Raw genomic sequence first — 57,671 nt, 5'->3', positions numbered from 1 at the left:
AATAACCTGATAACAGTAATATTCTGATAACAGAGTTAGGACGAGGAACCGTTAGATCGGGGCAGCTATCTCAAAATAATGACTTGCCGCCCTTTGGAGAAAATAATGTCAAAAAAATCTAAAAAACCAGACAATCAAATTGCCAGTAATAAAAAAGCGCGTCATGAGTATTTTATCGAAGAAACATTCGAGGCGGGACTGGCATTGCAAGGCTGGGAAGTAAAGTCCATTCGCGCAGGCAAAATGACGATTACAGAAGCTTATATTATCTTTCGCAATAACGAAGCGTTTTTGTTCGGTGCGCACATTCAGCCGCTACTCTCAAGCTCAACCCATGTGAGTCCTGATACGACGCGTACGCGTAAGCTACTGCTTAATCGCCGTGAAATCGATAAACTCTATGGCGCAGTCAACCAAAAAGGCTATGCTTGCGTACCGCTATCATGCTACTGGAAAAACTCTCTTGTAAAATGCCAAATCGGCTTAGCTGTGGGTAAAAAGCAACATGATAAACGCAAAACGCTCAAAGATCGTGACTGGGAACGTGATAAGCAGCGCGGCTTTAAACAACATTTAGATTAAAGCCCTATATATTGATCTATTAAAAAGGACGATTCAGCCTTATGTTGAATCGTCCTTTTTATCTTTAGAGCATTCTAAAAATCATATTAAACCGTTTGCGCAACTTTTAAACTTTGCCTTTCTTGTTTTGCGCGGTGTAGTTGCTTAACACCATGAATAATGAGACATGCGATACCCAACCAAATGAGTCCATAACTATAAATCATCGCTGACTCAAAAGGGTTGCCAAGTACAGTTACCGCCAATATAAATAACAGCGCAGGCTCGATATAGCTCATCATGCCGTAGACATTAACGGGTAGCATTTGACTGGCATCGACGTTGGTTTTCATCGCAAGGACACTAAGTATCCCAAGTCCTACCAGCATCATGATAAAGAAACTAGATCCGCCCACTAACCCCAAACTACTAGGCGCTAAAAAAAACAAATAGGCCAAAGCAAAAGGCACAAATATCGTCAAATCAACTAGCAAGCCTGTAATCGCACCAATGTTTTGCTTGCGGCGCAAAATGTAATACAAAGGATAAGTCCCGCACACCCATAATGTCGCCCAAGACACGCTTTGGGTGCGTACGATTTCACTACCTACGCCAAGCGCGGCAAAACCAACGGCGAACCACTGCAGACGGCTAAGCTTTTCGCCAAATAGCACACAGCCAAACAGCACCATCATGAGCGGGAATAAGAAATAACCCATCGCCGTTTGCACGCCTTGACCGTTGACAGGCGCCCACATAAACAGCCAAAACTGACTTAAAAATATTGGCGTTGGTAATAGTAACCACGTCCACTGCTTAACTGTTTTAAGTGTCTTTAATCTCTCAATATGTGACCCCAAGCGACCGCTAATAATCAGATAGCCAATCAAAGCGCCCCACATCGCCAGCATACGCCAAATAAAAACTTGTGTGCCTGATAATGGCGCTAGAAAGCTACTGTACGCATAAAGCACACCAAATAGCAGGTTGGATAATACTGCCAGTGCTACGCCCATCATTAAAGTGCGCTGCTGTACGCTGCCTGCGGTCCACATTGTCGGTAGCGGTAAACGCGAGACTAAAGTATTAGATAATGTAGAAGTAGACATACAAGGCTCCTTAAATGAGATATAGGTGCAAGCTTTATTTTTAGAGTTTTAGCCAGTACCTATTTGATATTCTCTATTGTAGTAGCACGTAGTGATAATATATCTCTAAATATACAAAATTATGATTTTATTTATCTTCGTTTATTATATAAAATAACTTATTTATCGATTTATCAATTTATATGATAATTAATCGTTATTTACAGATTTAAAAAAAGGTTTTTTAATGACTGATGCTTTGGACAATACAGATAAAGCCATCTTAAATTTGCTCCAAGAAGATACGACCTTACCACTCAAGACTATTGCAGAGCGAGTGCACGTCTCAGTAGCCACCGCGCAGCGCCGTATTCAAGCGCTGATAGATAACAAGGTCATCACCAGGCAAGTCGCTATTCTTGATCCGAACAAGGTCGGTTATGGTCTGACGGCCATCGTCATGATAGAGATGTCGCGCTCTAATACCTCAATGCAGCATCGGTTTGAGCGCTTGATGAATGAGCAACCGCGGGTGATGAGCTGTTATGAAGTGTCAGGGGACGCTGATTTTATGCTGATGGTCAATGCCAAGAATATGAACGACTATCACGAATTTACCCGTAGCCTGCTCACTTATGAGAATAACGTGCGTAGTTTTCGCAGTCAGTTTGTGATGAATTTTACCAAGAGTGGGACGAAGATTTTGCTCGATTGATTATAGTGATAAAAGCAGTAACTCACTCTTCGATAGCGAAAAGATGAAGTAAGTAGGGAATAGCAAACAATAGCGCTATAAAGCCCTAAACAAATAAAAGAGACAACAAGGTACCAACGTGAATACCCGTACTACTTAGGTCTGTCACATACTCAAACGTCGTTGTGGCTACCCCAATCGACAAAAACAGTATGACGATAATTAAATGTTTATGAGTAAATGCTTTAGAGCGGTAACGATTTCGCTTTTGGAAGTAAATAACAGCAATAAGATGAAAGAGTAAGACAATGGGTAGTATAAACAACATATAGTAAAAGGTAAGATGCCCTGCTGCACCTGCTGCACCTGCTGCATAGACAGGAGACGCTATAATCATAAGAAGTGCTAGTAAAGCTAGATGACTTGAATGTGGCAATTTGCGGTTTAAGTTTTTGTTTATCATCTCTATTCTCAAATTCGTTTATAATCGAGAAGGCGCTTTTTCATTAAGTCACAGTATCTATTTAAGCCTTAACCGCTCGTCATTCTAGTCCAAAATCGCTACATTATATTTTCAATGACTTAACCTTAGAATAACAGACTGGCCCTCTAAAAGTTAACTGTAGTTTTTCTCGCACTATCAATAACTTAACTAAATAATTGAAAATTGCTTTTTCACATCGTGAACGCAATTCATGTTAAAATGAGCGCCTTTAAATTAGCCGCTACTCAATTAGTCAACAATAACTATCCTTAGCCGCTAGCTATCACCCGTATTTTTAAGATTAAGGTTGTCCCATGTCTGCCGATACCATCGCCCGCACCGCTTTTAAACAAGGCACCAAAGCGCTTTATGATTACGATAAGCATTGGGCCAGCTGCTACGAGCCTGCTCCCTTTTTGCCAATGAATCGCGCGGAGATGGATGCGCTCGGTTGGGACGCTTGCGATGTGATTATCATCTCAGGCGATGCTTATGTCGATCACCCCAGCTTTGGGATGGCGATTATTGGGCGCTTACTTGAGTCGCAAGGCTTTCGCGTGGGTATCATCGCCCAGCCCGACTGGAAAAGCAAAGACGCCTTTATGGAGCTTGGCAAACCCGTCTATGCGTATGGCGTGACCGCTGGCAACATGGATAGCATGATCAACCGCTACACTGCCGATCGTAAGATACGTAGCGATGATGCTTACTCGCCGGGCAATGTCGCTAATAAGCGCCCTGATCGCGCGGCTATCGTCTACAGCCAGCGCTGCCGTGAAGCGTATCCTGATGTGCCGATTATCTTAGGCGGTATCGAAGGCAGCCTACGCCGTATCGCCCATTATGATTATTGGTCAGATAAAGTACGCCGCAGTATTTTGCTCGATAGCCGTGCCGACGTTCTTTTATACGGTAATGCTGAACGCGCTATTGTCGATGTGATGCATGGTCTATCCAAAGGCTATACCTTTGAGCAAATGAGTAAACTGCGTGGTACGGCATACTTACTCACGCCAAGTCGTCGTCATTGGCAAGCGGATATGATAGAAGTCGCTAGTAACGATGTCGATACCGTTGGCCGTGTCGATCCCATTATCAACCCTTATGTCATGACCGAAGACGTTGACAGCTGTAAGATTGAGCAAGAGCGTCCCAACCAGACGCCAAATCAAAACTCGTTTTCATCACAGTATCAGGGTTTTGTCGCTGAGCCTGTGACTAATAAAGTCTTGAACGCTGATCAAGTTGATGAAGAGACTCAGGTTGTGCAAATGCGCGGTATGGAGGTTCAAGAATACAAACCAAAAACGGCGCGTAAATATAAGCTAAAACTACCCGCTCGTGAGCAAACCGTCATTCGGCTGCCTGACTATGAGCATGTCAAATCTGATCCTGTACTCTACGCGCATGCCAGCCGTATCCTGCATCTAGAGACCAATCCAGGCAACGCTCGCGCGCTGGTGCAACGTCATAGTAGCGGCGCGGGAAATTCCTTTACCTCTATCGATGTTTGGCTCAACCCGCCGCCGATTCCGCTCTCAACCGAAGAGATGGATTATGTGTTTGACTTGCCCTATGCGCGCCTGCCGCACCCGAGCTATGGCGATGCGCGTATTCCTGCCTTTGACATGATTAAATTCTCGGTCAATATCATGCGTGGCTGTTTTGGCGGTTGTACCTTTTGCTCAATCACTGAGCACGAAGGGCGCATTATCCAAAACCGCTCGGAGGAGTCTATCCTACGCGAGGTCGAAGCCATTCGTGATACTGCACCGAATTTTACGGGCGTCATCTCTGACCTTGGTGGGCCAACTGCCAATATGTACCGCCTCAACTGTAAAGATGAAACGATTGAGAAAAACTGCCGTAAGCCCTCTTGCGTCTATCCTGATGTCTGCGAAAACCTAATCACCGATCACAGTAATTTGACTAAACTATATCGTAAAGCTCGCGATATTAAAGGCGTAAAAAAGATCCTGATTGCCTCAGGTCTGCGCTACGATCTAGCCGTAAAAGATCCCGAATACGTCAAAGAACTGGTGAGCCATCATGTCGGTGGCTATCTAAAGATTGCCCCTGAGCACTCTGAAGATGGCGTATTGTCAAAAATGATGAAGCCTGGCATGGGCAGCTATGATCAATTCAAAGCCATGTTTGAGCAGTTCAGTCAGGAAGCGGGCAAAGAGCAGTATCTGATTCCGTATTTCATTGCGGCCCATCCAGGTACTAAAGATGAGGACATGATGAACCTCGCCCTTTGGCTCAAACGCAATGATTATCGCGCTGATCAAGTACAAGCCTTCTACCCTAGTCCAATGGCAACCGCGACGACAATGTATCACACCCACAAAGACCCGCTACATAAGGTTAGCCGCGAAGGTGGCGATATGGATATCGTTAAATCGGGCAAGCAGCGTAAACTCCATAAAGCCTTCTTGCGTTATCATGATCCAAAGAATTGGGTAATGCTGCGCCGTGCTCTGCAAGACATGGGTCGTAGCGATCTTATTGGTAAAAACCGTGGCTGCTTGATACCACCATTCAACGCCAGTTTAGAGGGCCGTGATGGGGAGCAAAATGGCTATCAGTCGGCACGCAAAAAGAACAGCCGCATCGGCAATGATTCTGTCAAGCGTCAAGGTAATAGCAAAAACAGCGCCGGCAAGAAAAAAGTGAGTAAAGGCAACTTTCAAACTCAGCACACAGGATTGCCACCGCGTAAAACGAAATAGTGACTATTCTTAATTGATAAATAAAAAGCGCATCAGCTTAATAACTGATGTGCTTTTTAGTTTGGCTAAATACTTACATTAGTTATCGATAAGGCAACGAAACCCACAGCTTACAAACAATTTCTAACATAGCGTATCCTTAGTTTTGGTTACCATAACTCTATGCAATGAATGCATCATATAGATTTTATACTTTGGAGAAACTTATGAATACGATGATGAAAGTAGCCACAGCTATGCCTACCCTTGCCTTGATCAGCGCTTGTTCAACGATGGCACCTAGCACGCCTATGACACCTGCAACGCCTGTCACCGATACAGCCCCTACCGTGGCTTATGATCGTATGGCGCCTGTGCCTTACACCTGTACAGACAACAGCCAAGTGATGGCTAAGCAATCAATCAACAAGCAACAAGCGATGCTAACAGCAACCTTACCTAAGGTTGGCTGGTCGCAGCAAAACATCATCCTAAATGGCGGCGTCCAAGGCGCGACCGCAAGCTACGTCAATCAGTCAAACCCAGAAGTCATCTATGCTTGGCATATGAAAGGTGACGAAGGTGTGTTAGCCATGAAATGGGCAAACGGTAGAGAGTATCAGGTCAACTGTAAAGTAGGTAGATAAGCCTATTGGCCGCGTCTCCTATTGATAGGAATAAACCTACTATTGGCAAGCTTCACGTGATAAAGAACAGTCATATATTATGGCTGTTTTTTTGTGGTTGATTGAGTGGTGAACACAACCAAAAGCTGTCAAAATGCTTGCTACTAGACAGGTATTACTACAGCGATAATAAAGGGTAACTCAATGAGCAAACGTCTAATCAGCACGGCAATGATACTTGCCTCAAGCCTAGCAGTGCTCGCAGGCTGTGATAATAGTGCTAGCACAACTGACGCGCAAAGCGCACAAGTCGCGAGTACCACCAAGCAAAATACGTCCGATGACCAAGCTGTCGCTACTGGCAATACAGCAGCTGCGGGCGCTATGGACTGGTCGCTGATGGCGAGCGATGTCACGCCTATTGACCGAGCAGACTTTGACTATCCGTTTGAGAGTGATAGCCAGAACGTCAAAGACTACGCGGACTATTTTGACGTCGATACTGCCACCGCACAATATAATCTCACCGTTGGCATGGCGAGTAATGAAGCGCTATCTAAAGCACTTGATCAGCTCAGCAATAACTACACTTCTCATGAACTCACTGACGGCGAGGATATCAAGCTCATCATTCATACCACACCTGATATCCAAGCGGGTCGCTATGACTATGTGTTTGAAGAAGATTATGCCAAAGGACTCACCCTACCGATTGTAATTGTGCCTGATGGTAAAAAGAGTGAGGTTGATGTGCATAGTGAGGCTGGGGAGTAGAGTTTAACCCGTGTTGATATATACGACGGTATTTGACGATAAAACAAACCATAAAGAACTAAAAGCTAGCCTCAGCATCGCTTGCTTTTATAATGGGCAAATATGCTTATCATAGCGCGGTTTTCTTTAATGGTTCATTCGGCGCTCGTCCCTCGCGCGTCCACGTTTCGTCAGCGCAGTTAATCTCAGAGTGAGTCTTGCGCACTAACGCGTGAATATGAAATAGCAAATTAAAATTACTAGACTTGTAGGGTGCGCCCCGCGCACCGATTCAATATCAAAACCATAAAGGAATAAAAATGCCAAGGTACATCCGTTCGTACACCCAAGGCGCTACTTATTTCTTCACATTAGTATCGTACAACCGAAGAAAAATACTATGCGAACCTGATTTCTTAAAAGCATTTAAAAGTAGTATAAGACAGATTCAACAGCAGTATCCTTTTGAAATCATTGCTTGGGTACAACTACCTGATCATATTCATTGTATCTGGCAAATGCCTGAAAATGATGCCAATTATAGTATGCGTTGGTCGCAAATAAAACGTCTAACCACACAAGCTTGTCCGCAGTATCATTCAACTAAAGATGCATTGAGCCTTTCAGAAGTAAAACGGAATGAGAGAGGAATATGGCAAAGACGATTCTTGGAGCACCAAATTAGAAACGAGTCTGACTTTATCAAGCATATGGATTATTTGCACTATAATCCTGTCAAACATGGCTTGGTTGATAAGGTTGCAGATTGGCCTTATTCAAGCTTTCATCGCTATGTAAGACAAGGGTTTTATGCGGAAGATTGGGGTGGTTCGATTGTTTTTTTAGAGGGTTTTGCGGATAAGCTGGGTTAGCTTGTCGTTTATGCAATTAAAGAATGATAGGGTGCGCCCCGCGCACCAACGCGTGAATATGAAGCAATAGATTAAAGTCACCTCTCTATGCAAATCATTTAACGTTCAGCTATAAGTCAAATAATACATATAAATTTAAAACCTAATTCTTCAGTGGTGCGCGGGGTGCACCCTACACTAACTAACCCGATTGAAATTAAGCTGAATAGGATGAAGAACAATGAGTGAGCTAAGGTGTACAATCGAAAATACAAATCAGTTTTGGTCACACTATTTATCTTTGGAAAATAGCCTAGAAGAGATTAGTGAATATATTTCTATCCATAAGAAAAACGATGAAAGCTACTCTTTTAAAAACATGCAATTATATTTTGCAATTTGTACTGATATAGATAGTATTCTTAAACATATAAGAGCTAATTTAGATCTACAGTTAATTAAACAACCTAATATGGGTCATCATAGGGAAATGCTGTCGAAATACTTTCCAATAATTAGTAGCTCTGAGGTATTTCTTAATATCAGTAATGAAAAACGTGTTTTTCAACCTTTTAAACCGTTATCTAGAGAAGGTGAAGCTTTTGAGTGGTGGAGTGCATATAATGACATCAAACATCAACGTCCAGAAAATTTTTATAAAGCCAATATTAAAAATTTATTGAACGCTCTCGCTGCTTTGCACATATTAAATTTAATTTACGCCATAAGTTTAAAAAAAGAATACTTATGCAACTACGAAGATACTCTCATTCAAGCAAGTGCCTTACGAAGTTATCCACTTTTACAGTTTAAAAATAGTGGAGTAATGAGTTATATTGGCGGTCATTACTATTATGCTTGTCGATTAAACAGTGAAAATATATATAGGATGTAGCCTCTGCATTTCCTCATTATAACAACGAATAAATAGCTTTTGTAGGGTGCGCCCCGCGCACCAACGCATAAATCCAGATAGATAAATTAAAAACACTTATCTATAAAATTATTCCACGTTGAATTATTTATAAAATAATATGCTTAAATTCATAAATCCGTTTCTTAAATGGTGCGCGGGGCGCACCCTACTCAACTCTCTTGCTATTCTACAAAATTAGAGCTAGGCGCGAATGAAGACGGAAATGGCAGAGTATTGATCTGCCTGTCTGCGAGGCGAGAGCTGTGTTCTGTTCTTGCGCGAGGGACGAGCGCCGAGTAAACCATTAAAGAAAGACGACTCATGACCCGCATATTTGCCAACTTTTAAAGCAAGCGATGCTGAGGCCATGCTTTTTTGTCTGTTGCTCTTTACCAAGTTTGGCTTGCAAATGGTGCGTGGGGCGCATCCTACGGCCAACATTTAACTCTTAACCAATTCCAAGAACTCCTCCTCACCCACAACTCTGACCCCCAACTTCTCCGCTTTCGCCATTTTCGATCCTGCTTTCTCTCCTGCCAACAAAGCCGTAGTTTTGGCGGAGATGCTGCCTGAGACTTTCGCGCCCAACGCTTGCAGCTTGGCTTTGGCTTCGTCCCTTGCCATGCTGCTCAGTGCGCCTGTGATGACCCAGGTTTGACCATCGAGTGGTAGATCAGCAGAGGCGACTTGCTCGACGTTATCCCAGTACACGCCAGCTGCGCGTAACTTCTCGATGACTTCAACGTTATGTGGAGCGCGGAAGAACTCGTGGGTCAGCTCAGCGGTGATGGTGCCAACATCAGGGGTGGCAATAAGCGCGTCCATATCAGCGCTCATTAAGCTATCCAAATCGCCAAATTGCTGGGCGAAGTTTTGTGCGGTGCCCTCGCCGACGCCGCGAATACCCAAGGCGTAGATAAATCTAGCCAAGGTGGTTTTTTTACTGGCTTCAATGGCGTCAATGATGTTTTGTACCGACTTCTCGCCAAGTTTTTCAAAAGTAATCATCTCATCTGTATGCTGGTGCAAGTCATAGATGTCGGCGACGGTTTTGACAAGTCTGTGCTCAAAGAAGCTAATGAGCCAGCGCTCGCCGAGTCCATCAATATCCATGGCGCGGCGCGAGACAAAGTGGATTAAGGCCTCGGTTTGCTGCGCAGGACAAAACAAACCGCCGCTACAACGGGCAAGCGCTTCGCCTTCAGGGAGCACCACGGGAGAGTCGCATACCGGACAGTTGCTCGGCAGGGTGACGGGCTTAGATTCCTTGGAGCGCTGATCGTGCCAGACGCGAGATATTTTAGGGATGACGTCGCCTGCGCGGTGCACGCTGACCATATCTCCTGCGCGCACATCTAAGCGCTCAATCTCACCAAAATTATGTAAGGTGACGTTGCTGACGGTGACGCCGCCGACTTTGACGGGCTCTAATTTACCAACTGGGGTAATTTGCCCCGTGCGCCCCACTTGCCATTCGATATCGTTTAGGCGGGTGATGACGGTTTGGGCGGGGAATTTATAGGCCGTCGCCCAGCGCGGTTCACGCGATAAAAAGCCAAGCTGCTGCTGGAGTGCAAGACTATTAACCTTGATAACCATACCGTCGATCTCAAACGGCAGTTTTTCGCGAGTCTCAATCATTGACTCATAGTACTCTTGTGCTTGGCGCGGGTGAGCCACCACTCGCACCGCGCTGACGGTAAAGCCAAGATCACCAAGCCAAGCGAGGGCGGCAGACTGCGTCTCTATCGTCTCGGGTAGTCCTTGATTGACCGAGTATCCGTAGAACGCTAGCGGACGGCTAGCAGCAATAGCGGGATCTAATTGACGTAAGCTCCCAGCAGCGGCATTACGCGGATTGGCAAAGACTTTGTCATCGTTCTCGACTGCCAAGCGGTTTAAGCGCTCAAAGCCTGCTTTGGGAATCAACACTTCGCCGCGCACTTCTAGCAGTTCGATGTTTGTTGCTTCGCTAAGATACAGCGGCAAGTTACGGATAGTTTTGACGTTTTGGGTAATGTCCTCACCTGTTTGACCATCGCCGCGTGTGACCGCTTGCACAAACTGTCCATGTTCATACTTGAGAGAAACAGCCAGTCCATCCAGCTTAAGCTCCATCTCGTACTCAGGGTTTTGTTGGGTCAAGCTTAAACGATCGTTGACGCGGCGCATAAATCCGTGCAAATCATCATAGTCAAAGACATTGCCTAGAGATAGCATAGGGATATCATGGGTCACTTGGGTAAAGGCTGACAGCGGGGTATCGCCGACCTGATTGATTGGGCTGTCAGGCTGGATAAGATCAGGGTAGGCTTCTTCTAACTCTAACAACGAGCGGCGCAGTTGGTCGTACTCGCTGTCGTCTAAGATAGGATTATCCAGCACATAATAGCGATAGTTATGGGTTTTGAGCGTCTCGATAAGCGTGCGCATTTTTGCGATGATAGCGTCGTTATCTACGGCAGGTTTTACTGCATTTTTGGCAGAGGGTTTGGTAGCTTTTGAGTCAGTCATAATCGGCGTCTTTACGGTTCAAGATGCCAATATAATAACAAGTTTTGATAGCAAATAACGTAAAACGAAGGACGTTATTTGCCTCAATAAGGCTAGAGTTTTTTGTTTTATTAGAGGTTAGCCTTTATTCATAGTCGCGTACTTGATTGCGCAGTTGCTGCTTATATTCAGGGGTGATCGGCTCGTTATTTTCATCAAGCATAACCGCGTCCAGATCATCTGCCATCATGTAAGCAATACTCATCATACTATCAAAACTATGCAGTGCCTGCGGATGCGGTAGCGATAAGAACACCACGACGCCGCTATAGGTATTGGTCGCCACGCTATGCGGGTCAAAAGGCGCGATACCCTCATCAGTGATGCCCATCATGCTAAACCAAAGCATACCTGTGCCGTCTTTTTGCTCATAGCGATGGAACATATTCATCGCGCCAAAGCGCAGACCATATTTATCTATCAACCCTAACAGGTCACGACCACGAATGACGGACGTTGCACGGTCACGGTACTGCTGCGGCAAAATCGTAATGTTGATGTTGTCTTTGGCATGAATCAGCGGACCGTTTTGCGCTTGATCAACAGGCTCAAGTAGATGCTGATCGAGCACCGGACTGTTTTCATCAAAGCTTGGCTCATCAAAGGTATCAATGACAGGCATCAGGCTGTCTGTGGCTGACACTAGGCTTGAAAAAGCGTCAATCTCTTGCTCACTATGCGTCTGCGCATCCTCTTCGTTACTCATTTGCTGCGCTATCGCTGCAAATTCGTCATCATCGGCGCGCTGCTGTTCCGCCTGCCAGCGCTCATAATCCTCATTTTGCTCGCTGGCAGGACTGGTGTCAGCTTGGGCATGATTTAGCATATCATCGATGGTTGCAGACTGCGTTGTAGGCTCGTCTTCGACGACCGCTTGTAAATACTCGCGATCAGGCGCGATACTGGTCTCGCCTGCGACAGTATCGTCAAGATCTGGCTGATCAACGATATTACGCTCATGACGCGGAATAATAGGAATGCCATTTTTGTCATAATTCACTGGAGTGGTTTCAGTATTTTGACGACGCTTAAAACTGCGAATGACCATAAACAGCCCTGCGAGCACAATAAAGGCTGCAATGGCAATCAAGATAAACTGAATAGCGGTCATGAGTGAGATATCCTAATAATGACAAAGGGGATGATAGTGAAAACAAATAGCAATAGTCTAGCATGGCTAATAGACGCCGTCATCACTTGCTATGTTTAGCACGCGTACTTACTTGAGTGCGGCAAGTTTATCTTACTATATTTTTAAGCATAAAATCACTATTTGCCGTTTAAATGAAAACAGGTTCATTACCAAATGATCTACATGAGCCTCTAGCTGTCGATATAATTGATCGCTTCATCCAAGGACACACTGACCAAAGTTGAGACGCCAGCTTGCGCCATAGTGATACCTTTTAGCTCATCAGCAATCTGCATGGAGAGCTTGTTGTGACTAATAAAAATAAACTGCACCTCTCCTGCAAGCTCCTCAATTAAGCTGGTAAAGCGCGCGACATTGGCATCATCGAGCGGCGCATCGACCTCGTCAAGTACGCAAAAGGGTGCAGGATGCTGCTTAAATATCGCAAAAATAAGACTCAGCGCGGTTAGGGTTTTCTCACCGCCTGAGAGTACCGCTAAGCGGCTGTTGCGCTTACCCTTGGGCTGCGCCATCAAAGTGAGTCCGGCGCGCCACTGCTCAGATTTAGGTAAATCACTATCGGTATCTAGCGTGAGGCTCGCGTGACCACCGCCGAATACTTTGGCGAATAAAGCTGCCAGCTCAAGATTTACCGCATCGAGCGTTTGCATAAATAATGCCTTAGTCGTCTCATCGATAGATTTGATCGCCTCAGTCAAAGTCTGCATACTAGCGGCAATGTCTGCCGTCTGCTGCGCTAACGGCTCTAAGCGCTCGTTAACCGCCGTCAGTTCTGTGATAGCGGTTAGATTAACCGCGCCTATTTTGCTCAGCTCATGCTCAAGCTTGGCTTGCTCTGATTTGAGCTGGGCGATTTTGTCTGGACGCACGCGGCGATCATGGACGATAAAGTCCGCTAACACGTTTGAGACACTCATCGTTTGCGGCGCGTCTTTATCATACTTTTGACTGATGCTTTGATACTTTGCTAGAGCCTCCTGAGCATGAGTGCTCGCGTCCTCCAAGCGCGCATTACTTAGCGCTAGCTGTGTTGCTAGCTGTGCCAAATCCTCTTGCTGTGATTGAAGCTTATGCTGTAGCGCTTCCAGCTCATTTTGCTGTTTACTATAGTCTTGCTTGAGCGCCGCTAAGGTTGACTCACGCTCCGCTAGCAGAGCTTGCTGCTGATCACGCAACTCTTGTATCTTTTGCATCCTTGTCTTTAGCTCTGGCAATTGCTGTTGATACTCTACTAACTGAACGCCAAGCTTTTGCGACTCTTGTAGGGATTTATCATGCTGATCTGTCACTTTGACTAGGCGGCTAACGCTATGCTCTAAACGCATCTCGCCTTTTTGTATGTTTAACTGTAGTGCCTGCCAAGCATCGTCCTCTGCCTGCCGAACACGGCTACGCTCATTTTTATCCGTCTGTAACTTTTGACGATGACTTTTTGCTTCTGTCAATTGTGTAATGAGCGTATCTAGCGCCCGTTGAGTCTCGCTCTGCTTATCATTGAGCGCTTTTTGTTCAGCTATTAGCGCTTGCTGTTCTTGCTCAAGGCTTAATTTGTCATTATCCAGACGCTGTATGTCAGCTTTCAAGCGCTCATACATCGCTTGACAAGTGGTAAGTTGCTGCTGGCAGTGATGCTTATCTTGCGTTAATTGGGCCGCCTGCGTACGAGCCTCCTCTAAGCTGATCGTCAACGCATCATACTCGCGCTGAGCTTGCTTAAGCGTTTGTTGCTGCGTGTTTATGCTTACATTGCTAGCCTCTAACAAGGTCTCAAGCTGTTTTAGGCGCGCACGTTGCTCAATACGTTGGGTCAAAAACGCGCTGTTGTTTTCACTGTTATCCCGACCAATAAGCCTACTTAAATATATCATCCCTTGCTGACTAATCATCCAGCCATCAGTCGTTAGTAGCGTTGCAGGCTTTGGTAACACCTCTAAAACTCTACCCAGATTTGCTCTTTTTTCTTCTTCAGTTTCATTATCAGTGCCAATGTATAAATAACACTGCTGGCAAAGCGCAAGTCTTGGCTGCAAGATTAACTTAGATAAAGGTATAAGCTGTTTGCTAAGCGCATGTGCTAACTGGCTCATAAATGAATGAACTTCATCGCTTTGGGTAGCGGGCAGCCATAAGCTGTGACCCGATTTTGCACCTACGGTATCTTTTTGATAACTGAGTAAGTTTGTTACATAATGCGCCAAGTTCTGTCTATTGTTGTCCGTCAGCAAGACATGGCTATCAAGCCACGGGGCCAGCCATTCATCGAGTATATGGGCATAACGCTGACCCAAATCTGTCAGCTCAATGCGTGCGCGTATCGTGCTTATCGGTAACGGCTGTGACACCTGATCAAAATCGCTATCTTCAGTGTCATAAGTTATTTTAGTAACGTGCTGCGTTGACGTATCGTCGCGTGATTTAGGATGCAGCATTTGATGCAAGGTATCGTACTCACCGACTAGCAGTGCATGACGTTTTTCATTCTCTGTCAGCTCACGCTGCTGTACGCCTAATCGCTGCTGTAACTCATGCGCCCTAGGTTGCAGTACTGCTACCTGCTCAAAGGTATAATCCTGCTTGCGTACAATGTGCCCTAGCTGATCCTTTAACTCGGTCAGCTCGGTATGTGCGAATGCAGGTGAGACGCTGCTATGATCTGCGTCCAAGGGTAATAGCTGCGCATGTAGGGCTTGCCAATTGTGCTCGCGGCGCTGCCACTTGTCGTAGCTTTGCTGGTAGCGCTTTTGTTCCTGAGCATTAATGGCTTGCTGCTGCTCTAAAATGCGCATGTCGTATTGTAAGCGCGATACTTTATCTTGCGCGTCAGTCCATGCCCGCTGCAATGTGCGCTCGCTTTGTTTATAGGACTCACGTTTGACCGCCAAATCGTTGAGCTGTGGACGTAGACTTGCCAGCAACGCTTGTTGCTCGCTTTGCTCTAGCTTTAAGGCTTCGCTCTCTGTATGCGTTTGTGATTGCTGCGCGTGTATACTATCGATCTGCTGCTCAATCTGGCTGATTTGGTTTTGAATATCAAAAAGCTCATGCTCAGCTTTTTGATAGCCCAGCTGCTGCTGATAGTGTGTGCTTTGCGCATCGTCTTTGAGCCACTGCTCTTGTGTGATGTGCGCTGTCAGTTTGTCTTGCTTGGCTTTTAGATCCTCACAAAGGCTTTGCAGGCGCGCGACCTCATCGAGACCTTGCTTGTGCGCTTGTTTTTGCTGCTGCTGATAGTGCTTAGCTTGGTACAACTGCTGAATGGTAAGTTGCTGCTGGATATCAGCACGCGCGAGTGTTAACTCCTCATAACGCTGGGCGCTTGTTGCTTGTTTAGATAGCCGCTTTTGTTGACTGACAAGCTCGCTTTGCATATCCTGCAAACGCGCTAAATTATCTTGCGTGATCTCAAGCTTTTTTTGGGTCTCTAAGCGCTGTGCTTGATAACGTGATACCCCTGCCGCCTCTTCAATAAACTCACGTAGCTGCATGGGGCTTGAGTCAACGATACGCCCAATCATGCCCTGCTCAATCACTGCATAACTGCGCGCGCCAAGCCCTGTGCCTAAAAAGACATCGACAACATCACGGCGACGCGCGCGCGTGCCATTAATAAAATAGTCTGAACGTCCCTCCTTATTGACTTGACGGCGTACAGACAGTTCATGATATAAGTTAAACTCGTGGCGAATGCCTGTGGTCTCATCTTGGGTGTGCTCAAAGGTCAGCTCGACACTGGCAACGCTTTTTGCCGATTTGTCTTGGGTGCCTGCAAAAATCACATCGCTCATCGCTCCGCCACGCAGCTGCTTGGCGGAGGTCTCGCCTAGTACCCAGCGTATGGCGTCAATGACGTTTGATTTGCCGCACCCATTGGGCCCGACAATAGCAGTAATGCCACGAGGAAAGTTAAAGGTGGTAGCATTAGCAAAGGATTTAAATCCTGTCAGCTTGAGGGATTTTAGGCGCATGAAAGGTATATTAGGTCAGCAAAAACAGGCGGCTATTCTACCGCAAATTGCGGTGTGTTTAGAAGTTTGTTATAAGGCTGCATTGCATTAGAATAGAGGACAGCCTATATTGAGTATGAATTAAAAATAAGCGAGCTAACATGAAGAACTCTGACCCGCAGGACTTACAACAAAAATATGAGCGCTGGAGCCAGTTATATCAGCAGCAACTTGAGGCGCAGCAGCAATTTTTAGAAGCAGAAAAGCTGTTCGATGAGTTGCAAGGGTATTACTTAAGCCCGCAGTGGATGGCAGATCGTGAAGCGGATCTACCAATTGAGCACTCAGGCGAGGCGCATTCTATCTTTAGTGAAGATGCGCTATGGAGCATGCTTACCGATCGCAATGAGCTGGCAATGAAGTGGATGCGATTGGGGCTCGATGCGATTGATAAAGAGTAGACTCTATCAACCGCCTGTAGAAAAAATTTATTTAGGCAAAGAACTGCTCAGACAAAAGTTATGCACTCAACTGGTTTGCGCCGGCGAGCACTTTGAGCGTTTGTCCCACTTCACTACTATAGGTTTCCTGTAGAATATCACTAACAAATACCCATTCTGACTGACAAGACTCAGGCGTGACCGTAATCGCCATATAACCACGCTCATTCGGGTTTATGAACTGCAAACCGTCTATGATTTGAGTCAGTACCGCTTTTACTTGTGCTGGCGGATTAGGAATGTATTCCTCAAATCCTGGTGAGCTGACTGAGCTGGTCGCAAACTCTACGCCCACAGCGTTGTTGTCTTTATCGGTGAGATTATTTGCCCATGCATTGTGTGTATCACCCGCCAGTACGACTAGGTTTTTATTTAGATTTTTGGCGGTTGCTAATATGCGCTCACGCGCCGCACTATAACCATCCCAAGCGTCAGTATTATAAGGAATAGCAGGCTGTTGCAATAGAGCGATATCTTGAGGGGTTAAAGTTTGTGGAGCGGTTTGGGCTTTTTGCGTTAACGCTAAGTACGCATTGATATCTAAGCCAAGTCTAGGATCGGCTAAATTCAAAATGACGGGCGCAGGTATATCCATCCGTCCCATCAACACTTGCTGACCGAGCACTTGCCACTTAGCGTTTGATTGCTGTAGTTGGCCCACCAGCCAGTTGTTCTGCGTCAGTCCCAATAGCTCTCTATTAGGGTCATTGGTCGCTGCCATAAACGCATCGCTGTCAATATAGGCGCCGACCACATTATCAGCTTTGATAAAATTGGCATAATTGAGCTGTTCATCACGTCCAATAATGCGAGTATCTAACATGTGCAAACTTAGTAAGTCGCCGAAGTCAAAGCTGCGATAGATCTTACTTTGTACTTCGTTACGTATCGGCATCCACTCATGATAAGCGGTGACAGCGGCGAGTTTGCGATCATCCCAGCTGCCCTCAGTGGCAGGCTGATGATTTTCGGCGCCATCTTCATAAGCATCATTGGCCAGCTCATGATCATCCCATACCGCAATCATAGGTACAGCGGCATGCAAGTCTTGCAAATCTGCATCGCTTCTATACTGCGCATAACGCATGCGATATTCGTTGATGCGCGTCACCTCTTGCGCAGGTTCAACCTCACGGTCGATAGCAGCGGCGTTTTGCGACGCATAAGCAGGTACGACATTGCCCCCAGCATCGGTAACCGTGCGTCCATACTCGTAAATATAATCGCCCAAATGAATAAAAACATCTAAATCATTGCGCTTAGCAGCATCAGCGTAAACATGGAAAAACCCAGCTGGATAATTGGCACAGCTAAACACCGCCATTTTGACTTGGTTCACTGAACCTACAGGTAAGGTTTTGGTTTTACCAACGCGGCTGCTCTTACTACCTACGGTAAACTGATAATAATAAACGGTGTTTGGCTCTAGAGCATCTACATCGACTTTGACAGTATAGTCCTTGGTAGCATTTGTAGTGACAGATCCTCGTTTGAGCACATTATCCATCTGTGAATCACGAGCTATCACCCAGTTAACCGTAAATTGACGAGATCCTGTGTTTTGCGGAGTTACTCGGGTCCACAGTATGACACGATCAGATAAGGGATCACCGCTAGCAACGCCGTGATCAAAACTAACGGCGTCATTGGCATTGAAATTGTCGTTGTCATCATCGTCACACCCTGCCAAGCCTAGACTAGCAACCCCTACTGCCGCCACCCCTATAGACCCAAAACCTTTCATAAAGCGGCGTCTATTAAACACCATTTTGCTGCGAGTATTACTGGCAGGCTCAGACTGTAGCGTATCGCTCGGTTCTACTAAGCTGTCGACAAAGACGTTGTGAATCACTTTTTCTGTTGTATTGTCAGTTGCGACATCTTTTAGTTCGATATCTGCTTTTTTGCTTTTATCGCCGTGTTTACTCATGGCTTGCGCATCCTTGTGCTATAGGTAATCTATCGCTATCGATAAACATTAGGGTGGTTTCCCGTATTGATTAAACTTCCTTATCAATCAAATACAGGTAAGCAAAATACTATCACAAACGTTTAGTTATAAGTGTTTAATTAATAGCCGCGCAATTTCTCTATTTATGTAGTAACTATTTAAGTTATTCTAAATCCTCATCTGCTTTAACTAAGAATACAATTGTAGACGCAGTCATGTGAAGAATGTAGCTAACTAAATATTCAGGTATCTCTCTAATTTCGTTACCTGCACCATGACCAGCTACTTTGTTACGAGCGGTAGGTACACCCGAAGTTAAGGTGTTTTTTAAAGATTTGAAATGCTGTTGCCAAAACTCAGGAACTAATCCTGATTGCATGACTCTTCCTGTAAGCTCATCAGCAGTTGCATTGGAGCTATACTCCCATTTGTTTTTATCTAGAATAATTTTTAGTGTACTTTCATAAGCTTTAAGACATTCTATCAACGCTTCACTATACCGCTTTTGACGGTAATGCTCATGTGCATTTAGAAATTCTTTTTGAGCACCTTTATAAATGGGATTGCTAAGTAGTTGTAAAGCAGGTTTAACAGCTTCAGTATGAATAAGCTCAGAATCAAGTCTAACAATTTGACCATTTTCATACTGATAGCCTATACTATGCTCTCGAAAACGTTGGTTCAGCTCAAGTATAGCCTTCTTAGAAATTTCATAGGCATCGTTACGTTTTCCAAAATCCTCATTACAGGCTTTAGTTTCAATAATATCAAATACGAGTTCTACAATCGTGAGAATATCATCTACGTTTTCTTCACTCAATATAAATTCAAGTATTGCTCCGTAGTCCATACTACTAGATACACCGTTTGTATTACTTTTAAGTGATAGCCTACCTTTTTCTCTGGAAAATATTTTACATATTCTACGTAACTCACTATTAGTATTATTGGCTAGAGTTGTAAAATCACCGTTAAATTCATGAAACACATTTTGAAAACCTTGTGACCCACTGTAATTTACGTCGTAAAAGACATCAGTTAAAATGTGATAAATTTGAACTCTAAACTCTTTTGGAAAAAAGTCATATTTATAATCATTTGAAAGCTCAGTATCAATAATCTCTTGTCTTTTAAAATATAACTTATCTATCATAACTAATCCTACGTATCTTATTAAGATTAAGATCTTCATATACTATATTTAAATTTTTCAAAGTTCAAAACCTAAATCACCCCAATCCCACTCAAAAACAATTGCCCGCCTGCGAATATCAGTAGTACACCAAAAGCGCGTTTTAGCGTCAGCGCTGGCAATACATGAGCAAGCTTGGCACCGACCTTTGCCATCGCAAAACTGACGACTGAGATGCATAAAAAGCCTGTGATATGCACGAACCCTATCGTGCCCTCAGGCAAATTGGCGACGTCTTGTCCAAACCATGCAAATCCTGCCGCGCCAGCCAGTGCAATCGGCAGACCACAAGCGGCTGAAGTGCCAACCGACTGCCGCATCGGTAGCCCTGCCCAGTTCAAAAACGGTACGGTCAAACTGCCGCCGCCGATTCCAAAGATAGACGACGCCATTCCGATACCAGTGCCTGCCCCAAACTGGACGCCAGCAGGAGGTAGCGGCTTACCCAATTGCTCTTTGTTAGAGAAAAACAACATTTTGAGCGCTACTAGTAACGCACCGATACCGATAATCGCTTGCAACGCTTTGCCATCGATCATATCCGCGATACCTGCACCAACGAGGCTACCGATGACTAGTCCTAACGCCATCTTGCGCCAGACCTCCCAACGTACCCCGCCGCGCTTATTATGCGCGGTCAATGAGCTGATGGACGTCACTACGATGGTTGCAAGCGACGTACCAATCGCCAAATGCGTGATAACGTCAGGCGGGAAATCATAAGCGGTAAATATCCATACTAGTGCGGGCACGATAATCATGCCACCACCAACGCCGAACAAGCCTGCACTAACACCTGCAAATGCACCCGCAATCACAAACCACACATATAACATCATTGACGCCACCTTTTATCTCACGGGTTTTTGTATCATAATGGCTAGCGCCAAGAGCGAAGCTCGCAGTATATATCCAATGCACTGTAAAAAAACATAGCGCTACTGGGATGAGTTTTATGCAGCATCAAGCGGCGTAGGCACAGCACGCAAGTAAAATTTATACCAGTAGCGCGTTTAAACTTACACGACAGTTTTATATTCAATTTACCATATTAAAAACAGTTGCATGATAATACTGACGCCACCCTTTTTAAATGCTGACGAAACTTACGAGCGTATCCGCTATGTTATCTAGCTTATTATCCAACCTTAATCATCGTCACCTTACAAGTAGCGTCTCAACCAATAGCGAGCTGATAGCAGACATAGAAGCAGGTACTCTGGACGGTGACAAAGTACATCTTTTGACCGCGCAGATGCAAAGTGGTGGGCGCGGACAGCATCAGCGCTCATGGCAGTCGCCAGAGGGCAATGTGTATCTATCTCTATATCATCCGTATCAAGCGCCTGTCAGCGGACTGCTATCCTTAATTGTAGGCGTAAAGCTGGCTACTATGCCTGTGATAGAGATGATAAATGAGCAGCTAATAAGGCAAAACTTGACTCCTATCGGTGTCAAATGGGCCAATGATTTAGGCTTTTATGCACAGCAAAGCGTTGATATGCCAGTTATTCCTTTTAGCAAACTGGCAGGGATATTAATAGAACCGGTATTACGCGATGGCAAAATGTTGGGCGTTGTCATCGGCGTCGGTCTCAACGTTAAGACGACGCCTACGCTCACCACAAAAACTGCTGAAGGTATGAGTTATCAAGCAATAAGCTTGCAAGACATTAAGCAATTGGTTAAGACAGATAATAATAATGACATACCGAGTTTGATAACTCTTTACGAGCAAGTGAGCGATGCTCTGTTGTCAGCGATGACTTGTTTTGCGCAAATAGTGCTTGAGCGTGCTAGCGTAAACCCACACTATTTAAATGATTTCATACAGCAGTTTGAGGCGGTAGATGCGCTAGCAGACTTAAAGGTGTGCGTCACGCAAACTCACCGCGCTCAAGAACACAAAATCGTAGCTCATGCCTGCGGTATAGATAGTAATGGCTGTTTGCAATTACGCCAAGATGACGCTAGTATTTGCACCATTTTTACCGGTCGCCTTGATGTGATAAATGAAGTTTAAAGGGTACTTATAACGAATACTGCTCTCGCAACAGCACTATTAAACGAGAGCGGTTAAAAGGGAAGGTTATGCTAAAAGGAATGCTATGCTCTGGTTAGATCTTGGTAATACTCGGCTCAAATACTGGCTGACAGATGATATCGGGCAGATCGTCGCGCATGATGCCAAATTGCATCTGCAAGCGCCCGCTGAGCTGCTGATGGGTCTGACTGATCGATTTGAGAACTACGCTCCTGATTTTATCGGTATCTCCTCAGTGCTGGGTGATGAGCTCAATAGTAAAGTATTTGAGACCTTGAGCCGACTTGATATTCCTTTTGAATTTGTCCATGTCGATGCCGCTCACCCTCTCATGCATAGCGCTTATAATGCTCGTCAATTGGGCTGTGATCGCTGGTTACAGATGCTCGGTGCGGTCGATAAAAAAAAGCGCCAGTGCGTGATCGGCTGCGGCACCGCGGTGACGATCGATCTGATTGATCACGCCAAGCATTTGGGCGGCTATATTTTTCCTAATATCTATTTACAACGCGAGTCGCTGTTCTCAGGAACCAAGCAGATTGCAATCTCAAACGGTAGTTTCGATAACTTAATTCATGGCATCACCACACAAGATGCGGTACATCGCGGCATTTTATTATCTATCGTGGGCGCTATCAATGAGATTACGCATAGACATCCTAACTTTGAGCTGATCATGACGGGCGGTGATGCCCATATTATCGCCCAACACGTCAATCGCCCCGTGCGGCTGCGCGATGATCTACTATTAAATGGGTTGGCGCGTTACTTTGATCATCGTCAGCAGTTGTCTGATTAGAGCTTTACAAAGAACCCAAGCAATAAAAAAAGCAGCTTATCTATGACAAGCTGCTTTTTTTGAATCTTGTAAAACCTATTTTGTTTCGTTAAATAGTTCACGGCCGACGAGCATACGGCGAATCTCGCTCGTTCCAGCGCCAATCTCATAGAGTTTGGCATCGCGCCATAAACGTCCCAGCGGATACTCATTGGTATAGCCGTTACCGCCGAATATCTGAATGCCCTCGCCCGCCATCCATGTCGCTTTTTCTGCGCACCAAAGAATCACACTAGCGCAGTCTTTACGTACTTGGCGACTGTGACCTTCGCCCTGCTTATCCAGCATGTCCAAGTTCTTACCGACCGTATATAAAAAGCTACGACCCGCCTGCAAGATAGTATACATATCCGCGACTTTACCTTGAATGAGTTGGAACTCACCGATAGCTTGTCCAAACTGCTTACGATCATGGATGTAGGGTATGACATTATCCATAACCGCTTGCATGATGCCGATAGGGCCAGCGGCTAGTACCGCGCGCTCAAAATCTAGGCCACTCATCAAGACTTTAACGCCTTGACCAATGCCGCCCAAGATATTTTCGCTTGGCACTTTGACATTATTAAAAGTCATCTCGCCCGTATGGCTACCGCGCATGCCGAGCTTATCAAGCTTTTGCGCAGTACCAAAGCCTTCCATACCTTTTTCAACGATAAAGGCGGTCATGCCTTTGGCGCCTAGCTCTGGATTGGTCTTGGCATAGACCACCATGACATCGGCATCAGGACCGTTGGTAATCCACATCTTGCTACCATTTAAGATATAGTTGCCGTCTTTTTCTTCAGCTTTAAGTTTCATGCTGACAACATCGGAGCCTGCGCCCGTCTCACTCATGGCGAGCGCGCCGATAAACTCACCGCTGATAAGCTTAGGCAAAAACTTCTGCTTTTGCGCCTCATTTCCGTTACGTTTGATCTGGTTGATACACAAATTTGAATGCGCGCCATAGCTTAGACCTATGGAGGCTGAAGCGCGGCTGATCTCCTCTAATGCAACCATGTGCGCGACATAGCCCATGTCTGAGCCGCCATACTCTTCGGGTACCGTGATACCATGCAGGCCGACATCACCCATTTTTTTCCAAAGGTCCATAGGGAACTCATCACTACTATCGATTTCACTGGCACGCGGGGCGATTTCTTTTTCTGCGAACGCTCTGATGACATCACGTAGCGCATCGATGTCTTCACCAAGCTGAAAATCTAATCCGGGTAAACTCATAATCTTTCCTTGTGTTTAATTTTAAATATGTAGACTAAAATGTATTAAGAGGCACGTTTATTTATAATAGCTCGCGCCACGTTTGAGTCGTTACGGCGACCTAAGAATGTACTAATACGCTCGCCTGCCACTACTAACTTTTCCAAATCGATACCTGTTGTGATACCCATGCCATGGAGCATATAAACCACGTCCTCTGTCGCCACATTACCCGTTGCGCCTTTGGCATACGGACAACCGCCAAGACCTGCCACAGACGTATCAAACTCACTAATGCCAAGCTCAAGCGCCGCCAAAGTATTGCTAAGCGCCTGACCGTAAGTGTCATGAAAGTGACCAGATATTTTTGCGACATCAATGTATTCAAAGGCCGCTTGAAGTGCACGCTGAACTTTGAGCGGAGTACCAACACCGATCGTATCGGCGATACCGATTTGTTCTGCGCCGATCTCAACCATACGTTTGGTGACGTAAGCTACCTGACTTGGGTCAATCTCGCCTTCATAAGGACAGCCCACGGTACAGGAAATGACGCCGCGCACCTTGATACCGTTTTGCTTGGCTGCAACGACTACAGGCGCAAAACGCTCAATACTCTCATCAATACTACAGTTGATGTTTTTTTGGCTAAAGGTCTCACTCGCTGAACCGAAAATCACTACTTCATCAGGATGGTAAGTGAGCGCATTATCAAAGCCGCGCATATTGGGCACCAGCACCGAATAAATAACGTCTCCACGGCGCGTATCTGACAGTGCCGTCATAAGGTCGCTGTTATCACCCATTTGCGGCACCCATTTAGGCGAGACAAAACTGGTAGCCTCTAACTTCTTGACGCCTGCAGCTATGAGATCGTTAATCAAAGCTTGCTTAACCGCCGTCGGCACCGTCGCTGACTCATTTTGTAAGCCATCACGAGGACTAACATCAACGATGCGGACATGGTCTGGATATAAGTTACTCATAAGTGCCATCCTATTTTTTGAATATTGGCCTTTTTATTCATCAGACGCGCTGTCGATACGTAGAAGCTCATCGCCATCTGCGACCAGATCGCCTGCGCCAAATAGCAATTCGGCGACCACGCCATCGGTTGGCGCGGTAATAGTATGCTCAATCTTCATCGCTTCAATAACAGCAAGTGGCTCGCCTTTTTTGACACTGTCACCCACATTGACTTTGAACGCGACCACTTGACCCGGCATCGGCGACTTTAAACTGCCGACAGCAGCGCTCTCTTCGCCCGCGTAAGCCATAATATCGACAAGGGTAATTTGATCACGACCACGATCAGTAAAGACATGTACCCTCTCGTTATGTACCCAGCTTTGTGCGCTGACGCGTGCGCCATCCAGCCATAAGGTGTGATTGTTCCCGTCATTACTATTATAGCTGACCTGACCTTCAAAAACGCAGGTTAAAGACTCGGGAGCGGCTTGCTTATCATCAGCGCTTTTCTCAATGGTAAGTGTAAAGCTACTGGCTTGGTCATTACCTTTAGATGTGGCGCTATTAGCTGACACATTATGCCAGTCACTAATACGAGCAACATAAGACTGCTCATTGTAGACTAAGCTAAATGAGCGCGCGTAATCGGTATAAGCGCGAAAACCAGTGGGTTGACCAAAGGGATCATTGTCGTTTTGAGTGCTACTGAGTCTTGCTGAGGATTCGCCAGCGAGCTGTTGCACAATTGCAGTCGTTACTAGCGTAGATAGCTCAAGCGGCTGCTGATCGAACAAGACGTCCGCTTCTCGCTCAATCAAAGCGGTATCGAGATTGGCTTGACTAAAGGAGTCTGTATTGATGACATAACGCAAGAATGCCACGTTATTAGGCAGACCAACGATACGCGTTTGCCCTAATGCTTGATCCATCTTAGCTAGCGCTTGCTCGCGCGTTGGCGCATGGACGATAAGCTTGGCAATCATAGAGTCATAGAATGGACTGATGACATCGCCTTCGCGCACGCCGTCATCGATACGCACGTCATCGATAATAAAGGTGCTGTGCTCAGGTTTTTGATAAGTAAACAGCGTCCCTGTCGCCGGCAAAAAATTATTATCAGGGTTTTCCGCGCAAATACGTGCCTCAATCGCATGACCGTTTATCGCAAGCTCTTCTTGCGATTTTGGCAGTGGTAAGCCTGCGGCAACTCGCAATTGCCATTCAACCAAATCAACGCCCGTGATCGCTTCACTGACAGGATGTTCTACTTGCAAGCGCGTATTCATCTCCATAAAATAAAAGCTCATCTCGCCACCGCGCTGCTCAACGATGAACTCAACCGTGCCCGCGCCTACGTAATCGACCGCACGCGCCGCTTCAATCGCAGCCGTACCCATTGCCTCACGCATAGACTCATCAACGCCTGGCGCTGGCGCTTCTTCTAGCACCTTTTGATGGCGACGTTGTACCGAGCAATCACGCTCAAATAGATGCACGTAGTTGCCATGACTATCACCAAACACTTGGATCTCGATATGGCGTGGTTTGAGCGCGTATTTTTCGATGAGTACTTGATCATCACCAAAACTGGTAATGGCCTCTCGGCGGCAGGAGTCTAGCAAATCATTAAAGTCGCCACTGTTTTCGACGATGCGCATCCCTTTACCGCCGCCGCCCGCGCTGGCTTTGATAAGCACGGGATAACCAATAGCATCGGCTTTCTCTTTCAAGAAGGCTGCGTCTTGATTGTCACCATGATAGCCGGGTATTAGCGGTACGTTTGCCGCTTCCATTAAGCGCTTAGACTCAGACTTGCCGCCCATTGCCCGTATGGCATCAGCAGACGGTCCGATAAAGGCGATACCTGCATCTTGACAAGCCTGCGCAAAGTCAGCGTTTTCACTCAAAAACCCGTAACCTGGGTGAATGGCCTCAGCGCCCCGCTCCTTAGCAATAGCAATGATAGCATCGCCTTTGAGATAGCTATCTTTTGGGGCTGAACCGCCTAAATAAATGGCTTCATCACAGACAGACACGTGCTTGGCATGTCGATCCGCATCAGAGTAGACAGCAACGGTGCGGACGCCTAAGCGCTTAGCAGTCGCCGCAACACGGCAAGCAATCTCGCCACGGTTGGCGATAAGAATCTTTGAAAACATAGCTATCCTTGTCTTTGCCTTTTAGTTCTATGATAACTTCTATACTTACTTAAGCCCGCTTTGTTAAGCTGAGCCTAGAAGATTAGTATAAGAGTCCTTAATTATAGGGTTAGTTGTTATATATTTATTTGCTAGATACTTAATTTGCTAGATACCTATTCGCTAGATGCGTAGTTATCAGCTGAGCCAATCAGGCTTACGCTTTTGTAAAAAGGCTTGTACGCCTTCCTTTCCTTGCTCTGACGACCGAATATCAGCGATATCTTTTACCGTATCAGCGATTAATTTATCGTCTATTGTCTCGCCAGCGATATCATGCAAAAGTCGCTTGCAAGTCTTGACCGCATCAGGGCTATTATTGACAATCTTGGCGCATATTGCAGCCACTCTATTTTGCAACTCGTCCTCATTAACGCGCTCATGGATAAAGCCTAATTGACGCGCTTTTTTGGCATCGAACACTTCAGCCGTTAAGAAATAACGCTGCGAGGCATGCGCGCCCAAAGCTCGTATGACATAAGGGCTAATCGTTGCAGGCGCTAAACCTAAACGTACTTCACTTAAGCAAAAATTAGCGATTTTGACTGCGATAGCCACATCACATACTGCAACCAAACCCATACCACCCGCATAAACATCGCCTTGAATAGCGGCAATGGTAGGTTTAGGACACTTGTAAATTGTCTTGAGCATTTGCGCGAGTTTATCGGCATCGGCTAGATTTTCATCATAGTCGTAATCTGCCATAGCGCGCATCCAGTTTAGATCCGCGCCCGCGCAAAACGCCTTGCCTGCTGCCGCTAAAGTGATAACGCGAACCTCGTCGCTTTGACCCAATTGCTTAAACACAGCTGTTAATTCGCTAATCATCTCATCATTAAAAGCATTGCGAATCTCAGGACGATTTAAGGTTACGGTTGCGATATAGTTTTCTGTGGTTACTAGTAGATTTTTATGATTATTCATATATGTTTGTTCCTGTTTGTGGTGCTTTTGTGACGTTGGTTCTGACTTAGCGCTCTTACTAATTCCGTGAAGAGTGGTAGGGTTGGTTAGTTTTTAAAATTCTTATGGAGAATGCAGGTAAAACCTAACCCACCGTATTGTCTTACTCTAATAGAAAATCTTATTCAAAAGATTTTCCTTGCAAGCTTAACGAAGCAGTGCTTCGTTTTTACAGCTTTCAGGTTACGCATTCGCTAGCCCACCCTACACAAAACATATCAACCTACATTCTAAAGACACCAAACGTCGTCTCTTCTATCGGGGCGTTGTGCGCAGCACTCAGTCCAAGCGCCAATACCTTGCGCGTATCAGCAGGATCAATCACACCATCGTCCCAAAGCCGTGCAGTGGCATAATAAGGATGGCCTTGCTCTTCATACATATCGCGAATCGGCGCTTTAAAGGCTTCTTCGTCAGCCTCGCTCCATGCCTCACCTTTGCGCTCAAAATTATCGCGCTTGACCGTTGCCAGTACTGAGGCCGCTTGCTCGCCGCCCATGACTGAAATACGAGCATTAGGCCACATCCACAAAAAGCGTGGACTGTAAGCGCGGCCACACATACCATAGTTGCCGGCGCCAAACGAGCCACCAACGATAACGGTAAATTTGGGCACTTTGGCATTGGCAACAGCCATGACCATCTTGGCACCATGACGGGCAATACCTTCGTTTTCGTACTTGCGCCCAACCATAAAGCCTGTGATATTCTGCAAAAACACGAGTGGGATTTTACGCTTACAGCACAGCTCAATAAAGTGCGTGCTCTTTTGCGCCGACTCGCTAAACAAGATGCCGTTGTTGGCGGTAATACCGACGGGCATCCCTTCGATATGGGCAAAACCGCAAATGATAGTCGTAGCAAAACGCGCTTTGAACTCATCAAACGCACTGTCATCGACGATGCGAGCGATGATTTCTCTAACATCAAAAGGTTTGCGCTTATCTGTTGGAATAATGCCGTATAGCTCTTTGGCGTCATAACGTGGCGGACGCGGCGTGATTTGATTAGGAATGACCTTGGCATCGCGGTTTAAGTGACCGACGATATCGCGCGCTATAGATAAAGCATGAGTATCGTTTTGCGCGAGATAGTCGACCACCCCTGATAGACGCGTGTGTACGTCACCGCCGCCTAAATCATCAGCACTAACCTCCTCGCCCGTCGCCGCTTTGACCAGTGGTGGTCCGCCTAAAAATATCGTGCCTTGGTCTTTAACAATGATAGACTCATCACTCATCGCGGGCACATAAGCGCCGCCTGCAGTACAGCTGCCCATGACCACCGCAATCTGCGGAATCCCTGCGGCACTTAGATTGGCCTGATTAAAAAAGATACGCCCAAAGTCATCTTTATCAGGGAAAACTTCGTCTTGATTGGGTAAGTTCGCGCCGCCTGAGTCAACGAGATAGACACAAGGCAGATGGTTTTCTTGCGCAATCTCTTGCGCGCGCAAATGCTTTTTGACCGTCATAGGATAATAAGTACCGCCTTTGACGGTGGCATCATTACAGACAATCATGCACTCAATACCATTGATACGACCAATACCTGCGATCACGCCAGCGGCTGGGATATCCTCGCCATACATATCATGCGCCGCCATCGGGGCGACTTCTAAGAACGGCGTACCAACATCAAGCAGGCGCTCAACACGCTCACGGGGCAACAGCTTACCGCGCGCTAAATGCTTGGCACGTGCACGCTCTGACCCGCCTTTTGCAACTTTATTTAGATGCTCATATAGATCGTCAACGATGACTTGCATAGCTTCGCGGTTTTGTTGAAACTCGCTGGCGTTTGGACTCAATTTACTGGTGATTATAGCGCTCATGACATCCCTTTTTATAATAGGTCTTTATACTTATACTTGCTATTTGACAACTTTCTATTTAATAGCTTCTTACTTAAAAACTGAGTACTTAGATAATTAATATATAGCTAGTTAATACATAGCAGTGTTCTGCTTTTATATCTAACCGTGATTAGCCATTACTCTAACCCCAACTCAGCGACCATCTCTTCGATGATTTTATACTTCTGGATTTTACCGGTAATAGTCATCGGGTACTCTTCAACAAAACGATAGTAGGTCGGTATTTTATAATGAGCAATATTGTTGCGGCAGAACTCTTTGACCTCATCTTCAGTTAAGCAATCAGGCTCTTTTGGAATGATCAAAGCCGCTAACACCTCGCCATAACGCTTATCAGGAATGCCGACGACTTGTACATCGCGGATCTTGGGATGACGATACAGATAGTTTTCGATCTCGACAGGATAGATATTCTCGCCGCCGCGAATGACCATATCTTTACTACGACCGACGACTTTGACATAGCCATCCTCATCCATCGTCGCCAAGTCACCCGTATGCATCCAGCCGTCTTGGATAGCTTCTCGAGTCTTAAAGCGGCTGCCCCAATAGCCTTTCATGACCGAATAGCCACGCGTCAACAGCTCCCCTGTCTCCCCTAACGGCACAATCTCGCCCGTTTCGGTATCGACAACTTTGACCTCAAGGGCGGGCTGAACCAAACCGACAGTTGATACTTGCTTTTCAAGCGGGGTGTGTTTGTTAGTCTGACAGGACACAGGACTGGTTTCGGTCATGCCATAAGCAATAGTAACCTCATCCATGTGCATCTCATCGATAACGCGGCGCATGACCTCAATTGGGCAACTAGAGCCTGCCATGATGCCTGTGCGTAGCGTAGATAAATCGTATTGCGCAAAATCAGGATGATCAAGCATAGCGATAAACATCGTTGGCACGCCATGCAGCGCGGTGCACTTCTCAGCCTGCACCGCCTCCAATACGCTAAGCGGCTCAAAGCCATCATTAGGATAAACGATACAGCCGCCGTGAGTGAGAATGGCTAAGTTACCAAGCACCATACCAAAGCAGTGATAAAGCGGAACGGGAATACACAAGATATCATCGAAGGTGAGATTCATCGCCTCCCCGATAAAGTAGCCGTTATTAAGGATATTGCGGTGCGTTAAGGTCGCGCCTTTCGGTGTACCTGTGGTGCCGCTGGTGAATTGCACATTGATCGCGTCAGTGTTTTTGAGCTGAGCTTGACGCTCGGCAATACGTGGATCATTGGCGTCGCCTTCACTCATCCAGTCAGAGAACTTTTGCATATAATCAAAGTTGTCATCATTGCCTGGCTCATCAATCCAGATAATACGCTCAATCGTTGGAATCTCGACTAAATCAAGCTGATTATAAGTCTTGTGATAGATCTCAGGACACAGCTCGCGTACCATTTGCGCATAGTCGCTGCTTTTGAAATGGCGCATAAGTACCAGCGCCGAACAGCCTAATTTATTGAGTGAGTATTGCAGCTCAAAGGTGCGGTAAGCGGGATTAATGTTGACAAGGACGATACCCACTTTGGCGGTCGCCAATTGCATCAGTAGCCACTCGCTATTGTTATGCGACCAGATGCCGATACGATCGCCAATCTCAAGCCCCATCTCTATGATGGCGCTTGCCAGCTGATTGACCTGCTGTTGTAGCTCTTTGTAGGTCCAGCGGATATTTTGATGCGAGGAGATCAGCGCCATACGATCAGGATACTTGTCAGCAATAGCATCAAAAAAGTCGCCAATGGTCGCCTCAATAAGCGGCACATCAGGGCCTTTATCGTAGCTCTTAGTGAGCGGCGCATTCGCCGAGCGCTCGCCCATATTTATGCTTGGGACATTATTAAGAATAGTATCAAAATTAGGAGTTTGAGTCATAACGAGTCCTTTCGTTGTGCTTATCTGTAGAATCTATAGGCTATTGCTAATAGAACATATATTCCACAGCTTTGTCTACCACTACTATAGCGCCTTCATTCAAGACTTGTCAATAATACCGATACGGTACGTATCATTTAAATGATTTAGACTTTAGCTACTGTCTGATGACTACAGGGGCCTTGATAGTCACTGTGGCGCTCACCTTATTGTCTTTGATCAAATCCATGACCAGCTCGTCCTCGCTCTCAGTGGTAACCTGCCAGTTGCCATCAGCTTGCGGCGTGCCTACGACCATGACCGAGATGGCTTTATTTTTGAGACGTATCATAGGTGGTTTGTGCTCATAACCGTTATGATCAGTACCCAAAATATCATCTGCAATCGTTGCCGCTTGCGCTCGTAATGGCGCGACATAGCGACAGGCGACCCCATCAATCGACATACAATCACCGATAGCATAAATAGGGTTTGACTGAATTTGGCTTGATTCAGTTGCGCTTGATTGAGCTTGCAACGTTGAGGCGTCAACGACGATACCCGTACGGCGATCAAACTCGATGCCTGCTGCAGCGGGCAACTTGTCATCAACAATGAGACCGGTACTGGCAATCACGTGATCGACGATCAGGTTAGTAGGTTGGTTTTCTGTAGACTCGCTGTTATTTTTTAAAAACTCATAGCTAAGCGTCAGCGTGTCATCATCGTTACGATTAACATTTGTGACTTGATAACCGCCCAAAAACTGTATGCCTTGCGACTCTATCGCTTTGGCAATACGCGCGGTAGCCTTTGCAGGTAGCATTTGCGCAAGTGGGGCATCGTTTAGATCAAGCAAAGTCACCTTATGACCTGCTTTTAACAAGTCCTCTGCAATCTCAGTGCCCACCATGCCAGCACCGACGATAGCAACGCGTTGACTGCCTGTACCCAGCTTTTCTTGCAACTGCCCAAAGCGCTCGATGTGATTGACATGCCAGACTAAACTCTCAGGCAAACTCTTAGGGAAGATAGGATGCGCGCCCATAGCTAGCACCAGCTTGTCATACCCCAACGTGGCATAAGCCATGTTAGCAGGGTCTGATCGTGTGGCGGAGACCAGATGCAACTGCTGAGTAGCTGCGTCGATATCGCTGACTTGCGTATCAGCGAGCAAAGTTATATTAGCGGTTTTTGCAGCATCAGCGCCTGTTGCCCGCACCAAATCTGCTACGCGTTTGTTTTGACTGATTGCCATCGTTAGCATCGGCTTGTGATAGCGATCGCCGCTATCGGCGGTGATTAAGGTGATTGGGATGTCCTTATCTTTACTACGAATCGCATCAATCACATGCCAGCCTGCGAGGCCTGCGCCGATAATAACCACGCCATTTTCGTCAAAGGACGTTTTTGCAGTCACTGTATTTTGCTCTGTCATATAAGCTCCGATTTTGCTCAAATATTCTTTATTATAAAGTGGCAAGTATGATAACCATTGTAACAACAAACCAAGAACACTTGTAAGCTCAAAGCATCTCTGCAAAAGATAAATGTAAAAACCTTTTAAACACAAAAAAACGCCCTTTTTAGGACGTTTTAAATAATGCTTATCATCATAATTAGTGATTTAAGATCTTTGATAAAAATTGCTGAGCGCGCTCACTTTTTGCGCCTTCAAAAAACTCATCTTTGCTACAGTTCTCAACGATGTGACCTTCATCCATAAAGATAATACGATTGGCGACCTGGCTGGCAAATCCCATCTCGTGGGTCACGCACATCATCGTCATACCATCACGGGTCAGCTCTACCATCACATCGAGCACCTCTTGAATCATTTCAGGATCAAGCGCTGAGGTGGGCTCATCGAATAACATGGCTATCGGGTCCATTGCCAAAGCACGGGCAATAGCAACGCGCTGCTGCTGACCACCAGAGAGCTCGGCGGGATATTTAGCGGCTTGTACGGTTAACCCAACGCGATCAAGATACGCCATAGCTTTCTTTTTGGCCTCGTCCTCTTTTCGTCCCAAGACTTTGATTTGTGCCACAGTCAAATTATCGATAATGGTCAGATGCGGAAACAACTCAAAATGTTGAAACACCATGCCAACGCGGCTACGCAGTTTGGGCAAATTGGTTTTGGAGTCGCCAACCGAGATGCCATTGACCATGATCTGTCCCTTTTGAAAAGGCTCAAGACCGTTAACTGTCTTGATCAAAGTGGATTTACCGCTACCTGACGGGCCACAAACGACGACAACATCGCCTCGGTGTACGTGCGCAGTACAATCGGTCAATACTTGAAAGTCGCCATACCATTTGCTGACGCTGTCAATTTCAACGACCATCTCATCGGTAGCATGGCCGTTATTTGTGACCAGTCCACCAAAGTCATTTATATATGTGTCAGCTTTGCTCATCGCAGGCTCCTAGCCATTTTTCTATATGTAATTGCGGTATAAAATACTCTTTATACCCTGTTCTAAAACCTCAAACGCTTTTGTACTTGCTGTACGCCGATAGAGGCGCTCAAACTGATGATAAAGTACACGGCACCTGCGCCTAAAATATATGGCGTTAACAAGCCCATCAACTCCCCGCGCACGTAGGCGGCGCGGAAAAAGTCCGTCAAGCCAATAGCAAATACCAGCGTCGTATCTTGAAATAAGATAATACACTGCTGAAGTATTAGCGGCAGCATCTTACGAAACGCTTGCGGCAAGATGACCAAACGCATCGTCTGTCCATAGGTCATACCCAGCGCTTTGGCCGCATTGACCTGTCCGCTTCCGATCGATTGAATACCCGCTCTGACAACCTCCGAGAAATACGCCGCCTCAAACATCATAAAGGCAACCACACAGGAGGCAAAAGCAGCATCGAGTTGTAAGTATTTGCCCGCAACCCAAAAGTAGATCATAGGTACGGCAAAGTAAAACCAAAGTAGTACCAATAACAGTGGCACTGAACGAAAATAGTTGACGTATAGTTTGGCAGGGACTTCTAGTGCTTTGATGCCAGATAAACGCATCAAAGCGAGCACAGTGCCCAAGCTAATACCGCCCAAAATCGCTAAAAACAATACTTTAAGCGTGGTCAGCATACCGCCTAATAGGCCAGGATATGCGGTCGCAAGTTCAGTCATATTCATTTTTGACTCCCTGCGATAAGCCCAGGTACGCGCAGTTTGCGCTCAATTAAGCCCATAATAGCAATCAGGGATAAATTAAAAACCAGATAGATAATCGTCGCGTAAGTATAAATTTCAAGGCTATTTTGCGTATACTCGCTAATGGTCTTAGTCTGACTAATTAGCTCCATCACGCCAACTAAAGAGGCGACCGAAGCGTTTTTAAAGCAGTTGGTCAGCTCTGAGCTTAGCGGCGGCAAAATAATACGAAAGGCTTGTGGTAACAGCACTTGCTTGTAGGCTTGCGGAATCGTAAACCCAAGCGCATAGGCGGCGTTGATTTGCCCCTGCGGCAAGGATTCAATACCTGTGCGCACTTGTTCAACGATACGGGCGGCGGTGAATAACCCAAGCCCGATACTCGCTGAGAGCATCGCTGAGGTGTTCGGCGACAAGTCTCTATACCACCACTCTTGCAAAGCGGGCGTGAGCCAACCGGGCGCGACATAAAACCAGAAGAATAATTGTACGAGTAGCGGAATATTACGAAAAAAGGTCACATAAGCGGTACCGATACGACGCGCAGTTTTGCTTGGTAGCGTGCGCATAATACCAAAGATGGTACCGATGACCATCGCGATCGTCCAGGCGATACTACCGATCAATAGCAGCCAGCCAAGACCAGTAATCATCCAGTGAATATATAGCTCATTACCGATGCCAGTCTGCTCAAAGAGCACACCCCAGTTCCAGCTATAGTTCATAACGGTCTCTCCAAGCTGCGATAAATAAGCCTGCCTACTAAGCTAATACTAAATATTAACTCAGTAAGCAAGCAGCTGTGTTGAAGGACGCTGTTACTGCGCAGTAGCCACTTTTGGTTGCGCGCTGTCATGCGGATTGGCAATGAGGGCTTTTAGATTGTCTGACATCTCAAAGTTCAAATTGACGTTCTTTGGTGGGATTGGGTTCAAGAACCACTTGCTATAGATATCGTTGATCTCGCCTGAGCTATAGACATTGTTAAGCGCTTCATTGACCACGGCCTTAAACTCTGGATCGTCTTTGCGCATCATGCAGCCATAGATCTCAAACGATTGTGGCTCACCTACGATAACCCATTCGTCAGGATTTTTGGCTTTGGCCTTTTCGCCTGCTAGCAAGACATCATCCATCATAAAGGCATCCGCACGACCATTTTCTAACATAAGGAAGCCTTCGCCGTGATCTTTGGCTGAGATGACATTGGTATCCATTTGCTTCTCGTCAATGTATTGACGGATGTAACGCTCAGAGGTTGTTCCTGCAGTGGTGACTAGCGTGTTGCCTTCTAAGTCATCAAAACCGCTGATACCTGAGTCATTTTTGGTAAGCAAGCGCGTGCCGATCTCAAAGAAACCGTTCGAGAAGGCCACTTGCTCTTGACGCTCTTCATTATTGGTCGTAGAACCACATTCAAAGTCGACTGTACCGTTTTGTACGAGTGGAATACGAGTTTGTGAAGTGATCAAATTATAGCGAACGTTTAGATCTGGCATGTTTAGGTTTTGCTTGATAGCTTCAACGACTTTCATCTCTAAGTCATGCGCGTAACCCATTGGCTGATTGGGATCATCTGCGATATAAGAAAACGGAATAGAAGAATCACGGTAACCGACTACGATAGTGCCTGAGTCTTTAATTTTTTGTAAGGTGCCATTAGGATTGGCAGCCGCTTCTGTCGTAGCACCATCTGCGGGCGCCTCTTCAGTTGCGGTCTGATTACTGTTGTTGCAACCTGTCAAACCCAAAGCTAATAGGGCGGCGAAGGTTAAAGGTTTTGTTAAAGCGTAAGCCATGAGATACATCCTTTTATCACAATACAAATTTAAGAGGACGCCTGCGCGCAGGTAAAGTCCTCGCTAAGCGTCCATGCAGTTGCTTCTATTTAAAATAATTGCTTATCAATATTTACTTGTTACTTGTTGAAATGTTTACCTAGCGTTCATAATAGTGCAACTTTATGTTACTTTACAACACTTTTCTTAGGACGCGTCATATTCTCACTTTAGTTGTCTACATCTGTTCTATATTTACATTCAGAATAACTGCGATATAAGTCTCAAACATACGCACACATGATTGATAAATCTTTGATAATCCCCATAAAGCTATCAACTTTTCAAAGAATAAATGACTTATGACTTCAGATACCCAAACCACAAATACACAGCATAATAACGATAGCAGCACTACTGATGTGCGTCAGCGATTTTTTATCGAGGACTCCCCTGTGCGCGGTGATGTGGTGCGCTTGTCGCGCAGTTATGCTTCAACTATCGCTCAAAAAGATTATCCCGAGGCCATCAGGCGCTTGTTAGGTGAGATGTTGACGGCAGCAAGTTTGCTTATCGGTACCGTCAAAATCGATGGTCATCTATCTATTCAGCTGCAATCATCAGACAGCGACAGCTTGCTTAACTGGGCGATGGCAGAGTGCGATCAAGACGGTATTATACGCGCGCTTGCCAGCTGGAAGGGACAGACGGATGAGCAAGTACAAGCTTGGAATAACATGACTTATGCTGATGAGGCGTTTGCTGAGCTTGGCGCAACAGGTCAAGGCGTATTGTTTATCAATATTCAGCCTGATGGCGGCGAGGCATATCAAGGCATCGTTGAGCGTACCCATGATAATCTAGCTCAGTGCCTTGCCCATTACCAAAAGCAGTCAGCGCAGATTCCGACTCTAATCAGTCTTGCCTCAGACGGCTTGCAAGCTGGAGGCATCTTGGTACAAATGCTGCCACGTACTGCTGAAGAGGCTTATGAGGTTGAGCAAAACGAAGACGCGGGTATCGATGATGACTTGTGGACTCGCCTGTCGCTGCTCACTCGTACGGTCAAGGACGAGGAGCTGACCACTTTGGACGCCAGCGAGATTATCTATCGTCTATATAATGAAGAGAACGTCGTCGCTCCTGATCCTGTAACGTTAGCGTTTGGTTGTACTTGTTCGCGCGAGAAATGCGCGATGGCGATTGAGCAGATTGGTGAGACCGAAGCGCTAGATATTTTAGCCGAGCAAAACGGCAGCTTTGAGATGGATTGCGGGTTTTGCGGCGCAGTCTACACTTTTGATAAAGAAGATGTGTCAGCGATATTTGCTGAGTAGTCTTTGTTTAAATAGTAGCTCAAATACAATATCAGGCTAAATACAATATTAAGCCAAATACAATATCAAGCTACCTATAATAAAACTCTCAAGTATGCCGCTTGAGGGTTTTTTGTCAGTGCGCTATTAGATCACCACTTCTACCGTATCGGGATAAGAGTGTACGCGAGACTCTTTTGAGTAGTCCGTTTTACCATTATCAAGTAGCCACATTACCACTTGTCTAAAAACGCGTTCGTTGTACATTAAGTTCATGTGACTTACGCCATAAAATATCGCTTTGTTGCCATCGGGTAGCATTAAAGTATGCTCATCAGCATGCTCACCTAATGCCGAATCTATAGATACCAGCCCATCCCCTACGACGTTTGATACCTTTGAGCCATAATAAGTCTCAATCAAAGTGGCGGCAGCAAAAAATGTATTCACGTGCCGAGGCAAGCGCGCAGGATGACGAAAGTCTTGTGGCAACACATTGCGGCCCTCCAAAGACTTCCAATCGGCATCACGGATACTACCATGGCGCAAATCAATAATACCTGCGCTACGCATATCACCCAATTTGGCAAGAGAGCCTGCAAAAGGGAGTTTGGCGATGATATCTTGTACCATAAAGCCAATGCGCTCAAGAATAGCGCCGTGATGCGGCGAGCCTAGAGTCACCAGGTTGCCAACACCTTTAACCCAGCTCATGCGATCTTGCTGACCATAAAACAGCGCACTACGCGCAACTAAGCCACCCATACTGTGACCAACCAGATCGATTTGTGTCAGTGCTGGATTATTATCGACGAGGTTTTGCAGGACTTTGGAGAGCGTATGACCGTTGCGTGAGATACGGCGTCCAGTGTTGTAATCTAAATATAGTACCGTAGCGTCAGGCTGACTATTTAAGATAAAGTCGCCCAAACCGTCACCTTTGGCAGGCTGCCAACTTAAATGACTCATACATAGGCCATGACACAAAATAATGACGCGTCCAGAGAGCTCTCGGCGCTGTATCTGACCGTACCTATCATACAATGCCATAGAGATGGCAAGCGCGTTATTGTGATTAACTAAGTGATCGCCCATGACCCCATTAAAAACATTGACTAGCTTTTTTAAGGACTCAGGCAAAGGCTGTTGTTTTTTGTCATTGGAAACACTTTTATATAGGCGTAGTACTGATGATAAGTTATTGCCAACTAGCAGCATAATATGACGAACTGTACCGTAGATACGCCCAGTGATACCGCGCTGCCAGTTGTTGAAATGACCTTCATCATTAAACCGCCCTAAAGGACGCAAAATCACCTCACGGTGAATCGCCTCAACGATATCTGTGACCTCGACCACGCCCATAGTCGCCAGCTGCGCTAGACCCTCAAAAAAATCGCCTAAAGTAATCGGCTGACGCGGTAATATAGGATCGCCGTCATCTTCTAATAGTTTGGCGACTTCGTTCTCATCGATTGACTCAAGCTGAGCGATTTGTTCATATAAGTCGGCATGTAGCGGCATGCTTTCAGCGATCGTGCAAGCTTCGGTCTTGTGCCGAGCACTAGAGAATAGATCGTGAATAGTGTCGAGTGAATCTGGGCTGTTCTCTGTGCTGTTCATAGTGGTGACGTGCTCAGCGGTTAAAGGGTATTTGACATACTAGCCCTTAACGCAAGCAAAGAGAAGAAAAGGGATTGACTCACAAGTGTGCTTGTTATGGGCGGTAGGAATTTGACGACTAACGAAGCGCAACAAGCCATCATTACTATAATTATGATGAACTGACATCTGATATAACTGCGGCGACGTTATCGCACTGACGTTATCCATTGATGATCACCAAGACAAAGCATGAGCTTGTCACCCGCTCCTAGCGCGCCAACGCCACTTGGGGTACCGGTCATGATGACATCGCCTTTTTGTAAGCTAAAGGCATGGCTGATATCAGCAAGTAAATCATAAACTGAGAACAGCATTAAGGCACTATCACCATCTTGCGCCAGCTTATCATTGATGTGCAATTGATAATGTACTTGCGTCAAATCTCCAACCGCTTTTGGATCAAGCCAATCGCCAAGTACGCATGCACCATCAAAACATTTAGCACGCTCCCAAGGATGACCTTTGGCTTTGAGCGCGCTTTGAAGCTCGCGCAAGGTCAAATCAAGACCTAAAGTTACCCCACATATTGCCTGGCGGGCTTGCTCAGCCGTCGCTGCACTTAGATCACATGCCAGCTGAATACATAGCTCCGTCTCATAATGCGTTTCGCCATACACTTGTGGGTCGGGACGGATGATATCTTGCCTGATAGAAACTACAGAGGAGGCAGGCTTCATGAAAAGCATAGGGGCACTAGGTATCTCATTGTCAAGCTCAGCGGCGTGCGCGGCATAATTGCGGCCGACACAAACGACTTTACCGATAGACGCACACAAACGCTCGCTAGCTTTTATCGCACTATCATCATTAACGTTATCATCAATAGTATTTACTAAAGACATATGTGACGATTGACTCATACAAAATCCTCACTACAAATTGATAGCTACAGTTAATAGATAGGGCACTATTTAAGTGATGAGGTCTAAACCACGAATAACTTGTGGTTTAAACTCCAACTTATTACGGAATGGTATTGGTCATAACATCTGGCGGCACGTAGCTGGCATGGCGATTCATTCGCTTCTCAAAGAGTCTAAAGCTAAACAAGATTACCCATGACAGCAGCAGATAAACAATACCTGCGGCAAAGAACAGCTCCATCAAGGTATAAGTGCGCGCACTAATCGTACGAGCCACCCCAGTGATATCCATGAGTGCTATGGTTGAGGCGAGCGCGCTACCTTTGAGCATAAAGATGACTTCGTTACTATAGGCGGGAATGACAATACCAAAAGCGCGCGGCAGGGTAATGCGCGTAAGCTTTTGCCATTTGGACATTCCGATCGCATCAGCGGCTTCAAGCTCACCTACTGGTATGGTCTGAATCGCACCGCGAATAATCTCAGCCAGATAAGCACTCGTATTTAAGGTAAAGGCAATTATAGCGCACCAGTAGGCTTGGCTAAGCACAGGATCCCAAAGCATCGACTCCCGTATCCACTCAAACTGGCCCAAACCATAATAGATCAAAAATATCTGTACCAGCAGCGGCGTACCGCGAAAGAAGAAAATATATAAAAAAGGTAATATCTGTATGACCCAGCTTTTGGACAATCGCAGTAGCGCTAATACTAGACCAAAAAATAGCCCGATAATACCTGAGACCACGACCAGCTGCACAGTCAATACTGCGCCGCCTAAGAGGTCTGGGATATGCTCAAAAATAACTTGCCAATTCCAATCCATAAGTGACTCTCCTCTACTTGGCGATCGGTTGGCTAGGGGCAGATTGACGGCTTAGTTTTTTGGCATAGCGCGCCGCTGGATTAGCACGCCATTCCAGCCAAAGCATAAAGCCTGTGATAAGCATGGTCAAACCCAAATAGATAATCGCAGCTGCCATATAAAAGGTAAAAGGCTGCTGCGTTGATTGCGCGGCGCGCGAGGACTGATACATGATGTCTTTGAGACCGACGACAGAGACCAAAGCGGTATCTTTGAGCAGCACTAAGAATAAATTACCTAAACCTGGTAGTGCAATTTGCCAGACTTGCGGTAAGGTAATACGGTAAAATATCTGAAAAGGACGCATACCGACCGCTTGCGCCGCCTCGCTTTGACCTATCGGAATCTCTTGTATAGACATCCGAAAGATTTCGGTTGCATAAGCGCCAAAAGCGATGGATAGCGCCATAACACCGCCCCAAAAAGCACTGACCTCGACGTACTCGTTATAGCCGAATCTCTTGAGAATACTCATCAACAAGATAGAGCCGCCATAGTAGATAAACAGGACTAAGAGCAGCTCAGGAATACCGCGCATCGTCGCCGTATATACTGTCGCAAGCTTGCGCAGTATCCAGACGTCAGAGAGTTTTGCTGTTGCACCAAGCAGACCTAATACCATACCGATAATTAGGCTGGTTACCGCAAGCTTGATAGTGACAGCGGCGCCGCTTAACAATAGCGCGCCAAATCCTTGTAGGTCAAACACAATTATTCACTTATTCTCTTTGTATTATCAATAAAATAGTCGTTTACTATCGTCTCAAACAACGTGTTTATAACGTTTTTATAATGTGTCAGATAGTGACCTTATAAAAGCGCGCTACAACCCTTATGACTAGCGCAGCAAACTGAGCGCTGATTTTATCATATACCAGCAGCGCTATGCATACAAAAAAGACATCACCAAAGCGGTAATGTCTTTCTTGCAATAGCTTAGTCATTGTATTTTAGCAACTACTGTATTTTAGCAGCTGCTGTTTCGTACTGGCTACTGCGTGCTTACTGAAAAGTACTTATCATTAAGCGCATCATAGGTGCCATCAGCTTTGATATTAGCAAGCGCTTGATTTATTCTACCCTCAAGCTCATCACCTGGGCGTACTGCGATCGCAAAGTTGTCTTTGATATCGATCTCATCGCCTTTTAGCACGTAACCGCTGCCAGATTCTGAGCTGAGCCATTCGATAGCAGGCAGCTTGTCAGAGACCATCGCATCAACGCGACCTGAACCTAAATCTAAGAATGCATTGCTTAGCGTGTCATATAGCATCATATTCGCGTCAGGGTATTCGCCCTCTAGCCACTGTGATGAGATAGTAGAGCGCTGCGCGGCGATAGAATTAGTATTGATATCATCAGGGTTACTTGGATCAAAACTGCTGCCCTGTTTGGCTAAAAACACTAAAGTGTTGCTAAAATAAGGATCTGTAAAGCTCACTTGCTGCGCCCGCTCTGGCGTCACTGACATCGCCGCCACGATAGCATCGTATTTGCCCGCTTTGAGTCCTGGAATGATACCATCCCAATCTTGCGCCATAATTTCACAAGTGACTTTCATATCGTCACATATAGCATTAGCCATTTCGACATCAAACCCACCTAATGAGCCATCAGCATTGGTATAGTTAAAAGGCGCATAAGCACCTTCTGTTGCCACGCGTAAGATTTCATCGGTATTGGGAGCCGCGTCTACAGGCTCAGCGCCAGTATCTTGGCTATTACTACAGCCTGATAATGCCAGTGCTGATATCGCTACCAGTGATACAAAAGTCTTTATCATGATCATCCTTGATACTTAATCCAAATATTAGTTAGCCATAGCCTCTGCTTGCTCTTCTTCAGCGATCAGCGCGTTACCCTCTACGCTACCCTCATCGATGACGAGTACTTCTTCGACACTATCGTTAGCCGCTTGCTGCGCGGCAGCCGTTGAGCTGGTGCCAAAATAGCTGGCGGTGATTTGCTCATAAGTGCCGTTGTCTTTGAGCTCGCCAAGGGCTTGATTGAATTTGGCAACTAAAGGATCATCTTTACGAAAGCCAATGCCCATCGCGTCTTCATCAGTATTGATCTCAGCGCCTTTGATTTCGTAATCCTGCCCTGCTGGCGTCTTTAACCAGTCAATGCCTGTAACTTTGTCCGACATCATTGCGCGTACGCGACCTGATGTAAGATCTAAATAGGCGTTATCTTGAGTATCGTAGAATTTGATGTCAGCATTTGGATGCTCATCTTGCAAGTACTGCGCAGATACAGTAGAGCGCTGTGAACCGATTGGCTGACCTGCCAAATTATCTATCGTCAGATCATCGCCTTTTTTGCCGATAAGGACAATACCACTATAAAAGTATGGGTCAGAGAATTCGATAACTTCTTGGCGCTCAGGCGTGATCGACATGCCAGCGATAATCGCATCGAATTTTTGTGCATTTAGACCAGGTATTAGGCCGTCCCAATCTTGTGAGATTACTTCACAGTCGGCTTTCATTTGCGCGCATAGAGCATCAATCAGTTCAATCTCATAGCCAATTAATTTGCCATCAGCGTCAGTATAACTAAACGGCTTGTAGCTTGATTCAGTGGCGATTTTGATATTCATTGGCGCATCGGTAGTCGCCGTATCGACCGCTACTGTCTCATCAGTAGTCGTACTATTATTGCTACAGCCTGCAACCATCAGCATCGCGATACTGACAGGCGCAAGCCATTTGGCTTTAGATTTTAGTGTGGTTAAGTTTTTCATTGTAGTAAGTCCTTAGTATATTGCGTCAAAAGTATATTGCGTCAAATAATAGGTGTGAGCGAGAGCAGTACTTTTAGAATTAGAATAACTCAACTCATTTACTGACCAAAATTTTCTTGCTCAAGACGTGCCAGCTCACCATTACTACGGATTTCACTAAGGGCTTTATTAAACTCATCTCTTAACGGATCATCTTTACGAACGGCGATAGCGATGTTGTCATTGTTATCGATCTCATCGCCTACTATACCGAAGCCTTCAGTATTATCAGCCAGCCATGATTTGGTCGAGACTTTTTCGGCGAGGACTGCATTGCTACGACCTGACTTTAGATCCAGATAGGCATTATCATAGTTGTCATACAACTGAACGGTATTGCCATCTTTGCCTTCATAGTTATCTTGTAGATAAGCACCAGGTGTGGTTGAACGCTGACCGCCCAAAGTGAGGTCTTTGATCGCCATAGGATCAAAACCACTTTCGGTATCAGTTAGCCACACCATAGTATTAGCGAAGTAAGGCTCAGTAAAATCGACTTTTTCTTGGCGTTCAGGAGTGATTGACATACCAGCGACGACCGCATCATATTTTTGTGCCAATAGACCTGGGATAATACCGTCCCAATCTTGCGCGACAATCTCGCACTGTGCTTGCATCTGCTCGCATAGGGCGTTGGCGACATCAACATCAAAACCTGACAGACTACCATCAGCATTGGTCATGTTAAAAGGAGGGTAAGCGCCTTCGGTGGCAATACGTATGGTCTTAGTCGCGGTATCTGTGGTAGCCGCATCTACGTTGGCGTCAGTAGCAGTCTCATCAGTAGCTGGGCTACATGCCCCAATCAGCATAGCGGTAGCGACGGTCATCGATGACCACAATAGGCGAGAATTCGACATCTTACATTCCTTAGTGTTGAATAAATACGCAAGAATAATGATCTGACATCCATGCCAAACCATAGAACTTGCTGATATAAAGTGAGGACAGCTTAGAGCGCTGCATAAACTCTTTGATAATACCTGACTCAAATATCAAAAACAAACATTTTGCAACTGAGCTGTCATTATTGTGCAATAATTTTTTAATGAAAGTCTGTTACTAGAGGATTGTTTATCCATAGTATGGATTTAATGAGTAGTACTTTTAAAAACATGGTTATTGATATAGCTAAAAACGTGGTTACTGACGATGCGACGACATAAAGTCTTTGACGCGCTCAGAGGTTGGATTGTCAAATATTTGCTCAGGTGTACCCATCTCCTCTATCACGCCTTGATGCAAAAACACCACTTGGCTTGAGACTTCACGAGCAAAGCGCATTTCATGAGTCACAATCAGCATCGTGCGCCCCTCCTCTGCCAGCTCACGCATCACAGCGAGCACTTCATTAACCAGTTCTGGATCTAGCGCTGAGGTTGGCTCATCGAACAGCAAAACCTGCGGCTGCATTGCTAAGGCGCGTGCAATGGCAACGCGCTGACGCTGGCCGCCCGATAAATTCGCCGGATAAGCGTCTTTTTTATCGAGTAGCCCCACTTTATCGAGTAGCTTTTCAGCATCGCTGATCGCTTGCGCTTTTTTAACTTTGAGAACCTGCGTCGGCCCTTCGATGATATTTTGCAAAATGGTCTTGTGCGGCCACAGATTAAAGTTTTGGAATACAAATCCTACGCGGGCGCGCAGCCGCTCTAATTCTTTGACATCCGCCGCTTGCAGTTCACCTGACTTACCCGGTTTTAGCATCAGCTCATCATTACCGATCGTGATGCGACCTTTATTCGGTTTCTCTAGCATATTGATGCAGCGCAGCAAAGTTGATTTCCCAGAGCCTGACGAGCCTAATATAGAGATGACATCGCCATCATACGCGGTCAAAGACACGCCTTTGAGTACTGCTAGTGAGCCATAGCTTTTATGAATATCTTCTAGGTCTAAGGCGATAGGACGAGTCGGATCTTTTGCGATATCAAGCATGATTTAGCAGGTTTCCAATAGGTATGAGTAATAAGAAGTTAGAATCTAAGTGCTTTTATCTAATAGATTAATTGATTTGGCAGCGACGAAAGGTTGCATATTGTCGCCTAAAATACAGCCAAAAGGCAAACGTGTATTTGTCTATTCAAATAAAGACACAAAAAAGCTCAAATCTGCCGTAGCACATTTGAGCGTTATTTTAGCATCTCAGTGTCTTTTGCGCCCTACTATCTACTGATTTAGTAAGTAGACACGTGCTCTGATGATTCAGTGCCATCAAGAACCTCTGAGTCATCCGCTGTAGCAATAGCAACATCGTCATTCATAACCTCGTTGTCCATCGCAACACCATCATTGGCGCTTGCAATAGCCACATCGTCTGCTGGCATATCATTATCGACGCTAGTGGCTTCTTGCTCAATTTCAGTTTGCGCATCATAAGTCGGATCATCTTCGCTGGTTTTAGAGCCTTTGTCTTCACAAGCGCTCAAAGCGAGTACTGAAGTTGCTAATGTCGCCAGCAATAGGTTTTTATAAATAGATTTTTGCATAATATAATCACTCATCATTATTTAGTTGTTAAAAGTAATAACATTTACTCTTCGTCATCTAAAGAGTCATAGCCCCACTCTTGGTCAGTATCATCATCATTATAATTGTCATTATAATTGTCATTGTCATTGTCATTGTCATTGTCAATATCGTCATCACTAGCATAATCATCGTCCGTAACGATATCGATGTCGTCATTGCCATTATCGATCTGTACTTGTTCCACTGAGTTTGGTGCCCCATTATTATTAGCGGCTTCGGTGTTGGTATAGACGCCCCAGATCAGTGCCAGTGCGACTAAGGAGCCATACAACCATTTTTTAGATATGATAGGTTTTGCTTTTTTCTCGGTAGCAGTCATATAAGCTCCTTTTTGAGTAAATGGTAAAAATGCTTTGGTGCTGATCATTGTACTGCTATTGCTACTGGTTGACCTTAGTATTTAAAGCCGCTTTCTGTTAAAACTGCGTAACCGTATTTGTTCTATCATATTTGTTCTATCAATAGGCGCATTAAGGGTTAATTGCCGATTACAAATGAATGCTGTTCACAAATTCATCTTTACTAACGACGCAATCTCCTCTATGTTAAATGGCATAACGCCAAGACGCTAACAAAACCGTTACTTACCTATCACTTATAACGGCATCTGATAACATGAAGCAGATTTTTCTGCTTTTAGGTGTGTCTAATATTTACAAACCTTATATCCACATGTCTTTTATACAGTTAGCGTCATCAGCCTATCAATATCTATCATTTATCACATAAGGATTATTAGTTATGACTCAATCAACGACAGATATTCATACTTATATGCAAACCGTCGGCAAACAAGCCCGCGCCGCTTCTCGCGCGCTCGCTGCTGCTAATACAGGGGACAAAAACGCAGCACTCATTGCTATTCATGACGTGTTAGTCGATGCCAAACAAGACATCTTATCCGCCAACAAAATCGATATGGATAAAGGTGAAAAGAACAATTTAGACTCAGCATTACTCGACCGCTTAGAATTAAATGACGCCCGTTTTGACGGTATGCTGCAAGGTCTCAAAGATGTTGCCGCCTTACCTGACCCTATAGGCGCGGTCACCGACATGACCTATCGTCCCTCTGGTATCCATCTGGGTAAAATGCGCGTACCGCTCGGCGTCGTCGGCATGATTTATGAATCGCGCCCTAATGTGACTTTAGAAGCGGCATCACTGGCGCTCAAATCGGGCAACGCGATTATCTTGCGCGGCGGCTCCGAGGCTTTTGAGTCCAATCAGGCGATTGCTAAGTGCATTCACAAAGGGCTCGCCAATGCAGGTTTATCTGAGCATAGTGTACAAGTGCTAGAGACCACTGATCGCGCTGCTGTCGGCGAGTTGATTACGATGACTAAATACGTCGATGTCATCGTGCCGCGCGGCGGCAAAGGTCTAATTGAGCGTATCAGCAACGACGCCAAAGTGCCTGTGATCAAGCATTTAGACGGTAACTGTCACACCTTTATAGATAGTGATGCCGATCCTAAGATTGCGATAGAAGTTAGTGTTAATGCTAAGACGCATCGCTATGGCACGTGCAATACAATGGAGACGCTACTCGTTGACGAAGCAGTCGCAGATGAGCTGCTGCCACAAATCGCTGAAGCTATTATCAAAGCGGATAATGCCATGCAACTGCGTGTCGATGACAAAGCGCAAGCGATATTAAAAGACAATGCGACGCTAAACGGTCATCTGTCAGCGGCCACTTCTGAGGACTGGGACACTGAGTATCTAGCGCCGATTTTAGCTGTCAAAGTCGTCAGCGGTATCGATGACGCGATTGAGCATATCAATACCCACGGTAGTCAGCATACTGATGTCATTATCACTGATAATTATACCAAGTCGCAGCGCTTTATCCGGGAAGTCGATTCAGCCAGCGTGATGATTAACGCCTCTAGCCGCTTCGCTGACGGTTTTGAGTATGGACTCGGTGCTGAAATCGGTATCTCAACGGACAAAATTCACGCCCGCGGTCCTGTAGGACTTGAGGGTCTCACCTCACAAAAATGGATCGTCTATGGCCACGGTGAAACCCGCGCTTAATTGATCTAATCTAAATAAAAAATGCCAGCCTAGTCGCTGGCGTTTTTGTGCGTTATAACTAAGTTATATATACTATCTAAAAATCTAAATCATAGGACAGCTGGCTTATGCAAAGCGGCACTATTAAGCACTGGAACGAGGATAAAGGCTATGGCTTTATCGATGTGGACGATCAAAATGAAGATGTGTTCTTTCACATCACAACAGTACGCTTGTCTGAGCCTGTCAGTATTGGTCAGCGCGTCTACTTTACCAGCGAGCGCAATGACAAAAACCAGTTGCGTGCCCTTGAGGTAACCTCGACATCGCTGAACCTACAAGAGACGCCACTATCACACTCTGCAAAAAAGACGCCAAAGCGCGCAGCGAACGCCAATCTTCAAGGCAACTCTAAAAACCATAAAAGTAATCAGCGCCGCATCGGTCAAACAAAGCGCAGTCCTATCTCACGCCTATTTAGCATCATCGCTATCATCGCCTTGGCTGCCTATTTCTTTGGTGATCTACAATCGATTTTTGATAATGGCCCTAGGTCAACTACTATTGCTCAATCAGCAGAAACTACCAATCAAAACGCTATCACGGGTGACGCGCAAATTGACAATACTATTGCGCTTATTGGGCAGGGCGGGCCTTTCCCTTATCCTGCTAAAGACGGCACAACTTTTTATAATCGTGAAGGTCGCCTGCCCAAAGAGGCCAGTGGCTACTACCGAGAGTACACTGTACCTACCCCTGGCGTCTCTCATCGCGGCGCGCGCCGTATCGTCACAGGTGGCAATCCGCCAACCGTCTATTATTTAACTGTTGATCACTACGACAGTTTTAGCCAATTACAGGTGAGATAAATGAGCCAAGCCATTCATTATATAAACCAAGATAGCAAGACGACTGCTATACCCAAGCGAGCAGTTAATATCGTTATCAAAGAAGTGCTGGACAAAGCCGCTCTATTAACCGCATTGGATAAGGCGCTTAGTTTTCCTGACTACTTTGCACATAATTGGGATAGTGCTTGGGACTGCTTAACCGATAGCGATGCTAAGCATTTACGTTTAGATTTGACGGATGTAAAGCAAATTAATACTGAGGATTTTAACGTGTTTAAAAGTATGATTGAAGATGCTTTTAGAGATTTTGGCAGGCCGCAGCTGTGGGTAGTCGTATAAAAGTTTAAATCACATGACATTTGGGCGTCTTGCTAAGCGTCTAGCCAATTACAATTGGCAGATAGCAAAAAGCCCGCTAAGATAGTGCTTAGCGGGCTTTTATAACGTATTAAGAAACTAAAGTTTTTGAATCAAACTCGCTATTTGTACTTTTTAATTTCACCACTCTTCACGCGAGCGACAAAAGAATTAATCTCTCTTTTCACAACTGGCATCAAGAAGTACAGACCGATGATGTTAAAGATCGCCATTGCAAAGAGCGCGGCATCTGAGAAGTCGATGACAAAGCTAAACTGTACGATGGTACCGATAACGACGAAGACCAAGAAGATAAGTTTGTATATCATCTCGCCGCCTTTACCTTCACCAAAGAGGTAAGTCCAAGCTTTTAGGCCATAATATGACCATGAAATCATCGTTGAAAAAGCGAACAGCAATACCGCCACAGCTAGGAAATACTGAAAAATAGGCGCCGTTTCCATAAAGGCTGCACGGGTTAGATCCACACCAGTGAGCGCTTGGGTTTGCAAGTTTGCGACAGTATTTACCCCAGAGATAGTAATAACCAGCGCCGTCATGGTACAGATAACAACCGTATCAATAAAAGGCTCAAGCAAAGCGACTAAGCCTTCCGTAGCAGGCTCTTTAGTTTTTACTGCTGAGTGAGCAATAGCGGCTGAACCAACACCGGCTTCGTTAGAGAAAGTCGCACGTTTTAAACCTTGAATAAGTGCGCCAATAAAGCCACCAGCTACGCCTGCACCTGTGAAGGCACCTGTGAAAATCTCACCGAATGCGGCGCCAATAAGATTAAAGTTAGCAACTAATACGATTACCGCCATAGTGATGTATAACAAGGCCATAAAGGGTACGACTTTTTCGGTAACGGTTGCAATGCGCGGCATACCACCGATGATAACCATACCAACTAAAACAGCCAAACCAATACCAAAGAATAAACTGTACTCTGTTGGAATACTAAAGGTAGAGCTCATAACTGCAAAGGCTTGGTTACCCTGAAACATGTTACCAGCACCAAAGGTTGCTAGAATACACATGAGAGCAAAACCAACCGCTAAAAACTTACCTAATCCGCCCATACCACGTTCAGCCATACCGCGGCTTAGGTAGTACATAGGGCCACCAGATACAGCCCCAGATGGTAGTATCGTACGGTATTTGACACCGAGCGTACACTCTACAAACTTGGTCGCCATACCGAATAGGCCAACCATAATCATCCAAAAGGTAGCACCAGGACCACCAATGGCAAGCGCTGCACCAACGCCTGCGATATTACCAAGACCAACGGTACCTGATAAAGCAGTAGCTAGGGCTTGAAAATGACTGACCTCGCCTTCTTCTTTGGTAGCAGGATTGGGATCGGTATATTTGCCTCTAACAATATCTAGAGACAACCCTATTTGGCGAAACTGAATAAATCCGAAGTAAAAGGTAAACACTAGCGCGGCAACTAACAACCAACCCACAATAAGCGGAAAGCTGACATCACCAAGTGGTACTGAAAAGAAAATAAGGTCGACGAACCAACCAAAGGCATTGCCCATAAACCCATCGAGACCTGCACCAAATGCTTCTAAACCCGATTGCTCAACGACCACAGCTGATTCTTCAGCAGCTCGCGCGAGAGTGGCGCTAAGTAGTAGCACCATAGCGACTAACGGTTGTTTTTTCATAAAAATCCCTTTTGTGAAAATCCCTTTTGCGAAAGTAACTTTCTGAACTATTGTCATGACATCAATATTCAATAGGTAATCATATATTACGATTTGTATTACTATTATTACCCAATTGTCACCGCTAATAATATACTAATTTAACTTAATAAACAAAAACAATCATATATTATAATAAGTTAGATACTTTCTTAGAGTTCACAGCTGTGATCTGGCGTCAGCATATTTTGGATATCTATAAAATACTGTCGATATAAATTTATAAAATTGACCGTTTCCTCTAGTTTATTTAATAAAATTAAATTTTATAATGAACTTTAGTCTACCTAAAAATCACGAAATAGTAGCTCTAAAAAACCGCTCAGCCTCAGCTAAGCGGTTTTTTATTGCTTACCATACTTATAGTATCAAACCGCTTTTAGGCACGTTTGATATGGCGACAAACACAAGAGAGGGCATAGCGTTACAAGTGAAACAACTTAATAATATTATGCTCTTTAGTTGGTAGAGTGTTATAGAATGGGCATCGCCATTTAGTTATCGAAAATAGCAACTTACATCAGTAGTCAATGCATTATGGCCTGTCAAAGGATTTTTTATGTTCGGTATTACTGACCTGACGACCTATATTATTGGTTCCATAATCATTATCCTATTGCCAGGGTCAAATAGCTTATATTGTCTGTCGGTGTCTGCTGCACATGGCGTGCGCAAAGGCTATCATACGGTAGCTGGTATATTCGTTGGCGATAGCATTTTGATAATCGTTACGGTTCTCGGAATGGGTAGCCTGCTCAAACTCTACCCTATTTTATTTACGGGTATTAAGTTAATAGGCGGTCTATACTTATTTTATTTGGGTGCCAAACTCTTGATAGGCGCTTATCAAAATTTTCGTCATAGAGCTTTGCTAGCTGATGCTAAGCCAAAACCGATAACCGCGCCTATTCACCAAAACTTCTTTAATCGCGCGTTACTACTTAGCCTGACCAATCCAAAAGCGATCTTGTTTTTCTTATCCTTTTTTGTACAGTTCGTTGAGCCGAGCTATCCGCGTCCCTTTTTATCCTTCTTAGTACTTGCCATCATTTTGCAGATGATTAGCTTTAGCTATCTAAGCGTTATGGTTTTTGCAGGCAAAAATTTATCAAACAAATTCAATCAGTATCCTCTACTCATTATGGTGAGCATGAGTTTTACAGGATTATTATTTATTGGATTTGCTATTAACTTATGGCTTGCGCAATTAAGCTAGATTGATTTAATGCACTATACTGTGAGGTGCCGCTCATATTCAAACGTGTTGTTATACTTAAACCAAAAAAACCGCCAAGCCTAAGCCAAGCGGTTTCTATTTTTATACGTCTAAAAGCAGGTAAAAGAAATTACTGATTCTTTGCGTACACAGGCTTTTTGGCGCAGATGGCTTTTACCTTTTCGCGCGTATCAGAGATTACTTGCTCATCACCGCGGCTATCTAAGACATCACACATCCAGCCTGCTAGCTCTTTTACGTCAGCTTCATCAAAGCCGCGCGTGGTTACCGCTGGCGTACCAATACGGATACCTGAAGTCACAAACGGTGATTTTGGATCGTTAGGCACCGCGTTTTTGTTAACCGTAATATAAGCATCACCAAGCCATGCATCCGCTTCTTTACCCGTCATTTCTTGTTTAACTAGGCTGATAAGCATCAGATGGTTTTCGGTGCCGCCAGAGACGATATCGTAACCGCGATCCATGATGACCTCTGCCATAGCTTTGGCGTTCTTGACCACTTGCTCTTGGTAAGTCTTAAAATTGTCCTCTAAGGCTTCTTTAAAGCACACCGCTTTGCCTGCGATGGCATGCATAAGCGGGCCGCCCTGGTTGCCAGGGAATACCGCCGAGTTGAGCTTTTTGGTCAGCTTATCATCACGCGATAAGATAATGCCTGAGCGCGGGCCACGTAAGGTTTTGTGCGTGGTGCTGGTGACCACATCGGCGAATGGTACGGGGCTTGGATACGCGCCAGTAGCGGCAAGGCCTGCAATGTGCGCCATATCGACCAAAAAGTACGCCCCTACTTCGTCAGCGATATCACGAAAACGCTGCCAATCGACCACTTGAGAATACGCGGAGAAGCCTGCGATAATCATTTTAGGCTTGTGCTCGCGGGCTAGGCTGTCGACTTGATCATAATCAATCTCGCCCGCCTCATTTAGACCGTACTGCACCGCATTGTAGTTAATGCCCGAGAAGTTAATGTGCGCGCCATGCGTTAAGTGACCGCCCGCGTCGAGGCTCATACCAAGTACCGTATCATTGGCTTCAAGGAGTGCTAAAAAAACCGCTGAGTTGGCCTGAGAACCTGAATGCGGCTGGACGTTGACGTATTCTGCGCCAAATAGCTCTTTGGCACGGTCAATCGCGAGCTGCTCAATGATATCGACGTATTCGCAGCCGCCGTAATAGCGCTTGCCCGGATAGCCTTCGGCATATTTATTGGTCAGATCTGAGCCTTGTGCTTCCATGACTGCTTGTGAGCAATAGTTCTCTGAGGCGATAAGCTCAATATGGCTCTCTTGACGTTTGCTTTCAGACGCCATCGCGTCAGCGAGTACAGGGTCAAAATCTTTAATAGAGATGTCTTTAAACATAAGAGTGTCCTATATTATTGGTTTTGTAAAACTAGTGTTATTTAAGATAAGGTTATGAGCGCGCTCATAGAGGGTGGATGCTCAGCAAGGATATTGCACTGAAATCTTGCCGTATGCTGAGTCTAACATGAAATATAACTTTATGAGCGCAAAAAAGCTCAGCTTAAGCTGAATGGTTTAAAGAATGATACGATAGAAAACACGTTGTGATGAAACTAAAAAACAGCCAAATGATATGGCTGTTTTTGTAGGTAGAAATAATGAGTGTTAGTATCTCAATCCTACTAGCGGTTTAGATACCCAGCCTGCGCCTTTATCAGTTTGAACATAATAATACCCGTTCTGCTCTTTACCCATATAAATAATGGTATCTTGCTGAGATAAACTACTCACCTGCATCGAATTGTTGCTCGCTTGATTATACAGTGATGTATTCTTAAGCTTGCCCGCTAGTAGAGCACCTTCAATAAGTTTGACGCCGCCCACTTGATTATCTACTTCATTTGACGAGATAAAACCAACTTCTTCACCCAAGTCTGTCACCGCCTGTTTGCTACCGCGAAACGTATCAGCAGTCTGCCCAATGGAGCTTACCGCTCTTTGCACATCATAGATGCTATCAAAAAACCCAGCGTTGGCCGTTTGCGATAGAGCAATTGTACTGGCACACAAGATGAAGGTGCTAGATAGCTTCAAAAATAATTTTGCGGGACTTAATGGGCTCATAATTGACTCTCATATTTTGATAACAGTGAAATAATAGACTAACGTTTAGTTACAAAATACTAACACAGTATCTATTTATTAAACAAGTGTTTTTCAATAATTGAAACCAGACAGAAACGTCTCGCTAATAAGCAGTTTGCGCCCATACCAGTCATAACGTGTTTGCCGCTGCCAGCCTTTATGCGTATGAGAGATAAAGCGCTGGCTTGGCAAGGTGCGGCAGCGCCTAAATAGGACATAACCAATTGGCGTACCCTTTAAATGTTGCAAGCGACGAGCATCTCCTTTTAGGCTTGGTAGCGGAAACAGGCTTTGCGCCCAGACCCAAGGCGCCTCATCGTTGCCATATAGATATACTTCGCGCACCCATGCTAGCATCGGTCGATTAAGCGCTCTGCCCTCAATGCCCAGTTGATGTTTTTGCGCTAAGCTCAAAAGTCTGTAGCCCTCAAACTGTCGCTCTACGCGTAGGGGCTGACCTGCCTTGGTTTCTAGCATCGCAGTCAAAGAGCCTTTGGCATCGAGCCACGGCACAAGATTAGGCGGCGCTGGGGTATGCATGTGAGATAACTTGGTATTTAGCATTGCTATAGCGTGGCCCTTATACGTCGCTATCTATTTGAGCATCATTAAAGGTAGGCATATTATCTTCATTAAAAGGCAAAACCGCAAACGCCTGCTGTCGATACTGTGCCATACGCTGTCTATCTTCAATGCAAAAGTTGCTAATTGCCGGAACAAAACGCGGATCATAAATACGATGTATCGAGTGGGTCTTGGTCGGAATAAAGCCGCGAATGAGCTTGTGTTCCCCTTGAGTGCCAGGATCAAAATACATCAGTCCCTGCTCAATCGCAAACTCAAGCCCTTGGTAGTAGCACAACTCAAAGTGTAAGCTATCATAATCAGCAAGCGCGCCCCAATAGCGTCCGTACAACGTCGCATTGTCGCTGTCAGGATTGTCATATAAGAATAAGCTACAGGCGATAATGTCCTCATTATTACCATCAGCACTATCATAGGCGAGCGCGAGCATTAAATGCTCGGGCATACTCTGTGCCAATGCCATAAAAAAGTCTAGCGTCAAATAAGGCTGCTGCCCGCGCACTGCATAGGTCATCACGTAACAGTGATAAAAGGCCTTCCAGTCGCTATCAGTAATGTCATCACCGCATTTACGCACGCACCTGATATCTTGCGTAGCAACTTTACGGCGCTCGGCGCGAATAGTCTTGCGCTTTTTAGCTTTAAGGGTTGCTAGAAACCCTTCAAAGTCTACAAAAGGCTGCTCATCTTTGAGCAAATCTTTATTTTGCCACAAGAACTGACAGCCTTGACGCTCAAGGATTGGCATCTCTATTATCGCCGGCTCAGCATCTATCTCTTGAGCCATAAGTGCCAGCTCTACATCAGCGTCACTTGGCATAGCAGTGGTGGCAACGTTTGCAAGGTTTGGCGTGACAAACAGCCCATGCCAGCTCGACGCGCCTACTTGCCGCGCAATATCATCAACCCCTGCGATAGCGGTTTTTATAATATCGTCGGTTAAAGTTTCGCCCTCTGCCAACCACAGGCGCTGACCGGTAATAGGCGTATAGGGTACGCTCGTTACCAGCCGCGGGTAATAATCGACGCCGTAGCGCGCATAAGCCTCTGCCCACGCATAATCAAAAACGAACTCGCCGCGGTGATGACCCTTTATAAAGACAGGTAGCACCGCTACAGGATGAGAGATAGACTCTGTAGCTAAGTCTCCCATATCATTTACGACGCGATGCACCACTATAAATATCGGCAGCCACCCTGCTTGCTCACCGATAGCCCCTGTGTCCGTCAGCGCTTGCCAAAACGCAAAGGACATAAAGGGCGTGTCGGGCGTTTGCCATTTAGCATTATTCTGCCAGTCGGTATCATTTAGTAACGCGTACTCTAGATTCATAGGTCTCACAATCGTTGTTGTCGTTATGTGCTTGGCTTACTTATTTAAGTTTGCTTAGGTTTAAGTTTGCTTAGGATTAGTCGTGCGACAATTACAGTCATTAGCCTAGCAAATTTATACCTATTTGCTGTCACAATTTGCAAATATAGATATCACTTGATGATAAAAATTAGTCAAGCTTTATAATAGAAAACACCTAAGCTGCCAGTATTTGAATAGCTCAGCATGGTAAAAATAGAGTCAATATTAAGGTCAAATGTAGTGGATAGACGGCTTAAAATCGCTTGGCAAAGGTGATATTCAGCGCAATCGCTGTTAGAATATAAGGGGTGACAGCCTATAACTAAACCTGCATTCAAAAAATAGTATACCAAGTTCACTATTCAAGATTGACAACGTATCGAATATGCGGTGTTTTTCTTACAAATTACTGTCATCAGTTCACTTTTTGGGTGTTTAAATGCTATAGTCAAACTATCATTCTATCGAATGTAGATAACACCCTTTTACCTTTTATATTTGTCCTTATGCTCAACTGAATGAAAACATGATTGCTACTAT

Annotated in this window: 49 protein-coding genes; 15 read left to right on the top strand and 34 right to left on the bottom strand. The window is 45.4% G+C overall.

Annotation, left to right across the window (positions count from 1 at the left end; all coding sequences use genetic code 11):
- Positions 1 to 105 precede the first annotated feature (105 nt).
- Entirely contained in the window at positions 106 to 582 is a 477-nt protein-coding gene (smpB, locus tag ACR64J_RS02030; protein ID WP_317200177.1) for an SsrA-binding protein SmpB, read from the top strand.
- Positions 583 to 668: 86 nt separating this feature from the next.
- Here smpB and rarD read toward each other — a convergent pair whose 3' ends face one another.
- Positions 669 to 1,670 carry an EamA family transporter RarD gene (gene rarD, locus ACR64J_RS02025; RefSeq protein ID WP_435950247.1) on the bottom strand — a complete coding sequence of 334 codons (1,002 nt, stop codon included), beginning with the start codon at positions 1,668 to 1,670 and terminating at the stop codon, positions 669 to 671.
- Positions 1,671 to 1,896: 226 nt separating this feature from the next.
- On the opposite strand from rarD, the gene ACR64J_RS02020 reads away from it, so the two are divergent.
- Complete coding sequence (locus ACR64J_RS02020) at positions 1,897 to 2,364, top strand: Lrp/AsnC family transcriptional regulator (RefSeq protein WP_435950246.1); 468 nt, start codon at positions 1,897 to 1,899, stop codon at positions 2,362 to 2,364.
- Positions 2,365 to 2,449: 85 nt separating this feature from the next.
- Here the strand turns inward: ACR64J_RS02020 and ACR64J_RS02015 are convergent, their stop codons facing one another.
- On the bottom strand, positions 2,450 to 2,740 hold the full coding sequence (locus ACR64J_RS02015) for a hypothetical protein (RefSeq protein WP_435950245.1): 291 nt from the start codon (positions 2,738 to 2,740) through the stop codon (positions 2,450 to 2,452).
- Positions 2,741 to 3,141: 401 nt separating this feature from the next.
- On the opposite strand from ACR64J_RS02015, the gene ACR64J_RS02010 reads away from it, so the two are divergent.
- From ACR64J_RS02010 to ACR64J_RS01990, 5 genes are all read left to right on the top strand, one after another.
- A complete protein-coding gene (locus ACR64J_RS02010) occupies positions 3,142 to 5,559 on the top strand; it encodes a YgiQ family radical SAM protein (RefSeq protein WP_435950244.1) in 2,418 nt (805 codons plus the stop codon).
- Between the two features lie 206 nt (positions 5,560 to 5,765).
- On the top strand, positions 5,766 to 6,185 hold the full coding sequence (locus ACR64J_RS02005) for a hypothetical protein (RefSeq protein WP_435950243.1): 420 nt from the start codon (positions 5,766 to 5,768) through the stop codon (positions 6,183 to 6,185).
- Between the two features lie 183 nt (positions 6,186 to 6,368).
- Positions 6,369 to 6,938, top strand: a complete 570-nt coding sequence (locus ACR64J_RS02000) for a hypothetical protein (RefSeq protein ID WP_435950242.1) — start codon at positions 6,369 to 6,371, stop codon at positions 6,936 to 6,938.
- Between the two features lie 299 nt (positions 6,939 to 7,237).
- A complete protein-coding gene (locus tag ACR64J_RS01995) occupies positions 7,238 to 7,789 on the top strand; it encodes an REP-associated tyrosine transposase (protein ID WP_435950241.1) in 552 nt (183 codons plus the stop codon).
- 220 nt (positions 7,790 to 8,009) lie between these two features.
- Entirely contained in the window at positions 8,010 to 8,663 is a 654-nt protein-coding gene (locus ACR64J_RS01990; protein WP_435950240.1) for a hypothetical protein, read from the top strand.
- 462 nt (positions 8,664 to 9,125) lie between these two features.
- Here ACR64J_RS01990 and ligA read toward each other — a convergent pair whose 3' ends face one another.
- The 3 genes from ligA to ACR64J_RS01975 all read right to left on the bottom strand — a co-directional run bounded on the left by ligA (position 9,126) and on the right by ACR64J_RS01975 (position 16,355).
- On the bottom strand, positions 9,126 to 11,198 hold the full coding sequence (ligA, locus tag ACR64J_RS01985; protein ID WP_435950239.1) for an NAD-dependent DNA ligase LigA: 2,073 nt from the start codon (positions 11,196 to 11,198) through the stop codon (positions 9,126 to 9,128).
- A 124-nt stretch (positions 11,199 to 11,322) separates the two neighbouring features.
- Complete coding sequence (locus tag ACR64J_RS01980) at positions 11,323 to 12,348, bottom strand: cell division protein ZipA C-terminal FtsZ-binding domain-containing protein (RefSeq protein WP_435950238.1); 1,026 nt, start codon at positions 12,346 to 12,348, stop codon at positions 11,323 to 11,325.
- 212 nt (positions 12,349 to 12,560) lie between these two features.
- Complete coding sequence (locus tag ACR64J_RS01975; RefSeq protein WP_435950237.1) at positions 12,561 to 16,355, bottom strand: AAA family ATPase; 3,795 nt, start codon at positions 16,353 to 16,355, stop codon at positions 12,561 to 12,563.
- 140 nt (positions 16,356 to 16,495) lie between these two features.
- Between ACR64J_RS01975 and ACR64J_RS01970 the strand changes: the two genes are divergently transcribed.
- The gene (locus ACR64J_RS01970; RefSeq protein WP_435950236.1) at positions 16,496 to 16,795 is read left to right on the top strand and encodes a DUF4298 domain-containing protein; all 300 of its coding nucleotides are present in this window, start codon (positions 16,496 to 16,498) and stop codon (positions 16,793 to 16,795) included.
- Positions 16,796 to 16,853: 58 nt separating this feature from the next.
- Here ACR64J_RS01970 and ACR64J_RS01965 read toward each other — a convergent pair whose 3' ends face one another.
- The 3 genes from ACR64J_RS01965 to ACR64J_RS01955 all read right to left on the bottom strand — a co-directional run bounded on the left by ACR64J_RS01965 (position 16,854) and on the right by ACR64J_RS01955 (position 20,813).
- Positions 16,854 to 18,764 carry an alkaline phosphatase D family protein gene (locus tag ACR64J_RS01965; protein ID WP_435950235.1) on the bottom strand — a complete coding sequence of 637 codons (1,911 nt, stop codon included), beginning with the start codon at positions 18,762 to 18,764 and terminating at the stop codon, positions 16,854 to 16,856.
- A 184-nt stretch (positions 18,765 to 18,948) separates the two neighbouring features.
- A complete protein-coding gene (locus ACR64J_RS01960; RefSeq protein WP_435950234.1) occupies positions 18,949 to 19,938 on the bottom strand; it encodes an STM4504/CBY_0614 family protein in 990 nt (329 codons plus the stop codon).
- Between the two features lie 71 nt (positions 19,939 to 20,009).
- Positions 20,010 to 20,813 carry a sulfite exporter TauE/SafE family protein gene (locus ACR64J_RS01955; RefSeq protein WP_435951005.1) on the bottom strand — a complete coding sequence of 268 codons (804 nt, stop codon included), beginning with the start codon at positions 20,811 to 20,813 and terminating at the stop codon, positions 20,010 to 20,012.
- 287 nt (positions 20,814 to 21,100) lie between these two features.
- Between ACR64J_RS01955 and ACR64J_RS01950 the strand changes: the two genes are divergently transcribed.
- Together ACR64J_RS01950 and ACR64J_RS01945 are read left to right on the top strand one after the other, a co-directional pair.
- Entirely contained in the window at positions 21,101 to 22,000 is a 900-nt protein-coding gene (locus ACR64J_RS01950) for a biotin--[acetyl-CoA-carboxylase] ligase (RefSeq protein ID WP_435950233.1), read from the top strand.
- A gap of 85 nt (positions 22,001 to 22,085) precedes the next feature.
- Positions 22,086 to 22,820, top strand: coding sequence for a pantothenate kinase (locus tag ACR64J_RS01945; RefSeq protein ID WP_435950232.1), 735 nt, complete (start codon positions 22,086 to 22,088; stop codon positions 22,818 to 22,820).
- Positions 22,821 to 22,895: 75 nt separating this feature from the next.
- Here ACR64J_RS01945 and ACR64J_RS01940 read toward each other — a convergent pair whose 3' ends face one another.
- The 11 genes from ACR64J_RS01940 to ACR64J_RS01890 all read right to left on the bottom strand — a co-directional run bounded on the left by ACR64J_RS01940 (position 22,896) and on the right by ACR64J_RS01890 (position 36,895).
- On the bottom strand, positions 22,896 to 24,083 hold the full coding sequence (locus tag ACR64J_RS01940; RefSeq protein WP_435950231.1) for an isovaleryl-CoA dehydrogenase: 1,188 nt from the start codon (positions 24,081 to 24,083) through the stop codon (positions 22,896 to 22,898).
- Between the two features lie 44 nt (positions 24,084 to 24,127).
- Positions 24,128 to 25,048 carry a hydroxymethylglutaryl-CoA lyase gene (locus ACR64J_RS01935; protein ID WP_435950230.1) on the bottom strand — a complete coding sequence of 307 codons (921 nt, stop codon included), beginning with the start codon at positions 25,046 to 25,048 and terminating at the stop codon, positions 24,128 to 24,130.
- 33 nt (positions 25,049 to 25,081) lie between these two features.
- On the bottom strand, positions 25,082 to 27,190 hold the full coding sequence (locus ACR64J_RS01930) for an acetyl/propionyl/methylcrotonyl-CoA carboxylase subunit alpha (RefSeq protein ID WP_435950229.1): 2,109 nt from the start codon (positions 27,188 to 27,190) through the stop codon (positions 25,082 to 25,084).
- Positions 27,191 to 27,367: 177 nt separating this feature from the next.
- Positions 27,368 to 28,156 carry an enoyl-CoA hydratase/isomerase family protein gene (locus tag ACR64J_RS01925; protein ID WP_435950228.1) on the bottom strand — a complete coding sequence of 263 codons (789 nt, stop codon included), beginning with the start codon at positions 28,154 to 28,156 and terminating at the stop codon, positions 27,368 to 27,370.
- A gap of 262 nt (positions 28,157 to 28,418) precedes the next feature.
- Positions 28,419 to 30,029 (bottom strand): carboxyl transferase domain-containing protein, encoded by a 1,611-nt coding sequence (locus ACR64J_RS01920; protein ID WP_435950227.1) that lies wholly within the window; start codon positions 30,027 to 30,029, stop codon positions 28,419 to 28,421.
- A 158-nt stretch (positions 30,030 to 30,187) separates the two neighbouring features.
- Positions 30,188 to 31,945: an AMP-binding protein gene (locus ACR64J_RS01915; protein WP_435950226.1), complete on the bottom strand. Its 1,758-nt coding sequence runs from the start codon at positions 31,943 to 31,945 to the stop codon at positions 30,188 to 30,190.
- Between the two features lie 157 nt (positions 31,946 to 32,102).
- A complete protein-coding gene (locus ACR64J_RS01910; RefSeq protein WP_435950225.1) occupies positions 32,103 to 33,362 on the bottom strand; it encodes an FAD-dependent oxidoreductase in 1,260 nt (419 codons plus the stop codon).
- A 181-nt stretch (positions 33,363 to 33,543) separates the two neighbouring features.
- Positions 33,544 to 34,275: an amino acid ABC transporter ATP-binding protein gene (locus tag ACR64J_RS01905; RefSeq protein WP_435951004.1), complete on the bottom strand. Its 732-nt coding sequence runs from the start codon at positions 34,273 to 34,275 to the stop codon at positions 33,544 to 33,546.
- A 134-nt stretch (positions 34,276 to 34,409) separates the two neighbouring features.
- Positions 34,410 to 35,078 (bottom strand): ABC transporter permease subunit, encoded by a 669-nt coding sequence (locus tag ACR64J_RS01900; protein WP_317200202.1) that lies wholly within the window; start codon positions 35,076 to 35,078, stop codon positions 34,410 to 34,412.
- Positions 35,075 to 35,821, bottom strand: a complete 747-nt coding sequence (locus ACR64J_RS01895) for an amino acid ABC transporter permease (protein ID WP_317200203.1) — start codon at positions 35,819 to 35,821, stop codon at positions 35,075 to 35,077. Before ACR64J_RS01895 ends, ACR64J_RS01900 begins: the two co-directional genes overlap by 4 nt.
- 93 nt (positions 35,822 to 35,914) lie before the next feature.
- Complete coding sequence (locus ACR64J_RS01890; protein WP_435950224.1) at positions 35,915 to 36,895, bottom strand: glutamate/aspartate ABC transporter substrate-binding protein; 981 nt, start codon at positions 36,893 to 36,895, stop codon at positions 35,915 to 35,917.
- A gap of 341 nt (positions 36,896 to 37,236) precedes the next feature.
- Here ACR64J_RS01890 and ACR64J_RS01885 point away from each other — a divergent pair, with 341 nt between their 5' ends.
- Positions 37,237 to 38,211, top strand: coding sequence for an Hsp33 family molecular chaperone HslO (locus ACR64J_RS01885; protein WP_435950223.1), 975 nt, complete (start codon positions 37,237 to 37,239; stop codon positions 38,209 to 38,211).
- A 126-nt stretch (positions 38,212 to 38,337) separates the two neighbouring features.
- Here the strand turns inward: ACR64J_RS01885 and ACR64J_RS01880 are convergent, their stop codons facing one another.
- From ACR64J_RS01880 to ACR64J_RS01835, 10 genes are all read right to left on the bottom strand, one after another.
- The gene (locus ACR64J_RS01880) at positions 38,338 to 39,813 is read right to left on the bottom strand and encodes an alpha/beta fold hydrolase (RefSeq protein WP_317200206.1); all 1,476 of its coding nucleotides are present in this window, start codon (positions 39,811 to 39,813) and stop codon (positions 38,338 to 38,340) included.
- 188 nt (positions 39,814 to 40,001) lie between these two features.
- The gene (locus tag ACR64J_RS01875) at positions 40,002 to 40,715 is read right to left on the bottom strand and encodes a fumarylacetoacetate hydrolase family protein (RefSeq protein WP_435950222.1); all 714 of its coding nucleotides are present in this window, start codon (positions 40,713 to 40,715) and stop codon (positions 40,002 to 40,004) included.
- 103 nt (positions 40,716 to 40,818) lie between these two features.
- On the bottom strand, positions 40,819 to 41,544 hold the full coding sequence (locus ACR64J_RS01870; RefSeq protein ID WP_435950221.1) for an ABC transporter permease: 726 nt from the start codon (positions 41,542 to 41,544) through the stop codon (positions 40,819 to 40,821).
- 13 nt (positions 41,545 to 41,557) lie between these two features.
- Complete coding sequence (locus tag ACR64J_RS01865; RefSeq protein WP_317200209.1) at positions 41,558 to 42,292, bottom strand: ABC transporter permease; 735 nt, start codon at positions 42,290 to 42,292, stop codon at positions 41,558 to 41,560.
- A gap of 282 nt (positions 42,293 to 42,574) precedes the next feature.
- On the bottom strand, positions 42,575 to 43,369 hold the full coding sequence (locus ACR64J_RS01860) for an ABC transporter substrate-binding protein (RefSeq protein WP_435951003.1): 795 nt from the start codon (positions 43,367 to 43,369) through the stop codon (positions 42,575 to 42,577).
- A gap of 24 nt (positions 43,370 to 43,393) precedes the next feature.
- Positions 43,394 to 44,329 (bottom strand): transporter substrate-binding domain-containing protein, encoded by a 936-nt coding sequence (locus ACR64J_RS01855; protein ID WP_435950220.1) that lies wholly within the window; start codon positions 44,327 to 44,329, stop codon positions 43,394 to 43,396.
- A gap of 98 nt (positions 44,330 to 44,427) precedes the next feature.
- Entirely contained in the window at positions 44,428 to 45,228 is an 801-nt protein-coding gene (locus tag ACR64J_RS01850; protein WP_435950219.1) for a transporter substrate-binding domain-containing protein, read from the bottom strand.
- 283 nt (positions 45,229 to 45,511) lie between these two features.
- Complete coding sequence (locus ACR64J_RS01845) at positions 45,512 to 46,306, bottom strand: ABC transporter ATP-binding protein (protein WP_435950218.1); 795 nt, start codon at positions 46,304 to 46,306, stop codon at positions 45,512 to 45,514.
- A 239-nt stretch (positions 46,307 to 46,545) separates the two neighbouring features.
- The gene (locus ACR64J_RS01840; protein ID WP_317200214.1) at positions 46,546 to 46,857 is read right to left on the bottom strand and encodes a hypothetical protein; all 312 of its coding nucleotides are present in this window, start codon (positions 46,855 to 46,857) and stop codon (positions 46,546 to 46,548) included.
- A 44-nt stretch (positions 46,858 to 46,901) separates the two neighbouring features.
- Positions 46,902 to 47,219 carry a hypothetical protein gene (locus ACR64J_RS01835; RefSeq protein ID WP_435950217.1) on the bottom strand — a complete coding sequence of 106 codons (318 nt, stop codon included), beginning with the start codon at positions 47,217 to 47,219 and terminating at the stop codon, positions 46,902 to 46,904.
- Between the two features lie 422 nt (positions 47,220 to 47,641).
- On the opposite strand from ACR64J_RS01835, the gene ACR64J_RS01830 reads away from it, so the two are divergent.
- The 3 genes from ACR64J_RS01830 to ACR64J_RS01820 all read left to right on the top strand — a co-directional run bounded on the left by ACR64J_RS01830 (position 47,642) and on the right by ACR64J_RS01820 (position 50,109).
- On the top strand, positions 47,642 to 48,940 hold the full coding sequence (locus tag ACR64J_RS01830; RefSeq protein ID WP_317200216.1) for a glutamate-5-semialdehyde dehydrogenase: 1,299 nt from the start codon (positions 47,642 to 47,644) through the stop codon (positions 48,938 to 48,940).
- Positions 48,941 to 49,047: 107 nt separating this feature from the next.
- A complete protein-coding gene (locus tag ACR64J_RS01825; protein ID WP_435950216.1) occupies positions 49,048 to 49,788 on the top strand; it encodes a ribonuclease domain-containing protein in 741 nt (246 codons plus the stop codon).
- On the top strand, positions 49,789 to 50,109 hold the full coding sequence (locus ACR64J_RS01820; RefSeq protein WP_435950215.1) for a barstar family protein: 321 nt from the start codon (positions 49,789 to 49,791) through the stop codon (positions 50,107 to 50,109).
- Positions 50,110 to 50,249: 140 nt separating this feature from the next.
- On the opposite strand, the gene ACR64J_RS01815 is transcribed toward ACR64J_RS01820, so the two are convergent.
- Positions 50,250 to 51,806, bottom strand: coding sequence for an alanine/glycine:cation symporter family protein (locus ACR64J_RS01815; protein ID WP_435950214.1), 1,557 nt, complete (start codon positions 51,804 to 51,806; stop codon positions 50,250 to 50,252).
- A 598-nt stretch (positions 51,807 to 52,404) separates the two neighbouring features.
- Between ACR64J_RS01815 and leuE the strand changes: the two genes are divergently transcribed.
- Positions 52,405 to 53,061, top strand: coding sequence for a leucine efflux protein LeuE (gene leuE / locus ACR64J_RS01810; protein ID WP_435950213.1), 657 nt, complete (start codon positions 52,405 to 52,407; stop codon positions 53,059 to 53,061).
- Positions 53,062 to 53,191: 130 nt separating this feature from the next.
- Here the strand turns inward: leuE and glyA are convergent, their stop codons facing one another.
- The 4 genes from glyA to ACR64J_RS01790 all read right to left on the bottom strand — a co-directional run bounded on the left by glyA (position 53,192) and on the right by ACR64J_RS01790 (position 57,110).
- A complete protein-coding gene (gene glyA, locus ACR64J_RS01805) occupies positions 53,192 to 54,445 on the bottom strand; it encodes a serine hydroxymethyltransferase (protein WP_435950212.1) in 1,254 nt (417 codons plus the stop codon).
- A gap of 267 nt (positions 54,446 to 54,712) precedes the next feature.
- Entirely contained in the window at positions 54,713 to 55,171 is a 459-nt protein-coding gene (locus tag ACR64J_RS01800; protein ID WP_317200771.1) for a hypothetical protein, read from the bottom strand.
- A gap of 93 nt (positions 55,172 to 55,264) precedes the next feature.
- Positions 55,265 to 55,756, bottom strand: coding sequence for a chorismate--pyruvate lyase family protein (locus tag ACR64J_RS01795; RefSeq protein WP_435950211.1), 492 nt, complete (start codon positions 55,754 to 55,756; stop codon positions 55,265 to 55,267).
- A gap of 16 nt (positions 55,757 to 55,772) precedes the next feature.
- On the bottom strand, positions 55,773 to 57,110 hold the full coding sequence (locus ACR64J_RS01790; RefSeq protein ID WP_435950210.1) for a GNAT family N-acetyltransferase: 1,338 nt from the start codon (positions 57,108 to 57,110) through the stop codon (positions 55,773 to 55,775).
- Positions 57,111 to 57,671: the final 561 nt, after the last annotated feature.

It is taken from the genome of Psychrobacter sp. DM8 (assembly GCF_051307025.1).
Classification (GTDB): domain Bacteria; phylum Pseudomonadota; class Gammaproteobacteria; order Pseudomonadales; family Moraxellaceae; genus Psychrobacter.
The sequence above is the reverse complement of the archived record's forward strand: the minus strand, read 5'-3'. Positions and strand labels throughout refer to the sequence as shown.

Coding starts and splice junctions, on each gene's coding strand:
- smpB (WP_317200177.1), top strand. CDS start 106: ATGTCAAAAAAATCTAAAAAACCAGACAATCAAATTGCCAGTAATAAA.
- rarD (WP_435950247.1), bottom strand. CDS start 1,670: ATGTCTACTTCTACATTATCTAATACTTTAGTCTCGCGTTTACCGCTA.
- ACR64J_RS02020 (WP_435950246.1), top strand. CDS start 1,897: ATGACTGATGCTTTGGACAATACAGATAAAGCCATCTTAAATTTGCTC.
- ACR64J_RS02015 (WP_435950245.1), bottom strand. CDS start 2,740: ATGATTATAGCGTCTCCTGTCTATGCAGCAGGTGCAGCAGGTGCAGCA.
- ACR64J_RS02010 (WP_435950244.1), top strand. CDS start 3,142: ATGTCTGCCGATACCATCGCCCGCACCGCTTTTAAACAAGGCACCAAA.
- ACR64J_RS02005 (WP_435950243.1), top strand. CDS start 5,766: ATGAATACGATGATGAAAGTAGCCACAGCTATGCCTACCCTTGCCTTG.
- ACR64J_RS02000 (WP_435950242.1), top strand. CDS start 6,369: ATGAGCAAACGTCTAATCAGCACGGCAATGATACTTGCCTCAAGCCTA.
- ACR64J_RS01995 (WP_435950241.1), top strand. CDS start 7,238: ATGCCAAGGTACATCCGTTCGTACACCCAAGGCGCTACTTATTTCTTC.
- ACR64J_RS01990 (WP_435950240.1), top strand. CDS start 8,010: ATGAGTGAGCTAAGGTGTACAATCGAAAATACAAATCAGTTTTGGTCA.
- ligA (WP_435950239.1), bottom strand. CDS start 11,198: ATGACTGACTCAAAAGCTACCAAACCCTCTGCCAAAAATGCAGTAAAA.
- ACR64J_RS01980 (WP_435950238.1), bottom strand. CDS start 12,348: ATGACCGCTATTCAGTTTATCTTGATTGCCATTGCAGCCTTTATTGTG.
- ACR64J_RS01975 (WP_435950237.1), bottom strand. CDS start 16,355: ATGCGCCTAAAATCCCTCAAGCTGACAGGATTTAAATCCTTTGCTAAT.
- ACR64J_RS01970 (WP_435950236.1), top strand. CDS start 16,496: ATGAAGAACTCTGACCCGCAGGACTTACAACAAAAATATGAGCGCTGG.
- ACR64J_RS01965 (WP_435950235.1), bottom strand. CDS start 18,764: ATGAGTAAACACGGCGATAAAAGCAAAAAAGCAGATATCGAACTAAAA.
- ACR64J_RS01960 (WP_435950234.1), bottom strand. CDS start 19,938: ATGATAGATAAGTTATATTTTAAAAGACAAGAGATTATTGATACTGAG.
- ACR64J_RS01955 (WP_435951005.1), bottom strand. CDS start 20,813: ATGTTATATGTGTGGTTTGTGATTGCGGGTGCATTTGCAGGTGTTAGT.
- ACR64J_RS01950 (WP_435950233.1), top strand. CDS start 21,101: ATGTTATCTAGCTTATTATCCAACCTTAATCATCGTCACCTTACAAGT.
- ACR64J_RS01945 (WP_435950232.1), top strand. CDS start 22,086: ATGCTCTGGTTAGATCTTGGTAATACTCGGCTCAAATACTGGCTGACA.
- ACR64J_RS01940 (WP_435950231.1), bottom strand. CDS start 24,083: ATGAGTTTACCCGGATTAGATTTTCAGCTTGGTGAAGACATCGATGCG.
- ACR64J_RS01935 (WP_435950230.1), bottom strand. CDS start 25,048: ATGAGTAACTTATATCCAGACCATGTCCGCATCGTTGATGTTAGTCCT.
- ACR64J_RS01930 (WP_435950229.1), bottom strand. CDS start 27,190: ATGTTTTCAAAGATTCTTATCGCCAACCGTGGCGAGATTGCTTGCCGT.
- ACR64J_RS01925 (WP_435950228.1), bottom strand. CDS start 28,156: ATGAATAATCATAAAAATCTACTAGTAACCACAGAAAACTATATCGCA.
- ACR64J_RS01920 (WP_435950227.1), bottom strand. CDS start 30,029: ATGAGCGCTATAATCACCAGTAAATTGAGTCCAAACGCCAGCGAGTTT.
- ACR64J_RS01915 (WP_435950226.1), bottom strand. CDS start 31,945: ATGACTCAAACTCCTAATTTTGATACTATTCTTAATAATGTCCCAAGC.
- ACR64J_RS01910 (WP_435950225.1), bottom strand. CDS start 33,362: ATGACAGAGCAAAATACAGTGACTGCAAAAACGTCCTTTGACGAAAAT.
- ACR64J_RS01905 (WP_435951004.1), bottom strand. CDS start 34,275: ATGGTCGTTGAAATTGACAGCGTCAGCAAATGGTATGGCGACTTTCAA.
- ACR64J_RS01900 (WP_317200202.1), bottom strand. CDS start 35,078: ATGAATATGACTGAACTTGCGACCGCATATCCTGGCCTATTAGGCGGT.
- ACR64J_RS01895 (WP_317200203.1), bottom strand. CDS start 35,821: ATGAACTATAGCTGGAACTGGGGTGTGCTCTTTGAGCAGACTGGCATC.
- ACR64J_RS01890 (WP_435950224.1), bottom strand. CDS start 36,895: ATGGCTTACGCTTTAACAAAACCTTTAACCTTCGCCGCCCTATTAGCT.
- ACR64J_RS01885 (WP_435950223.1), top strand. CDS start 37,237: ATGACTTCAGATACCCAAACCACAAATACACAGCATAATAACGATAGC.
- ACR64J_RS01880 (WP_317200206.1), bottom strand. CDS start 39,813: ATGAACAGCACAGAGAACAGCCCAGATTCACTCGACACTATTCACGAT.
- ACR64J_RS01875 (WP_435950222.1), bottom strand. CDS start 40,715: ATGAGTCAATCGTCACATATGTCTTTAGTAAATACTATTGATGATAAC.
- ACR64J_RS01870 (WP_435950221.1), bottom strand. CDS start 41,544: ATGGATTGGAATTGGCAAGTTATTTTTGAGCATATCCCAGACCTCTTA.
- ACR64J_RS01855 (WP_435950220.1), bottom strand. CDS start 44,329: ATGAAAAACTTAACCACACTAAAATCTAAAGCCAAATGGCTTGCGCCT.
- ACR64J_RS01850 (WP_435950219.1), bottom strand. CDS start 45,228: ATGTCGAATTCTCGCCTATTGTGGTCATCGATGACCGTCGCTACCGCT.
- ACR64J_RS01845 (WP_435950218.1), bottom strand. CDS start 46,306: ATGCTTGATATCGCAAAAGATCCGACTCGTCCTATCGCCTTAGACCTA.
- ACR64J_RS01840 (WP_317200214.1), bottom strand. CDS start 46,857: ATGCAAAAATCTATTTATAAAAACCTATTGCTGGCGACATTAGCAACT.
- ACR64J_RS01835 (WP_435950217.1), bottom strand. CDS start 47,219: ATGACTGCTACCGAGAAAAAAGCAAAACCTATCATATCTAAAAAATGG.
- ACR64J_RS01830 (WP_317200216.1), top strand. CDS start 47,642: ATGACTCAATCAACGACAGATATTCATACTTATATGCAAACCGTCGGC.
- ACR64J_RS01825 (WP_435950216.1), top strand. CDS start 49,048: ATGCAAAGCGGCACTATTAAGCACTGGAACGAGGATAAAGGCTATGGC.
- ACR64J_RS01820 (WP_435950215.1), top strand. CDS start 49,789: ATGAGCCAAGCCATTCATTATATAAACCAAGATAGCAAGACGACTGCT.
- ACR64J_RS01815 (WP_435950214.1), bottom strand. CDS start 51,806: ATGAAAAAACAACCGTTAGTCGCTATGGTGCTACTACTTAGCGCCACT.
- leuE (WP_435950213.1), top strand. CDS start 52,405: ATGTTCGGTATTACTGACCTGACGACCTATATTATTGGTTCCATAATC.
- glyA (WP_435950212.1), bottom strand. CDS start 54,445: ATGTTTAAAGACATCTCTATTAAAGATTTTGACCCTGTACTCGCTGAC.
- ACR64J_RS01800 (WP_317200771.1), bottom strand. CDS start 55,171: ATGAGCCCATTAAGTCCCGCAAAATTATTTTTGAAGCTATCTAGCACC.
- ACR64J_RS01795 (WP_435950211.1), bottom strand. CDS start 55,756: ATGCTAAATACCAAGTTATCTCACATGCATACCCCAGCGCCGCCTAAT.
- ACR64J_RS01790 (WP_435950210.1), bottom strand. CDS start 57,110: ATGAATCTAGAGTACGCGTTACTAAATGATACCGACTGGCAGAATAAT.